52 protein-coding genes (2 of these 52 running past the window's edge) are annotated in these 56783 nt (G+C 60.9%); 27 read left to right on the top strand and 25 right to left on the bottom strand.

All coding sequences use genetic code 11. The features are described from left to right. Window positions 1-558, top strand: the 3' portion of a protein-coding gene (locus tag MKS11_RS07780; RefSeq protein ID WP_004202470.1) for a LacI family DNA-binding transcriptional regulator. The gene continues 423 nt to the left of window position 1, outside the view; only the last 558 of its 981 coding nucleotides appear in the window; the start codon falls outside the window, past its left edge; its stop codon occupies window positions 556-558. A gap of 2 nt (window positions 559-560) precedes the next feature. Here the strand turns inward: MKS11_RS07780 and MKS11_RS07775 are convergent, their stop codons facing one another. Both MKS11_RS07775 and MKS11_RS07770 read right to left on the bottom strand, forming a co-directional pair. Beyond that, the gene (locus tag MKS11_RS07775; RefSeq protein WP_080935932.1) at window positions 561-1805 is read right to left on the bottom strand and encodes a mechanosensitive ion channel family protein; all 1245 of its coding nucleotides are present in this window, start codon (window positions 1803-1805) and stop codon (window positions 561-563) included. A gap of 70 nt (window positions 1806-1875) precedes the next feature. After that, window positions 1876-3303, bottom strand: coding sequence for an MFS transporter (locus MKS11_RS07770; RefSeq protein WP_064150543.1), 1428 nt, complete (start codon window positions 3301-3303; stop codon window positions 1876-1878). Window positions 3304-3411: 108 nt separating this feature from the next. Between MKS11_RS07770 and MKS11_RS07765 the strand changes: the two genes are divergently transcribed. The 4 genes from MKS11_RS07765 to MKS11_RS07750 all read left to right on the top strand — a co-directional run bounded on the left by MKS11_RS07765 (window position 3412) and on the right by MKS11_RS07750 (window position 6639). Next, window positions 3412-4281, top strand: a complete 870-nt coding sequence (locus tag MKS11_RS07765; RefSeq protein WP_017900842.1) for a helix-turn-helix transcriptional regulator — start codon at window positions 3412-3414, stop codon at window positions 4279-4281. A gap of 532 nt (window positions 4282-4813) precedes the next feature. Continuing rightward, window positions 4814-5857: a DUF2157 domain-containing protein gene (locus MKS11_RS07760; RefSeq protein ID WP_087771437.1), complete on the top strand. Its 1044-nt coding sequence runs from the start codon at window positions 4814-4816 to the stop codon at window positions 5855-5857. Between the two features lie 184 nt (window positions 5858-6041). Beyond that, entirely contained in the window at window positions 6042-6359 is a 318-nt protein-coding gene (locus MKS11_RS07755; protein ID WP_017899012.1) for a type II toxin-antitoxin system RelE/ParE family toxin, read from the top strand. Then, window positions 6352-6639 carry a helix-turn-helix transcriptional regulator gene (locus tag MKS11_RS07750; protein ID WP_017899013.1) on the top strand — a complete coding sequence of 96 codons (288 nt, stop codon included), beginning with the start codon at window positions 6352-6354 and terminating at the stop codon, window positions 6637-6639. Before MKS11_RS07755 ends, MKS11_RS07750 begins: the two co-directional genes overlap by 8 nt. A gap of 257 nt (window positions 6640-6896) precedes the next feature. On the opposite strand, the gene nfsB is transcribed toward MKS11_RS07750, so the two are convergent. The 3 genes from nfsB to MKS11_RS07735 all read right to left on the bottom strand — a co-directional run bounded on the left by nfsB (window position 6897) and on the right by MKS11_RS07735 (window position 8619). Next, window positions 6897-7550 carry an oxygen-insensitive NAD(P)H nitroreductase gene (gene nfsB, locus MKS11_RS07745; RefSeq protein WP_048294354.1) on the bottom strand — a complete coding sequence of 218 codons (654 nt, stop codon included), beginning with the start codon at window positions 7548-7550 and terminating at the stop codon, window positions 6897-6899. Window positions 7551-7669: 119 nt separating this feature from the next. Next, on the bottom strand, window positions 7670-8038 hold the full coding sequence (locus tag MKS11_RS07740; protein ID WP_004202487.1) for an MmcQ/YjbR family DNA-binding protein: 369 nt from the start codon (window positions 8036-8038) through the stop codon (window positions 7670-7672). Continuing rightward, window positions 8038-8619 (bottom strand): TetR/AcrR family transcriptional regulator, encoded by a 582-nt coding sequence (locus tag MKS11_RS07735; RefSeq protein WP_017899014.1) that lies wholly within the window; start codon window positions 8617-8619, stop codon window positions 8038-8040. Before MKS11_RS07735 ends, MKS11_RS07740 begins: the two co-directional genes overlap by 1 nt. 179 nt (window positions 8620-8798) lie before the next feature. On the opposite strand from MKS11_RS07735, the gene MKS11_RS07730 reads away from it, so the two are divergent. Both MKS11_RS07730 and MKS11_RS07725 read left to right on the top strand, forming a co-directional pair. Beyond that, the gene (locus MKS11_RS07730; protein ID WP_074440955.1) at window positions 8799-9914 is read left to right on the top strand and encodes an MBL fold metallo-hydrolase; all 1116 of its coding nucleotides are present in this window, start codon (window positions 8799-8801) and stop codon (window positions 9912-9914) included. 30 nt (window positions 9915-9944) lie between these two features. After that, a complete protein-coding gene (locus MKS11_RS07725; RefSeq protein ID WP_004202492.1) occupies window positions 9945-10286 on the top strand; it encodes a RamA family antibiotic efflux transcriptional regulator in 342 nt (113 codons plus the stop codon). A gap of 17 nt (window positions 10287-10303) precedes the next feature. On the opposite strand, the gene MKS11_RS07720 is transcribed toward MKS11_RS07725, so the two are convergent. Then, entirely contained in the window at window positions 10304-10552 is a 249-nt protein-coding gene (locus MKS11_RS07720) for a DUF1158 domain-containing protein (protein ID WP_002893037.1), read from the bottom strand. 501 nt (window positions 10553-11053) lie between these two features. Here MKS11_RS07720 and MKS11_RS07715 point away from each other — a divergent pair. From MKS11_RS07715 to MKS11_RS07705, 3 genes are read left to right on the top strand one after another with little or no spacing between them, the layout of a single operon-like run. Then, window positions 11054-13777 carry a cation-transporting P-type ATPase gene (locus MKS11_RS07715; RefSeq protein WP_165474091.1) on the top strand — a complete coding sequence of 908 codons (2724 nt, stop codon included), beginning with the start codon at window positions 11054-11056 and terminating at the stop codon, window positions 13775-13777. Between the two features lie 52 nt (window positions 13778-13829). Further along, on the top strand, window positions 13830-14909 hold the full coding sequence (locus tag MKS11_RS07710) for an efflux RND transporter periplasmic adaptor subunit (RefSeq protein WP_004202498.1): 1080 nt from the start codon (window positions 13830-13832) through the stop codon (window positions 14907-14909). 13 nt (window positions 14910-14922) lie between these two features. Next, window positions 14923-18015 carry an efflux RND transporter permease subunit gene (locus tag MKS11_RS07705; protein ID WP_087771434.1) on the top strand — a complete coding sequence of 1031 codons (3093 nt, stop codon included), beginning with the start codon at window positions 14923-14925 and terminating at the stop codon, window positions 18013-18015. Window positions 18016-18363: 348 nt separating this feature from the next. Here the strand turns inward: MKS11_RS07705 and MKS11_RS07700 are convergent, their stop codons facing one another. Both MKS11_RS07700 and MKS11_RS07695 read right to left on the bottom strand, forming a co-directional pair. Further along, window positions 18364-19083, bottom strand: a complete 720-nt coding sequence (locus MKS11_RS07700) for a phosphodiester glycosidase family protein (RefSeq protein WP_080935928.1) — start codon at window positions 19081-19083, stop codon at window positions 18364-18366. Window positions 19084-19130: 47 nt separating this feature from the next. Beyond that, window positions 19131-20246, bottom strand: a complete 1116-nt coding sequence (locus tag MKS11_RS07695) for a YbdK family carboxylate-amine ligase (protein WP_004202501.1) — start codon at window positions 20244-20246, stop codon at window positions 19131-19133. A gap of 326 nt (window positions 20247-20572) precedes the next feature. Here MKS11_RS07695 and MKS11_RS07690 point away from each other — a divergent pair, with 326 nt between their 5' ends. The 6 genes from MKS11_RS07690 to MKS11_RS07665 all read left to right on the top strand — a co-directional run bounded on the left by MKS11_RS07690 (window position 20573) and on the right by MKS11_RS07665 (window position 27512). Then, window positions 20573-22240 (top strand): ABC transporter substrate-binding protein, encoded by a 1668-nt coding sequence (locus MKS11_RS07690; protein WP_087771433.1) that lies wholly within the window; start codon window positions 20573-20575, stop codon window positions 22238-22240. Between the two features lie 18 nt (window positions 22241-22258). Then, entirely contained in the window at window positions 22259-23212 is a 954-nt protein-coding gene (locus tag MKS11_RS07685) for an ABC transporter permease (protein WP_004202505.1), read from the top strand. A 2-nt stretch (window positions 23213-23214) separates the two neighbouring features. Beyond that, entirely contained in the window at window positions 23215-24108 is an 894-nt protein-coding gene (locus MKS11_RS07680; RefSeq protein ID WP_032455678.1) for an ABC transporter permease, read from the top strand. A 3-nt stretch (window positions 24109-24111) separates the two neighbouring features. Then, window positions 24112-25149, top strand: a complete 1038-nt coding sequence (locus tag MKS11_RS07675; RefSeq protein ID WP_087771432.1) for an ABC transporter ATP-binding protein — start codon at window positions 24112-24114, stop codon at window positions 25147-25149. Further along, complete coding sequence (locus MKS11_RS07670) at window positions 25139-26149, top strand: ABC transporter ATP-binding protein (RefSeq protein WP_087771431.1); 1011 nt, start codon at window positions 25139-25141, stop codon at window positions 26147-26149. The genes MKS11_RS07675 and MKS11_RS07670 overlap by 11 nt, the downstream gene beginning before the upstream one ends. A gap of 94 nt (window positions 26150-26243) precedes the next feature. Beyond that, a complete protein-coding gene (locus tag MKS11_RS07665) occupies window positions 26244-27512 on the top strand; it encodes a Zn-dependent hydrolase (protein ID WP_032455679.1) in 1269 nt (422 codons plus the stop codon). 106 nt (window positions 27513-27618) lie between these two features. Here the strand turns inward: MKS11_RS07665 and MKS11_RS07660 are convergent, their stop codons facing one another. Beyond that, the gene (locus tag MKS11_RS07660; RefSeq protein ID WP_049116889.1) at window positions 27619-28527 is read right to left on the bottom strand and encodes a DMT family transporter; all 909 of its coding nucleotides are present in this window, start codon (window positions 28525-28527) and stop codon (window positions 27619-27621) included. Window positions 28528-28651: 124 nt separating this feature from the next. Between MKS11_RS07660 and MKS11_RS07655 the strand changes: the two genes are divergently transcribed. Next, window positions 28652-29986, top strand: coding sequence for a PLP-dependent aminotransferase family protein (locus MKS11_RS07655; protein ID WP_049116888.1), 1335 nt, complete (start codon window positions 28652-28654; stop codon window positions 29984-29986). Here MKS11_RS07655 and MKS11_RS07650 read toward each other — a convergent pair. Further along, on the bottom strand, window positions 29983-31446 hold the full coding sequence (locus MKS11_RS07650) for a PLP-dependent aminotransferase family protein (protein WP_048323295.1): 1464 nt from the start codon (window positions 31444-31446) through the stop codon (window positions 29983-29985). The two genes, MKS11_RS07655 and MKS11_RS07650, sit on opposite strands and share 4 nt — an antisense overlap. A 240-nt stretch (window positions 31447-31686) precedes the next feature. Between MKS11_RS07650 and MKS11_RS07645 the strand changes: the two genes are divergently transcribed. From MKS11_RS07645 to MKS11_RS07630, 4 genes are read left to right on the top strand one after another with little or no spacing between them, the layout of a single operon-like run. Continuing rightward, the gene (locus MKS11_RS07645; protein WP_284109467.1) at window positions 31687-32538 is read left to right on the top strand and encodes a transporter substrate-binding domain-containing protein; all 852 of its coding nucleotides are present in this window, start codon (window positions 31687-31689) and stop codon (window positions 32536-32538) included. Window positions 32539-32585: 47 nt separating this feature from the next. Continuing rightward, on the top strand, window positions 32586-33227 hold the full coding sequence (locus MKS11_RS07640) for an amino acid ABC transporter permease (protein WP_002893187.1): 642 nt from the start codon (window positions 32586-32588) through the stop codon (window positions 33225-33227). Window positions 33228-33241: 14 nt separating this feature from the next. After that, complete coding sequence (locus tag MKS11_RS07635; protein ID WP_004885631.1) at window positions 33242-33907, top strand: amino acid ABC transporter permease; 666 nt, start codon at window positions 33242-33244, stop codon at window positions 33905-33907. Continuing rightward, a complete protein-coding gene (locus MKS11_RS07630; RefSeq protein WP_004885633.1) occupies window positions 33900-34661 on the top strand; it encodes an amino acid ABC transporter ATP-binding protein in 762 nt (253 codons plus the stop codon). Before MKS11_RS07635 ends, MKS11_RS07630 begins: the two co-directional genes overlap by 8 nt. A gap of 53 nt (window positions 34662-34714) precedes the next feature. On the opposite strand, the gene MKS11_RS07625 is transcribed toward MKS11_RS07630, so the two are convergent. Then, window positions 34715-35479 carry an SDR family NAD(P)-dependent oxidoreductase gene (locus MKS11_RS07625; protein WP_004885636.1) on the bottom strand — a complete coding sequence of 255 codons (765 nt, stop codon included), beginning with the start codon at window positions 35477-35479 and terminating at the stop codon, window positions 34715-34717. A 180-nt stretch (window positions 35480-35659) separates the two neighbouring features. Here MKS11_RS07625 and MKS11_RS07620 point away from each other — a divergent pair, with 180 nt between their 5' ends. Continuing rightward, window positions 35660-36997 (top strand): aspartate aminotransferase family protein, encoded by a 1338-nt coding sequence (locus MKS11_RS07620; RefSeq protein WP_053810671.1) that lies wholly within the window; start codon window positions 35660-35662, stop codon window positions 36995-36997. Window positions 36998-37548: 551 nt separating this feature from the next. On the opposite strand, the gene MKS11_RS07615 is transcribed toward MKS11_RS07620, so the two are convergent. The 5 genes from MKS11_RS07615 to MKS11_RS07595 all read right to left on the bottom strand — a co-directional run bounded on the left by MKS11_RS07615 (window position 37549) and on the right by MKS11_RS07595 (window position 42613). Beyond that, on the bottom strand, window positions 37549-38253 hold the full coding sequence (locus MKS11_RS07615) for an ABC transporter ATP-binding protein (protein WP_049004470.1): 705 nt from the start codon (window positions 38251-38253) through the stop codon (window positions 37549-37551). Further along, window positions 38240-39076 (bottom strand): ABC transporter ATP-binding protein, encoded by an 837-nt coding sequence (locus tag MKS11_RS07610; RefSeq protein WP_049004471.1) that lies wholly within the window; start codon window positions 39074-39076, stop codon window positions 38240-38242. The genes MKS11_RS07615 and MKS11_RS07610 overlap by 14 nt, the downstream gene beginning before the upstream one ends. Beyond that, window positions 39069-39902, bottom strand: coding sequence for an ABC transporter permease (locus tag MKS11_RS07605; RefSeq protein ID WP_087771305.1), 834 nt, complete (start codon window positions 39900-39902; stop codon window positions 39069-39071). The genes MKS11_RS07610 and MKS11_RS07605 overlap by 8 nt, the downstream gene beginning before the upstream one ends. Next, window positions 39902-40924, bottom strand: coding sequence for an ABC transporter permease (locus tag MKS11_RS07600; protein WP_087771306.1), 1023 nt, complete (start codon window positions 40922-40924; stop codon window positions 39902-39904). Before MKS11_RS07600 ends, MKS11_RS07605 begins: the two co-directional genes overlap by 1 nt. Window positions 40925-41044: 120 nt before the next feature. Further along, the gene (locus tag MKS11_RS07595) at window positions 41045-42613 is read right to left on the bottom strand and encodes an ABC transporter substrate-binding protein (RefSeq protein ID WP_087771307.1); all 1569 of its coding nucleotides are present in this window, start codon (window positions 42611-42613) and stop codon (window positions 41045-41047) included. Between the two features lie 205 nt (window positions 42614-42818). Between MKS11_RS07595 and MKS11_RS07590 the strand changes: the two genes are divergently transcribed. Then, the gene (locus MKS11_RS07590) at window positions 42819-43514 is read left to right on the top strand and encodes a GNAT family N-acetyltransferase (RefSeq protein WP_017899033.1); all 696 of its coding nucleotides are present in this window, start codon (window positions 42819-42821) and stop codon (window positions 43512-43514) included. 53 nt (window positions 43515-43567) lie between these two features. Here the strand turns inward: MKS11_RS07590 and MKS11_RS07585 are convergent, their stop codons facing one another. From MKS11_RS07585 to MKS11_RS07575, 3 genes are all read right to left on the bottom strand, one after another. Then, entirely contained in the window at window positions 43568-43786 is a 219-nt protein-coding gene (locus tag MKS11_RS07585; RefSeq protein ID WP_004885657.1) for a YgdI/YgdR family lipoprotein, read from the bottom strand. A gap of 623 nt (window positions 43787-44409) precedes the next feature. Then, the gene (locus tag MKS11_RS07580; RefSeq protein WP_004885659.1) at window positions 44410-45210 is read right to left on the bottom strand and encodes a PhzF family phenazine biosynthesis protein; all 801 of its coding nucleotides are present in this window, start codon (window positions 45208-45210) and stop codon (window positions 44410-44412) included. After that, complete coding sequence (locus tag MKS11_RS07575; RefSeq protein ID WP_087771308.1) at window positions 45200-45868, bottom strand: transcriptional regulator; 669 nt, start codon at window positions 45866-45868, stop codon at window positions 45200-45202. The genes MKS11_RS07580 and MKS11_RS07575 overlap by 11 nt, the downstream gene beginning before the upstream one ends. A 201-nt stretch (window positions 45869-46069) precedes the next feature. On the opposite strand from MKS11_RS07575, the gene MKS11_RS07570 reads away from it, so the two are divergent. Next, window positions 46070-46426 carry a hypothetical protein gene (locus MKS11_RS07570; RefSeq protein ID WP_087771309.1) on the top strand — a complete coding sequence of 119 codons (357 nt, stop codon included), beginning with the start codon at window positions 46070-46072 and terminating at the stop codon, window positions 46424-46426. Window positions 46427-46507: 81 nt separating this feature from the next. On the opposite strand, the gene betA is transcribed toward MKS11_RS07570, so the two are convergent. From betA to betI, 3 genes are read right to left on the bottom strand one after another with little or no spacing between them, the layout of a single operon-like run. Next, window positions 46508-48172 carry a choline dehydrogenase gene (gene betA / locus MKS11_RS07565; protein ID WP_087771310.1) on the bottom strand — a complete coding sequence of 555 codons (1665 nt, stop codon included), beginning with the start codon at window positions 48170-48172 and terminating at the stop codon, window positions 46508-46510. A gap of 13 nt (window positions 48173-48185) precedes the next feature. Further along, the gene (gene betB / locus MKS11_RS07560) at window positions 48186-49658 is read right to left on the bottom strand and encodes a betaine-aldehyde dehydrogenase (RefSeq protein ID WP_004885669.1); all 1473 of its coding nucleotides are present in this window, start codon (window positions 49656-49658) and stop codon (window positions 48186-48188) included. Between the two features lie 13 nt (window positions 49659-49671). Continuing rightward, window positions 49672-50259 carry a transcriptional regulator BetI gene (gene betI / locus MKS11_RS07555; protein ID WP_017899038.1) on the bottom strand — a complete coding sequence of 196 codons (588 nt, stop codon included), beginning with the start codon at window positions 50257-50259 and terminating at the stop codon, window positions 49672-49674. A gap of 128 nt (window positions 50260-50387) precedes the next feature. Between betI and betT the strand changes: the two genes are divergently transcribed. After that, on the top strand, window positions 50388-52421 hold the full coding sequence (gene betT / locus MKS11_RS07550) for a choline BCCT transporter BetT (protein ID WP_004885674.1): 2034 nt from the start codon (window positions 50388-50390) through the stop codon (window positions 52419-52421). A 45-nt stretch (window positions 52422-52466) separates the two neighbouring features. Here betT and ivy read toward each other — a convergent pair whose 3' ends face one another. Beyond that, window positions 52467-52913, bottom strand: a complete 447-nt coding sequence (gene ivy / locus MKS11_RS07545) for an Ivy family C-type lysozyme inhibitor (RefSeq protein WP_017899040.1) — start codon at window positions 52911-52913, stop codon at window positions 52467-52469. Window positions 52914-53138: 225 nt separating this feature from the next. Between ivy and MKS11_RS07535 the strand changes: the two genes are divergently transcribed. After that, window positions 53139-54395: a mechanosensitive ion channel family protein gene (locus tag MKS11_RS07535; protein ID WP_004885681.1), complete on the top strand. Its 1257-nt coding sequence runs from the start codon at window positions 53139-53141 to the stop codon at window positions 54393-54395. On the opposite strand, the gene MKS11_RS07530 is transcribed toward MKS11_RS07535, so the two are convergent. After that, window positions 54392-55285 carry a LysR substrate-binding domain-containing protein gene (locus tag MKS11_RS07530; RefSeq protein WP_004885684.1) on the bottom strand — a complete coding sequence of 298 codons (894 nt, stop codon included), beginning with the start codon at window positions 55283-55285 and terminating at the stop codon, window positions 54392-54394. The two genes, MKS11_RS07535 and MKS11_RS07530, sit on opposite strands and share 4 nt — an antisense overlap. Window positions 55286-55539: 254 nt before the next feature. Between MKS11_RS07530 and MKS11_RS07525 the strand changes: the two genes are divergently transcribed. After that, window positions 55540-56145 carry a glutathione S-transferase family protein gene (locus MKS11_RS07525; protein ID WP_023319931.1) on the top strand — a complete coding sequence of 202 codons (606 nt, stop codon included), beginning with the start codon at window positions 55540-55542 and terminating at the stop codon, window positions 56143-56145. A gap of 52 nt (window positions 56146-56197) precedes the next feature. On the opposite strand, the gene MKS11_RS07520 is transcribed toward MKS11_RS07525, so the two are convergent. Continuing rightward, a protein-coding gene (locus tag MKS11_RS07520) for an SDR family oxidoreductase (protein ID WP_023319932.1) crosses the window boundary here: on the bottom strand, window positions 56198-56783 show its 3' portion. 200 nt of this gene lie beyond the right edge of the window; only the last 586 of its 786 coding nucleotides appear in the window; the start codon falls outside the window, past its right edge; its stop codon occupies window positions 56198-56200.

Raw genomic sequence — 56783 nt, 5'->3', positions numbered from 1 at the left:
TGCGCGGAGTATGCCGACACCGGCAGCATCTCCTGCGTCGGGATTAACGACGTCGAGGCGGCTCAGGGGGCGGTGTCCCGGCTGGCCGACGCCGGCCGCCGTCGCATCGCGCTCATTAATCACGACCTCAGCTATCGCTACGCCCGCCTGCGCGAGCGCGGCTATAAAAGCGTGCTGCACGTGCACGGTCTGGCGTATCAGCAGGTGACCTACGCGCAGGATCTTAGCGCGGCGGCCGGTAAACGGGCGATGGAGCAGCTGCTGTCGCAAGACGAGAAGCCCGACGCGGTGTTTGCCGTTTCGGACTCCCTTGCCGCCGGGGCGCTACGGGCGATTGACCAGGCTGGACTGCGGGTGCCGGAGGATATCGCGGTGATCGGCTTCGACGGCACCGAGCTGGCGGAAGTGGTCTCCCCGCAGCTGACCACCGTCGAACAGCCCTCCCGGGCGATCGGCCGCACGGCGGTGGATCTGTTAATGAAACGCATCGACGATCCCGACGCTGCCGTCGAGCGGGTGATGATGGACTGGCGCGTGATAGCCCGCGCCAGCGCCTGAGGTCAGCGGGAGAAGGCGCCCGCCAGCGCGCGAACGTCGTTGCCGGTGGGCGTCTGATGAATGCGTAAGCCAAACTCCTCCACCACGGCGAAGACATGATCGAAAATATCCGCCTGGATCCCCTCATATTCCGCCCACACCACGGTGTTGGTGAAGCAATAGATCTCGATCGGCAAGCCGTTGGCATCCGGCGCCAGCTGGCGCACCATCAGGGTCATATCCTGGCGGATGCGCGGATGATGACGTAAATACTCCTGCAGATAGGCGCGGAAGGTGCCGACATTGGTCATTCGCCGCTCATTGAGAACCGACTGTTCCCCGGCATACTGCTGGTTCCAGGCGCTAATCTCCTCGTGGCGCGAATCCATATAGGGTTTAAGCAACTTCGCCCGGATCAAGCGCTGCTGCTCCTGTTCATCGAGGAAATGAATGCTGGTGGTGTCGATGTTGAGGCTGCGCTTAATGCGGCGGCCGCCGGAGGCCGACATGCCGCTCCAGTTTTTAAACGAGTCGGAGACCAGCGACCAGGTCGGAATGGTGGTGATGGTATTATCCCAGTTACGTACCTTGACCGTAGTGAGGCCGATATCGATCACCGCGCCGTCGGCGCCGTATTTCGGCATCTCCAGCCAGTCGCCAAGCTTGAGCATATCGTTGGCCGAGAGCTGGATACCGGCCACCAGGCCAAGGATCGGATCTTTAAATACCAGCATGAGCACCGCGGCCATGGCGCCGAGCCCGCTAATCAGGATCGCTGGCGACTGGCCTATCAGCAGGGAAATAATCAGGATGCCGATAATAATCGCCGTCACCAGCTTAATTCCCTGGAATATCCCCTTCAGCGGCAGCTGAGAGGCGGCGGGAAATTTCTGCGCCAGCTTTAAGATCACATCCAGCAGTGAGAAGAAGGACAGCATGGCATATATCATCACCCATAGCTGAGCCACGGTGGTTAATATTTCCGCGGCCTCGCTGCCTTTTTGCAGCCACAGCACCGCCTGCACGTTGACGATGATCCCCTGCAGGGTAAAGGCCAGTCGGTGAAAGAGTTTATTCTGCGTGATGATTTGCAGCCACAGATGGCTGCTGGCCAATGCCCGTTTTTCAAAAGCGCGAAGCACCACTTTGTGCAATATCAGATGCACGACGACGGCGGTGAACAAGATAATGCCGAAGATAATCATCAGCGAGCGGGTGGGAGTTATTTCGATTCCTAAGGCGGCAATTTGCGATATTAATTCCTGCATAACGTCTCCTGAATATCCAGCGGGTATGATGACCGCTGGATAACGATTATGCAAATCACCGCCGCCGGTATTACGACGCTACCGTCGCCGGCTGTCGGTTGAGATGATGACGCAGCCACAGCGCGATGGCCCCCAGCAACAGCATCATAGCCACCTCGACCAGCAGAAAATCAATCAGCGCCTGCGGATAGTTTCCGCCGCCGCGACGGGCCAGCGCCAGGAACAGCGAGCCGAGGATAGCCGGCCCAAGGCCGAGAGTCGCCTGCTGCAGGGTACTGAGGATGGCGCTCCCGGCCCCGGCGTCGCAGGCGCTGATATCGCGCATGCCAATCCGGTAAAAGCTGTTGACGATCAGCGCCTGGCCGTAGCCGATCAGCGCCGTGGCGGGGACCAGCGTCAGGGCGGTGGTGGCGATCCCGAAGCGGGAGAAGGTGGCGCACAGCAGCAGTAGACCGGCGATCTGCACCGCCAGACCGGTCAGCAGGATCCGCCCCATGCTGTAGCGGGCGATAAGCCGCGGGGCATACAGCGCCGAAATAAAATAGGCCACGCCGAGGGCGATAAAGCTATTGCCGGACTGCCACGGCGCCATCCCCAGCCCCTCCTGCATGGTCAGCGCCATGCAGAACATAAAGCCGGACCAGGCGCTGAAAAACAGCAGGGCGATGGCCATCCCGAAGCGGATGCTGGTCAACTGCAGCAGACGCGGCGGCAGCAGGGGATGATCGCCGCGCTGCTGCTGGCGCAGGGCGCTCTGACGCATGGCGAACAGCAGCGGCAGGACCGCCACCAGCATCAGCTGCAGCCACAGCGGCCAGCGCAGCTCCGGACCGAGGGCCATCGGGAACAGCAGGCAGCAGAGGATGAGGGCGAGGTACAGCGTGCCCTGCCAGTCAATCCGCGACGGCGTCTCACGACGGGTTTCCGGCACATAGCGGCGGCTCAGGGCCAGCACCAGCAGGCAGATCGGCACATTGATAAAAAAGGCGTTGCGCCAGCCCAGTCCGGCGATGTCCGCCGATACCAGCCAGCCGCCGCCCATCTGTCCGACAATAAAGGCGATCCCGCCGATCCCGCCGTACAGGCTGATAGCCCGGGCGTGGGCCGGGCCTTTGAGGGTGACGTGCAGGGTGGCGAGGATCTGCGGCACAATCAGCGCCGCACCGGCGCCCTGCAGAGTGCGGGCGGCCAGCAGGGCGCTGATGCTGTTCGCTATGCCGCACAGCAGGGAAGCAATGCCAAAGAGCGCGACGCCCCACATAAACAGGCGCCGGCGGCCATAGTTATCGCCAAGCTTACTGCCCATCGCCAGGCAGACGGCAAAGGCGACACCGTAGAGCGCGACGATAAGTTCCAGCTGCGTGGCGCTGGCCGCCAGGGTATGGGTGATGGCGTCCAGCGCCACATTGGTGATCGAGGTATCAATAAGCGGCAGCATCTGGCCGCCCAGCAGCAGCAACAGACCGGCGCGGCCGGGTGAAACAGCAGACGTTTTCATGGGAATCTCCATTGCGTCATTCAGCAGACCGACGTAGCATTACCGATAAATTAAACGGGTACCAGTTCCTGTCTATACTGGTACTGGAACTACCATGCTGGAGGGGTGATGACCACGATGCCGCAACGGGAGTCGACGTTCGCCGTGCCGGACGATCGGCGCAAACAGCTGGGGGCGTTTCTGCGCGCCCGCCGTGAAAGCCTCGATCCGCAGCGCCTGGGGTTACCCCGGGTGGGCCGCCGACGCACGCCGGGTCTGCGCCGGGAAGAGGTGGCGATGCTCGCCGACGTCGGCGTTACCTGGTACACCTGGCTGGAGCAGGGGCGGGAGGTGAATCCGTCGGAGGCAGTGCTGGTGGGGGTGGCGAATGCCCTGCAGTGCAGTCCGCTGGAGACCAGGCATCTGTTCGTGCTCGCCGGGCTGACCCCGCCGGAAGCCACCCAGGTGACGGCGTGCGAAGGCATTAGCCCCGGCACCCGCCGCATGCTGGACAGCCTGATGCCGCAGCCGGCCAGCATTCAGAAACCGAACTTTGATATTGTGGCCTGGAACGACAGCTTCTGCCGCCTGATGGGTGTCGATTTCGCCACCCTTGCGGAAGAAGATCGCAACTGCATTTATCTGTATCTGACCCATGAGACCTGGCGCAGCCGGATTGAAAATCGCGATGTGCTGCCGACTTTTGTCTCCTATTTCCGCGCCGCGATGGCCGAGCACCGTGGCGATCCGGCATGGGAAAACAAACTGGCGCGCTTTTTCGCCGCCTCGTCGGAGTTTGAAGCGCTGTGGCATCAACGCTACGAGGTGCGCGGCGTGGAAAACCAGATTAAACATTTTAACCACCCGCAGCTCGGGCGATTCAGCCTGCAGCAGATGTACTGGTATTCGGCGCCGCGCAATGGTTCGCGTCTGCTGGTCTACCTGCCGATGGACGAGGCGGGCGAGCAGGCGCTGGCGTGGCTGGACCAACATTCATGACAAGGACTCAGATGGTTGAGAATGTGCCATCTTCGGGTATTGCCCGGCCGGGCTGCTGGACGGTTCCCTCTCCCGCCGGGAGAGGGGCAGGGTGAGGGAAAGCACTGCAGGGAAGTCTTTTATGTTATCTGCGACTTCAGCGCACATTGCGCTCCCGGTTAGTCTTCTGCGTTATATCTCTCATGGCGCAGGGAGCGCACAGGGGGCGGCCAGTCGCCGCCGCCCCCTGTACCCCCGGGCTCCGGCCAGCAACATCGCCACTTCGTGGTGCCTTCGACTTATCCCTGCAGGCTTCGGGTCGGGCCGAGGCAGCGTCCATGCAAAACACGGCCCTCAGCCCGCATCCATGCGGGCTGCCCCGGCCTGCCGGGAACGTCTCAGCGATGTTGAGGCCGCCAGCACCGGCAGTTTCAGCAGCCCCAGGACCCGCGGTGATTTGGGTTTGTAGGCCGGGTAAGGCGTACGCCGCCACCCGGCAAAAAGGCGAGCATATTAGCGAAAACAGGTTTGTCATCAGTCTCAAGGAATGCCTATGAACGTAACCCGAAAAGAGCAGCGAATTATTCAGCGCGCGCTGAATGCCTGGCAGGCCAGCGGGGAGTTAACCCCGGCGGACAGTCAGCGGCTGGCGCACACGCTGCGCGTCTCCCCCTTCGACTGGCGGCGCCTGAGCCGCTATGCCTTCTGGACCGCGCTGGCCTGCGTGCTGATTGCTCTGGGCAGTCTGTTTGCCGACAGCGAACTGGTGGCGTGGCTGCTGAGCCTGTTCAGCCACTCGGCGCTGACGCGGATCCTGCTGCCTGCACTGCTGGCAGTCGCCTGCTACGGCTGGGGTTTTCGCCGCCAGCAGCGGGAGACGCAGTGGCACTACAGCACCGAGGCGATTTTGTTTCTGGGCGTCGTCTTTACCGCGTTGGCGCTATGGCAGTTGGGTGAACGGCTGGATAACGGCAGCGGCCATATCGCGCCGCTGTTTCTGGCCGGATGCATGATTTACGGCGCTATCGGCTATGTAGCCCGCTCCGGGCTGGTGTGGCTTTTTTTTCTGCTGGCGCTGGGCAACTGGTTTGGCGCAGAAACCGGCTACGTCTCGGGGTGGGGCGCCTACTGGCTGGGCATGAACTACCCGATTCGCTTCGTCCTGTTCGGCGGCACGCTGCTGGCGCTCTGCTACGGCGCGCAGTCCTTGCTTCGCCAGCGTCAGCTGTTTACCGTCAGCAAGGCGATGGGCCTCACGTACCTGTTTATTGCGCTGTGGATCCTGTCGATTTTCGGCAATTACGACGCTGACAGCTGGTACAACGTAAGCCAGGCGCGACTCCTGCCGTGGGGGCTGCTGTTTGCCGCGGCGGCAGGCGTCTGCATTTTTATCAGCCTGAAAACCGATGACGCCATGCTGCGCGGCTTTGGGTTAACCTTCCTGGCGATCAATCTCTATACCCGCTTCTTTGAGTTTTTCTGGAACGGGATGCACAAGGTGCTGTTTTTCCTGATCCTTGCCGTCTCGCTGGCGGTGATTGGCCGCTATGCCGAGCGCATCTGGCACGCGGGTGAAGGGCGGGGGAAGAACAACTAACCTCGTTTTGAGCATGCTCACCACTCAGGCCGCGCTAAGTCGCGGCTTTTTTTCGTCCCTGATTCCAGTTTTAGCGCATTTTTCTGCGATTGGCTGCAAATGAGCATAGGCTTGCCGGGTATCTCAAAGATTAGCCTTTAAGGCAATTTATCTTCTATGCTAACATTCAGAGGAAGGGAGTCTGATGTTCAGAATGGTTGTGCATGTGGACGTTAAAAAGGAGTTGCAGGCGCTTCCGGCTATTGTCCAGGCGAAGATGATCAGGCAATTAGACAAGTTACGCCAAAATCCCACCGCGCTGAGAGAACCTGATAGTAAACCGCTTGGACAAGGGCTATTTGAAATTCGAGCGTTAGGTTCGGTACAGGGGCGGGGGATCTACGTTTTTCAGCAAAACAAAACGCTCTTTCTGCTACGTGTTTTTGTCAAGAAAACGCAAAAAACCCCGTTATCGGAAATTCGCCTGGCGCTGAAGCGATTAGAGGAGATGCGCAATGAGTAAAAAGATCATTGACTGGGATACGTTAAAAACAGAACTGCTTAGCCAGCCTGAGGTTCAGGCTGCGTTCGATGCGCAAGAACGTCAGCACCGATTACGTACTATGCTGGCACAATGGCGCGAGCAGGCGGGGCTGACCCGAGCCCAGGTTGCGCAGAGGATGGGGGTGAGTGCGCCAACGGTCTCCAGAATGGAAGCCAATATCACCCGCACCAGCCTGGATACCTTAACGCGATACGCGTTAGCGTGCGGTATAAAGCACCCGCAAGTTTTACTTTACTAAATTAACGCGCCCGGCGGCGCTGCGAGGTGTAAGCCTGTAAGAGGATCCCGTATGCCGGGTCAGGCGCAGCCGCCACCAGGCATAAAATCGGCTCCGAGCCCGTTGTCATCGCCCGGCGGCGCTGCGTTTGCGCGGGCCTACGGCAAAGGGTAACTATCTGATATATGGATGGTTATGTAGGCCGGTTAAGGCCTGGCCGCCATCCGGCACTGACAAGCGGCACCAGAGGCGCCCGGTTAAAGGCGCCCGTGGAGAGATTAAATCTCGGTAATGGTCGTCGACTGCGGCAGACGCGACTTCGGCAGGGTAGCGTTGAAATCCTCCACGCTATGGTGGCCAACCGGGACCACCACCAGGCTGGTGTAGCCCTTGGCTTTCAGGTCAAACTCCTCATCGAGGATCGCCAAATCAACCCCTTCGATCGGCACGGCGTCGAGGCCCATCGCCGCTACGCCCAGCAGGAAATTGCCGACGTTGAGATACACCTGCTTCGCCATCCACTGATCGTCATCTTTCAGCTCTTTGCGGTGCATATCGGCAAAGAAGGTGCGCCCCTTGTGGTTAGCGGCTTTTGCGTCAGGAGTGGCGAAACGGCCATCGGCCTCTTCCTGATCCACGACGCGCTGCAGCCAGGCGTCGTCCATCGCGGTTTTCGCGCAGAACACCACCACGTGCGAGGCGTCAAGAATTTTACGTTCGTTGAACACGTAGGTACCGCTGGCGGCTTTCGCCACGCGGGCTTTGCCTTCATCGGTGCTGGCAACGATAAAGTGCCACGGCTGGGAGTTAGTGCTTGACGGGCTGTACTGCAGCAGCGTTTTCAGCTGTTCCGCTTCCCCGGCAGTCAGCTTTTTCGTGGCGTCAAAGGCCTTGGTGGAATAGCGCTTCAAAGCGACCGATACGATATCCATAACTCTTCCTCACAGTTTACAGCACCTTACCGGTGCGTTCAGGAGAGGAAGAGTACAGCGAAGATCGCAAAATGATAAGGGTGAAAAATGCGATAACACTTATCGCGTTTGGCTGAAAATCAGCGCGGACGCAGGCGCTGCTGCGCCTTTTTGCTCAGCTTGTTCACCACCTGGTGCCACGAATCGTCAATCAGCTCGGCCAGCAGATCCTCGCTGATGTCGTCGCCCGGCACCACCGTGATCCAGTGTTTCTTGTTCATATGGTAGCCGGGTTCGATACTGCGATAAATTTCCTGATTGAGCAGCGACTTCTGCGGCTCGGCCTTCAGGTTGACCAGCGCCCGCCCGCGAATGGTCATGGTGATCATAAAGATGCGGCCGTCGACCTTAAACACATCGTACTCCGGCCCAAAGGGCCAGCAATGTTCGGTAAACGGGTAGGTCAGGGCGATACGGTGAGCGCAGGGATGCAGTGTTTCCGGCGTCATTAGGCGTCCGCCTCATGCAGGGCGTTCCACATGGCTTCAAAACCGAGGGCGATAATCTCCCGGGCGCGCTGCGGATCGTGGCTGGCGAATTCGATGGTGGTTTCCGCCAGCGACAAAAACAGGGCGTCGCCAAAGGCGCGATACGCCTCGCTGAGGAATATCTCTTTCACCGATAGCTGGCACATTTCGTTGAGCTCCGGAAAGCTCTCTTTCACCTGGCGGCGGGTTTCGTCAGTGATGCGCTCGCTGAGCGCCATTCGGCGGATCGCCTTGTGCTCCATCGGGTTGCGCACGCCCCAGTCGATATAGCTGTTCCAGATATTGCGCGCGTTCTCTTTCGGGCGCTTCTCGTCCGGATCCAGCCCGGCGATCATGGTGCGCACCAGGCGCAGCTTAATGGCGAGGTACAGTTCGTTGAGCAACTCATCCTTGGTAGCGAAATAGCGAAACAGCGTCCCCTCGGCCACACCGGCGCTGCGGGCGATGGCCGACGTCGAGGCGGCGATGCCGGACTGGGCGAAAGCCGCGGTGGCAGCTTCCAGTAACGCTTGCTTTTTATCTTCACTCTTTGGACGAGCCACTACTTTTTTCCTCACGCAGGTTTAAACAAACCGCCGATCTTTGCACGTCTGACCTGGTTGCTGCAACGGCGGAACGCAAAAATTGAAAATCGTCTTGACGACTTTCATCACATTCCTAATAATGAGTGCGTACTCACTCATAATCAAGTTATATCATAAAGCCTCCGGGATGGGGGCTTTTGTCTGGTCAGGATATGAACCGTGTCACTTTCAGCGTGGTCGCCATCATGTTACTCGCAGCAGCAACGACATTGCCGTTTGTCCTCAATGCCGGTTTTGGTAAGGCGCCGCAGGGGGCACAGCTTAGCCAGGTGGAAGCGTCCCCCCACTACCGGGATGGCCAGTTCCATAACCAGCTGCCCACGCCGGGGTTCACCGGGCAAAAAAATATGCTGGCGGCATGGTGGGATTTTTTGATGACCAAACGGGAAAACGCCCGTCCCGCGCAGCCGCTGCCGCTGGTAAAGACCGATCTGGCGACGCTGCCCCTCGGGCAGGACGTGATGGTCTGGCTCGGCCACTCCTCCTGGTATCTGCAGCTGGCGGGAAAACGCATCCTGATCGACCCGGTGTTCAGCGATTACGCGGCGCCGTTCTCCTTTATTAATAAAGCTTTCCCCGGCGACTATCCGTGGCGGGCGGAAGGGATGCCGGAGATCGATCTGCTGATCATCTCCCACGATCATTACGACCATCTGGATTACGCCACCATCCGCGCTCTGCTGCCGAAAATTAAGCGGGTCATTACGCCGCTGGGGGTTGGCTCGCATCTGCGTTACTGGGGGATGGACGGGGCGCTGATTACCGAAGCGGACTGGCAGCAGGCGATTCCGGTTAACGACGAGCTCATCGTCCACGTCCTGCCGGCGCGGCACTTTTCCGGCCGTGGGCTGAAGCGCAACCAGACGCTGTGGGCCAGTTTTCTGTTCGTTACCCCGCAGCAAAAGATTTATTACAGCGGCGACAGCGGCTATGGGCCGCACTTTAAAGCGATAGGCGATGAATTTGGTCCGGTCGATCTGGCGATCATGGAGAACGGGCAGTATGACCAGGACTGGAAATATATTCACATGATGCCGGATGAAACAGCTCAGGCCGCCGACGACCTGCGCGCTCGCGCGGTGCTGCCTGGGCATGCAGGACGATTCGTTTTGGCGAAACACAGCTGGGATGAACCGTATCAACGGCTGGCGGCTGCCAGCGAAGGAAGGGCCTGGCGTCTGCTGACGCCTGTGCAGGGCGAGCCGGTGTGGGTCGCCGATAAGACGCAATCATTTAACGCCTGGTGGCGCTAAGCGCCAGTGCAGTATCAGAGGAGAGAGCATATGACGATTTCCGCTCAGGTGATTGATACTATCGTCGAGTGGATTGATGACAACCTGCATCAACCGCTGCGTATTGATGATATCGCTCGCCATGCCGGGTATTCGAAATGGCATCTGCAACGGCTGTTTTTACAGTATAAAGGGGAGAGCCTGGGGCGCTATATTCGCGAAAGGAAGCTGCTGCTGGCCGCCCGCGATCTGCGTGACACCGATCAGCGGGTCTACGATATCTGCCTGAAGTATGGCTTCGATTCGCAACAGACCTTTACCCGCGTCTTCACCCGGACCTTCAATCTGCCGCCGGGCGCCTACCGTAAAGAGAACCACAGTCGCGCCCACTGAGGCGCGCCCTTCCTGGTTTAGCGTTCGAGCGAAAACCAGCGACGCCACACCCAGCGCAGCACCAGATACTCAATGGCGCCCAGTGCTAAGAACCACAAACAAAACAACACCGTATAAAGCTGGTTGAGATCCATCATATGGAATGTCTCAACCAGCTTTTGCGCCAGCGTCAGGCCCAGCGACGGCGCGGGCAACAGCAGACAGGAGAGCAGAGCCAGGAGCAGGATCCCGGCGGCGGAGAGGAGCGTTTCCAGCGGATGTTTCATGTCATGTTAATCATCAGTTAAAAAACATATTGTCCGGCAAAATAATCCCTAACGCAATATGCTTTGTATTTTACTCGCCTTAATGCGCTTCTGTTTAATATTATGGCCTGCCTTTTATTCCCATGTTAATTAATCTGAAATAATTTGTAATTAAATTAAAATCAGTCTCCTGTAAATTACTGTCATTATTATGCCAGCGCTTTTACAAAACTATAAGTGCTATATCCCACCAGCGTGGCAGCGATGATGGCCAGCAAGATGTACAGCGCCAGACGGCGTCCGCGGTAGATTCCAAACATATTTAACCTCGTTTAGTTTTGGTTTATTAATATTCTGTAATAGTTGGCTCGTGGAATTAACTTACCACATATTTTTTATTTTGCGAAAAATTTAGGCTTGTATTGGTTCACATTTTTATCGGCTTTTTCGCCACCTTTTACTGCATTGGCCAGGAATGATTTCAGGCTTTCCGACTCACGGAATTTATAAGGAAAATGTAATTTGACCAAGATGAATAACCCAAAGTTTACGACGCCCTCGGGCGACACCGCGCCACGGCAGGTCTGGCAGCAGACCGTTGACGCAGTGCTGGCGCAGACCAAAAGCCAGGCCGCTGGGTTAAGTTCCGCAGACGCCGCCGAGCGCCTGAATAACTGTGGGCCGAACGCGCTGCCGGAAAAGAAAGGGAAACCGGCCTGGCTGCGCTTTCTTGCCCACTTTAACGACGTACTGATTTACGTGCTGCTGGCCGCCGCGGCGCTGACCGCCATCATGGGGCACTGGGTCGATACTCTGGTGATCCTCGGCGTGACGGTGATTAACGCCCTGATCGGCCATATCCAGGAGAGCAACGCCGAAAAGTCCCTGCAGGGGATCCGCAACATGCTCTCCAGCGATGCCCGCGTCCAGCGTAACGGCAAACATGAGACTATCCCGACGCGCGACCTGGTTCCGGGGGATATCGTTATCCTGCGCGCCGGCGACCGCGTGCCGGCGGACATGCGGCTGATTGAAACGCACAACCTGCGGGTGGAAGAGGCGATCCTCACCGGCGAGTCGACGGTGGTGGATAAAATCACCGACGCGCTGGAAGGCGACCTGCCGCTGGGCGACCGGGTGAACATGGTCTTCTCCGGGACCACCGTCAGCGCCGGCGGCGGCGTCGGCGTGGTGACCGCCACCGGCGCGCAGACCGAACTCGGCCACATTAACCAGATGATGGCGGGCATTGAGAAGCACCGCACCCCGCTGCTGGTGCAGATGGATAAGCTCGGCAAAGCGATTTTCGTCATTATCCTCGCCATGATGGTGGCGCTGTTTATCTTCAGCCTCGCGCTGCGGGATATCCCGATGGGCGAGCTGCTGCTGTCGCTGATTAGCCTGGCGGTGGCCGCGGTACCGGAAGGACTGCCGGCGATCATCTCAATTATTCTGTCGCTCGGCGTGCAGACGATGGCGCGCAAGCGGGCGATTATCCGTAAGCTGCCGACTGTGGAAACCCTCGGCGCCATGACCGTGGTCTGCTCGGATAAAACCGGCACCCTGACGATGAACGAAATGACCGTCAAGGCGATCATCACCGCCGACTGCTGCTACCGGGTGGAAGGCGACAGCTATGAGCCGCAGGGGCGGATCTTCCTTGAGGGGAGCGATGAGCCCGTGCAGGTTCAGCCGGGTACCGTGCTGGAGACCTGGCTGCGCACCATCGACCTGTGCAACGACAGCCAGCTTATCCAGGATGAGCGCGGCCTGTGGGGGATCACCGGCGGGCCAACCGAAGGGGCGCTGAAGGTGCTGGCGGCGAAAGCGCAGCTCCCGGCGGTGGAGGCCCGTCTGGTGGCCAAGATCCCCTTTGACTCGCAGTACAAATATATGTCCACGCTGCAGCACATCGATGGCGATGCCCGGGTGTTAATCACCGGTGCGCCGGACGTCATCTTCGGCATGTGCCGTGAGCAGATGAGCCGCCAGGGCGCGGTGCCGTTCGAGGCGCAGTACTGGGAAGAGGAGATGGCGCGCTTCGCCCGTCAGGGGCTGCGCATGGTGGCGGCGGCCTGTAAGCCGGCCAGCCTTGATGCCACCACGTTGAACCATGAGGATCTGCAGGAGGGACTGATTTTCCTCGGCATCGCCGGAATGATGGATCCGCCGCGTCCGGAAGCTATTGACGCTATCCACGCCTGCCAGACCGCCGGCATCCGCGTGAAGATGATCACCGGCGACCACCCGCAGACGGCGATGAGCATCGGCCAGATGCTGGGGATCACCAACAGCAGCCAGGCCATGACCGGCTACCAGCTGGAGCACATGGACGATGCGGCGCTGGCGAAGGCGGCGGTGGAGTACGACATCTTTGCCCGCACCAGTCCGGAGCATAAGCTGCGCCTGGTGAAAGCCCTGCAGGATAACGGCGAAGTGGTCGGCATGACCGGCGACGGCGTCAACGACGCGCCGGCGCTGCGCCAGGCCGACGTGGGTATCGCGATGGGTATCAAAGGTACCGAAGTCACCAAAGAGGCGGCTGACATGGTGTTGACCGATGATAACTTCGCCACCATCGCCAGCTCGGTAAAAGAGGGCCGTCGGGTCTATGACAACCTGAAGAAGACCATCCTCTTCATCATGCCGACCAACCTGGCGCAGGGGCTGCTGATCATCATCGCCCTGCTGGCGGGGAACATGATTCCGCTGACCCCGGTGCTGATCCTGTGGATGAACATGGCGACGTCGGCGACGCTCTCCTTCGGCCTGGCCTTTGAGGCCGCGGAGCGCAACGTGATGAACCGCCCGCCGCGTAAAACCGGCCAGCACGTGATGGATGGTTTCGCCGTGTGGCGGGTGGCTTTTGTCGGGTCTATGATTGCTATTGCCGCCTTTATCCTTGAGGCCTGGCTGGCGCCGCGCGGCCACAGTCCGGAGTTTATCCGCACCGTGCTGCTGCAGATGCTGGTGACGGCGCAGTGGGTCTACATGATCAACTGCCGCAGCAGCGACAGCTTCTCCCTGAGCATGGGCCTGCTGCGCAACAAAGGCATCTGGCTGGTGACCGGTGTCCTGCTGCTGATGCAGCTGGTGATTATCTATGTCCCGCTGATGCAGAACATGTTTGGCACGGAAGCGCTGCCGCTGCGCTACTGGTTTGTCACCCTGGTCATCGGCATCGCCATGTTCCTGGTGGTGGAAATCGAGAAGCGTCTGACGCGCCGGTTCCGCAAAACGGCCTGATCGATCTCGCGCGCCTCGCCGCAGGCGCGCGTTACTGTCGCAAGGATCCCCTATGATTAAAACCTTCCGCTTTGCGCTGCTGGCTAGCGCCCTGGCCAGCAGCGCCCTGACGGCCACCGCCGCGCCGGCGGTGCCGGTCCGCGTCGCCACGGCCGAACTGGCTCCTCATGCTGAAGAACGCGCCATCCCCGGACGCGTCGAGGCAATCCGCGCCGTCGACATTCGCGCGCGCACCGAAGGGGTGATTGTTCAGCGCCACTTCCAGGACGGGCAGTATGTGACCGAGGGCGACCTGCTGTTTACCCTCGACGACGCACAGCCCCGCGCGGCGCTGGCCCTGGCGCAGGCCGAGCTGAAAAGCGCAGAGGCCTCATTACGCCAGTCGCAACAGCTGCTCACTCGCTACGAGCGACTCATCAACAACCACTCCATCAGCCGCAACGACGTCGACACAGCCCGGATGCAGCGCGACGTCGCCGCCGCTGCCGTGCAGCAGGCGAAAGCCCGCGTCGAGGCCCAGCAGATTGTGCTCAGTTATACCCGGATTGCGGCGCCGGTGACCGGACGGGTGGGCCACAGCGCCTTTCACGTCGGGACGCTGATTAACCCATCCAGCGGCGTGCTGGTGGACATTGTGCAGCTGGATCCGGTGCGGGTCTCGTTCGCCCTCGACGAAGCCGCGTTTTTCAGCAAAACCGGCCAGCATGCCGACATCCACGCTCTGAAGCAGGCGTGGCTGGCGCAGATTGACGTGGATGGCAAACGGCGCGATGGGGTGTTGACCTCCATCGATAACCGGATTGATGCCCGCACCGGCAGCGTGGCGGTGCGGGCGGAGTTCGCCAATCCGCAGCACCGTCTGCTGCCGGGCGGCAGCGTAACAATCCTGTTCCGTCCGCAGGAGCTGCAGTCACGGGTGATGATCCCGGCCGCCGCCGTGCAGCAGGATCCGCAGGGCTTTTTCAGCTGGGTGCTGAAGCCGGACCATACCGCCGGGCAGCGTCGTCTGACCCTCGCGGGACAGCAGGGGCAGCAGTTTGCGGTTGAGAAAGGGCTGCAGGCGGGCGAGCAGGTGATCACCGACGGCGCGCAGCGTTTACGCGAAGGCGCCGCGGTACAGGTGCTGAACTAAGTAAGGAGAAGGGATGCTGACCTTTTTTATCCGTCGTCCGCGATTTGCCATGGTGATCGCGCTGCTGCTGACCTTTGTCGGCGCGGTGTCGCTGAAGCTGATCCCGGTGGAGCAGTACCCGGCGATCACGCCTCCGGTGGTGAACGTTACCGCCAGCTGGCCAGGCGCCAGCGCGTCAGACGTGGCGGAGGCTATCGCCGCCCCGCTGGAGACCCAGCTCAACGGCGTCGATCATATGCTGTATATGGAGTCCACCAGCTCGGATGAGGGAACGTACCGCCTGAGTATTACCTTCGCGGCGGGCACCGATGCCGACCTGGCGGCGATCGACGTGCAAAACCGGGTGTCGCAGGCGCTGGCGCAGCTCCCGCCGGAGGTGCAGCAGAATGGGGTCCAGGTACGCAAGCGCGCCAGCAACCTGCTGATGGGGGTAAGCCTTTATTCGCCGCTGGGCACGCTGTCGCCGCTGTTTGTCAGTAACTACGCCAGCACCCAGGTGCGCGAGGCGCTGGCGCGCCTGCCCGGCGTCGGCGAGGTGCAGATGTTTGGCGCCCGGGATTACAGTATGCGCATCTGGCTGCGTCCGGACCGCATGAACGCCCTCAACATCACCACGGATGACGTTGCCCAGGCGCTGCGCGAGCAGAATGTGCAGGGCGCGGCGGGGCAGGTGGGCACCCCGCCGGTATTCAACGGTCAGCAGCAGACGCTGACCATCAACGGGCTGGGGCGTCTGAACGAGGCGGCCAGCTTTGGCGAGATTATCCTCCGTCGCGGCGCGCAGGGACAGCTGGTGCGCCTCACCGACGTGGCGACCATCGAGCTGGGCGCCCGCAGCTACAGCTCCGGCGCGCAGCTCAACGGTAAAGCGTCGGCCTATCTGGGTATCTACCCGACGCCCACCGCCAATGCCCTGCAGGTCGCCAGCGCAGTGCGCGCTGAGCTTAACCGCCTGCACACCCGCTTTCCGGCGGATCTCACCTGGGAGGTGAAGTTCGATACCACCCGCTTTGTGGCGGCGACGATCAAAGAGATCGGCGTCTCGCTGGCGCTGACCCTGCTGGCGGTGGTCGTGGTGGTGTCGCTGTTCCTGCAGAGCTGGCGGGCGACGCTGATCGTAGTGCTGGCAATCCCTGTGTCACTGATCGGCACCTTTGCGGTGCTCTATCTGCTGGGCTACAGCGCCAACACCCTCAGCCTGTTCGCGATCATTCTCGCCCTGACGATGGTGGTGGATGACGCCATTGTGGTGGTGGAGAATGTGGAAACCAAAATGGCGGAAGGGCTGGATCGCCTGCAGGCCACCGCCCAGGCGCTGCGGCAGATCGCCGGGCCGGTGATCGCTACGACCCTGGTGCTGCTGGCGGTGTTTGTGCCGGTGGCGCTGCTCCCGGGGATCGTCGGCGAGCTGTACCGGCAGTTTGCCGTGACGCTCTCCACCGCGGTGGCCCTGTCGAGCCTGGTGGCGTTAACCCTAACCCCAGCCCTCTGCGCGCTACTGCTGCGCCCGCGTCCCGCCCGGCCGGCGGCGGTGTGGCGGGCGTTTAACCGTCTCCTCGACGGCACCCGCGACGGCTATGGCCGGCTGGTTGGCTGGATGAACCGCCGCCCCTGGCTGGCGCTGGCGGCGACGGTCGCGGCGGGCGCGCTGGTGGCGTTCAGCTTTAGCTCAATGCCGAAAGGCTTCCTGCCGCAGGAAGATCAGGGTTACCTGTTTGCCAGCGTGCAGCTGCCGGAGGCGGCGTCGCTGGAGCGTACCGAAGCGGTGATGGCCCAGGCGCGCAAGCTGCTGATGGCTAACCCGGCGGTGGAGGATGTGATTCAGGTGTCCGGCTTCAACATTCTCAACGGCACCAGCGCCGCTAACGGCGGGTTTATCTCGGTAATGCTCAAGGACTGGCATCAGCGGCCGCCGCTGGATGCGGTGATGGCGGATATCCAGCGCCAGCTGCTGTCGCTGCCGGAGGCGACGATCATGACCTTCGCGCCGCCGACCCTGCCGGGCCTGGGCAATGCCTCGGGATTTGACCTGCGCATCCTGGCGCAGGCCGGTCAGTCGTCGGCGGAGCTGGAGCAGGTGACGCAGGAGATCCTTCAACTGGCGAAACAGCATCCGCAGCTGAGCCGGGTGTTTACCACCTGGAGCAGCAACGTGCCGCAGCTGACCCTGACGGTCGACCGCGATCGGGCGGCGCTGCTGGATGTGCCGGTGGCGCAGATCTTCAGCAGCCTGCAGACGGCGTTCGGCGGCACGCGCGCCGGTGATTTCAGCCTTAACAACCGTGTCTATCATGTGGTGATGCAAAATGAGATGCAGTGGCGCGAGCGGGCTGAGCAGATTAGCGAGCTGTACGTCCGCAGCCGCGACGGCGAGCGGGTGCGGCTGAGCAATCTGGTCACCATTACGCCGACGGTGGGGGCGCCGTTTATTCAGCAGTACAACCAGTTCCCGTCCGTGTCGGTGAGCGGTTCAGCGGCCGAGGGGGTCAGCAGCCGTACGGCGATGGCGGCTATGGAGCAGATTCTGCAGGCCCATCTGCCGCCGGGGTATGACTACGCCTGGAGCGGCATCTCCTGGCAGGAGCAGCAGACCGGCAATCAGGCGGTGTGGATCGTGCTGGCGGCGGTGGCGATGGCGTGGCTGTTCCTGGTGGCGCAGTATGAGAGCTGGACGCTGCCGGCGAGCGTCATGCTTTCGGTGCTGTTCGCCATCGGCGGAGCGCTGCTCTGGCTGTGGACGGCGGGCTATGCCAACGATGTGTATGTCCAGATAGGACTGGTGCTGCTGATCGCCCTGGCGGCGAAGAATGCGATTCTGATCGTTGAGTTTGCCCGCAGCCGGCGCGAAGAGGGATTGTCGATAGTCGACGCCGCGCGCGAGGGCGCCACCCGCCGCTTCCGCGCGGTGATGATGACCGCGGTGTCGTTTATTATCGGCATCATGCCGATGATGCTCGCCACCGGCGCCGGGGCGCAGAGCCGGCGGATCATCGGCACCACGGTGTTCAGCGGAATGCTGGTGGCGACGATGGTTGGCATCCTGTTTATTCCTTCGCTGTATGTTCTGTTTCAGCGTATGCGCGAGTGGGCGCATCGGCGGGGGTAAGCGCGGCGCTACCGGTCGGTAACGGGGATACTCCAGGCTGCAACGACTACCGGGCGGTCACCTCTCCCTTTGGGAGAGGGGTAGGGTGAGGGGGGGTTTTGCGTTCACGTTGCGTTTGGGCGTGAGCCCCGCCTTATCTGCCGACCTCCGGTTCGCCGATTTCAGCGGGAATCGGCCCTGCTGCACGCCCGTAGATTTCAGGGGCCATATCATAGCGAACAGACTCTGTAGGCCCGGTAAGCGCAGCGCCACCGGGCAAGGACATCGGGCACGGCGGCAATACCTTGCCCGGCCTGTCGTTAATTTATTCACTCTCCTGGCTGGAATGGCCGCCCCCAAACGCGCCCGCTATTTCCTCTCCACCGTTATGATGGTCACGAACGGATGATATTGCCACGGCACGCTGCCGCCTTTGCGGTACATCTTCGACAGGGTGCCGTCGAGATAAAGCATCTGCCGCACCCCAAGCTTTGACTGCGCATAGCAGGCAAAATCATAGAAGTTGGTCTCGCGATCGCTGAGCATAAACACCACCCGGCCCTGCTTATCGATGCCAACCCCGTTGCGCAGTTTGCGCGAGCTGGCGGAGGGCTTCAGCCGCCAGTTGATGACGCCATTCTCAATCAGCATCGGGCCGGACTGCACCGCATAGCGGATGGCGGGAGAGCGTTTGTACGCCGGCAGCGGCACGATTTTCGCCCGGCCGTTCTCCACCAGGAATACGCCGCCGGGGCGGATAAAGAAGTTCCCGCCGCCGGCGGAGCGGTTTACCGGCGTCAGGCGTTTGCCGTCTTCGATATACAGCCCCAGCGGCGCGTAGGCCTTATCGTAAATGCCGCCGTTCATCGCCATCTGCACCCGGCCATCGCCATCGATACCCGCCAGCAGCGAACGCAGGGAACCCCAGGCTTTACCGTGCCGATCCTGCCAGTACATTGCAATGCGCTCTTTCTGCGCATCCACCCGATAGCTCTGCAGGGTTAGCGTCGGGTCGGTGAGGGTACAGGCGGCGCTGGCGACGGCGGCCAGGGGCAGCAGCGCCAGGGGGAGCAGGCAGCGTAATAACATGGGCAATCCTTTCTATGGTCTGCGCCGAGTATACCCGCCTCGCTGTCTTATGCCGCCCAAATCTCACAGTGTTTTTGCACCAGCCCGGAAAGCGAACCGCCGTTGGCGATAAACTCGCGCATCTGCTGCGCCTCGCTGTGCGGCGATTTCGCCTGGCGAACCACCGCCTCCAGCGCCGCCGTCGCCTTCAGCTGATGGGCGAAAGGTGCCAGCCGGTCGGCGAGCTGCAGGATCTCCTGACGGATGCTGCGCTGCTCCCCGCTGCGCACGTCGGTAAGGGTTCCGTCCAGCCCGTAGCGGCAGGCCTGATAGCGGTTAAAAGGATACAGCAGATAATCGTCAGGCTGGTGCTTAAAAGGACGCTCCGTCAACAGCCAGCAGGCCAGGGTCTGAATAAAGCCAGCGATATGGATCGCCTGGGCGAGGGTCAGGGGGGTGTCCATCACCCGCACCTCGACGGTACCAAACTGCGGGCTGGGGCGAATATCCCAGTGCAGATCCTTCATGCTGTCGATCATGCTGGTGTAGCTCAGCTGGCGGAACAGGCGACGAAACCCCTGCCAGTCGGCCACCCACGGCATCGGACCGTTGTCGGGATAAGAGGAGAAGCGGTTGAGGCGCGAACAGGCGAAGCGGCTGTCGGTGCTGTCGAACCACGGCGAGGCGGCGTTGAGGGCGATGAAGTGCGGCACAAAGCGCGACAAGCCGTGCAGCAGATAGATGGCGTCGTCGCCGCTCTGGCAGCCGACGTGCACATGCTGGCCAAAGACCGTCGCCTGTTGCGCCAGATAGCCAAAATGCTCGACGGTTTTGACATAGCGCGGATTGTCGCTGATCTGCTGACGCTGCCAGGCATGAAAGGGGTGGGAACCCCCGCCGCAGATCTGCAGATGATGATGCAGCGCCGCGCGCTGGACCGCCTGCTGGATGGCGCTGAGCTGGATTTGCGCATGGCTGATGTCGCGGCACACCCCGGTGGCGATCTCCAGCATGCTCTCGGTGATATCGTGCTTGGCTTCTCCCACGGTCAGCTCATGCTGGACGTCGGCAATCAGCGTCGAGGCATCCTGGCTGAGGTCGTAACCCGGCGGGTTCACCACCTGCAGCTCCAGTTCGATACCGAGGGTAAAAGGATCGGAGCGGTGAAAATCGGCTAAAGGCATAGTCTCTCCCGGTCGATGTGTTCCCTGAAGTATAGAAGGGATTGATCCCGACGGAGAATACGCCGCGGCGGAGGACGGGGATGAATAAAAAAGTGACGCAGAGTGATTATTTGAAATTTGCCATATAGCGACTGGTGCAATTCTGCAACATATTTCCCGCTGGCGGTGCGACGGAATAAGGTGCAATTATTTTCCCATAATTATCATGGTGATAATATAAGTCCTTCTTATTTTACCGGTCGGTTTCGGCCTATTTCCGCCCGCGCAAGAGCTGGTACGCATTTTGCCTGTTAATTCGTGACACTTTATTTAACAGGGATCATGTGATGCACAAAACAACGTTATTTTCGCGTGCCGGTCGTCTCGCCGTGGCGGTGAGCGGCGCACTGGCCCTGGCGGGCGCCGCCTTACCTGCCAACGCCTCCACGCTGCGGATCGCCATGACCGCCGCGGATATTCCGTTAACCCTCGGCCAGCCGGATCAGGGCTATGAGGGCAACCGCTTTACCGGCATCCCGCTGTATGACGCGCTGGTGGAGTGGGATCTGTCGCAAGGTGAAAAGCCCAGCGATCTGGTGCCAGGGCTGGCGACCGAGTGGCACATCGATCCGCAGAACACCAGCCGCTGGATTTTCACCCTGCGTCCGGGGATGAAGTTTCATGATGGGACGGAGGTGAACGCCGACGCCATCATCTGGAACGTGGATAAGGTGCTCAATAAAGCAGCGCCGCAGTACGCCCCGGGGCAGATCGGCAACACCCTGTCGCGGATGCCGACCCTCACCGGCGCGGAGAAAATTGACGACCACACCGTGGCGCTGACCACCTCGGAACCGGACGCGCTGCTGCCGTACAACATCACCAACCTGTTTATTGTCTCGCCCACGGCGTGGCAGAAGCAGTATGACGCGGTGCCGGCCAGCGCGGGGGATAGCGCCACGCGCAGCAAACAGGCGTGGACCGCCTTCGCCGCCCATGCGGTGGGCAGCGGCCCGTTCAAACTGGAGAAGCTGGTGCCGCGTCAGCAGCTGATCCTCGCGAAAAACCCCGACTACTGGAACAAAGATCGCATTCCCCGGGTGGATACGGTGGTGCTGATCCCTTTGCCGGAGGCCAACGCCCGCACCGCGGCGCTGCTGTCGAAGCAGGTGGACTGGATTGAAGCCCCGGCGCCGGACGCCATCGATCAGATCAAGTCTCAGGGTTTTCACCTTTACGCCAACACCCAGCCGCACCTGTGGCCCTGGCAGTTCTCCTTTGAAAAAGGATCGCCGTGGCAGGACATTCGGGTGCGCAAAGCGGCCAACCTGTGTCTGAACCGCGCCGAGCTGAAGAGCTACCTCGGCGGCTACATGACCGAGGCCACCGGGGTCTACGAGGCCGACAGCCCGTGGCATGGCAAACCCACCTTCCAGATCAAATATGACCCGGACGCCGCCCGTCAGCTGATGACCGAGGCTGGATACAGCGCCGGCAAGCCGCTGCACGTCACGGTGGCCACCTCGGCCTCCGGCTCCGGGCAGATGCAGCCTTTGCCGATGAACGAGTATATCCAGCAGAGCCTGAAGAGCTGCTTCTTCAATGTGGATATTAAAGTGGTGGAATGGAACACCCTGTTCACCAACTGGCGCCTGGGCGCCCGGGATCCCTCGGCAAAAGGGATCGACGCGATCAACGTCAGCGCCGCGGTCAATGATCCCTATTTTGGCCTGATCCGCTTCTCGACCGCCAAAGCGTTTCCGCCGGTGGCGACCAACTGGGGCTACTTCGCCACCCCAGAGACGGAAAAACTCGCCGCCGCCGTCAAGCACGCCTTTACCCCGGAAGCGATGAATAAAGCCGCCGGCGATCTGCACGCCGCGCTGGTGGATCAGGTGCCGTTCCTGTTTGTCGCCCACGACGTCGGGCCGCGCGCGATTTCGCCCGCGGTGACCGGAGTGGTGCAACCGCAGAGCTGGTTTATCGACCTCAGCCTGGTGAGCAAAAAAGAGTAATCGCGAAAGGGGCAACCGATGATCAATACGCTGCTATACCGCATTCTGCTGGCTATCCCCACCATGCTTGGGGTGGCGGTGATCTGTTTCATGCTGGTGCAGATCGCGCCGGGCGACCCGCTGGTGTCGGTGATGCCGCCGGACGCCTCGGAGGCGCTGCGCCAGACGTTGATGCAGGCCTACGGCTTTGATAAGCCGCTGCCTCTGCAGTTTATCCACTGGCTGTGGCGGGCGCTGCACGGCGACCTCGGTATGTCGGTCGCCACCGGCCGCCCGGTGATAGACGAGGTGATGACCGCAGTGGCTTACTCCCTGCGCCTGGCGCTGCTGGCGACGGCGATCGGCTTCGTCCTCGGCAGCCTGTTTGGCTTTGTCGCCGGCTATTTTCGCAACAGCGTCATTGACCGTCTGGCCTCGGTGTTGTCGGTGTTTGGCGTCAGCGTGCCGCATTACTGGCTGGGGATGCTGTTGGTGATCCTCTGCAGCGTCAAGTTCGCGCTGCTGCCGGCCACCGGCGGCGGGCCGATAGGCGAGGTGGGCTGGCAATGGGACTGGGCGCACCTGCAGTTCATGCTGCTGCCGGCCATCACGCTGTCGGTGATCCCGACCGGGATTATCGCCCGCACCGTGCGCTCGCAGGTAGCCGATATCCTCAGCCAGGAGTTTATCGTTGGCCTGCGCGCCCGCGGCCTTAACGAATCGCGCATCTTCGTCCACGTCATGAAAAATGCCGCGCCAACCGCGCTGGCGGTGATGGGGCTGCAGGTGGGCTATCTGATGGGCGGCTCGATCCTCGTGGAGACCGTCTTCTCCTGGCCGGGGACCGGGCTGCTGCTCAACACCGCCATTTTTCAGCGCGACCTGCCCCTGCTGCAGGGCACCATCTGGGTGCTGGCGCTGTTTTTCGTGTTGCTCAACCTGTTGGTGGATATTCTGCAGACCACCCTCGACCCGCGCATTAAGAGGAGCTGACCATGGTGGATACGGCAACGACGAAAGCGGTCCCGGCCGCGCCGGCCAACGCTTCCCGGCAAGGTTACTGGCGCGGCGTGCTGCGCCGCTTACTGCGCGATCCCGGCGGCGTGGTGGTGGGGGTAGTGATCCTCCTGCTGCTGGCCCTGGCGCTGTTAGGGCCATGGCTTATCGTCAAAGACCCCTATCAAACGTCAATGTTCCTGCGCCTGAAGCCCATCGGCAGCGACGGCTTCCCGCTGGGCTCTGATGAGCTGGGGCGCGACATGCTGTCGCGACTGATCCTCGGCACCCGGCTGTCGCTGTTTATGGGGATTGTCCCGGTGGTGTTCGCCTTTTTTATCGGCGGCGCCATCGGGATCATCGCCGGCTACATGGGCGGCAAAATCAATACCGTGATTATGCGCACCGTGGATGTGTTCTATGCCTTTCCCTCGGTCCTGCTGGCGATTGCGCTGTCGGGGGCGCTGGGGGCGGGCATCGGCAATGCGCTGCTGTCGCTGACCCTGGTGTTTGTCCCGCAGGTGGCGCGGATTGCCGAGAGCGTGACCGCTCAGGTACGGCATATGGACTATATCGACGCCGCCCGGGCCACCGGCGCCAGCGCGTTGACCATTATCCGCGTCCAGGTGCTGGGTAACGTGCTCGGGCCGATCTTCGTCTTCTCCACCGGGCTGATTTCGGTGTGCATGATCCTTGCCTCCGGCCTGTCGTTTCTCGGCCTCGGCGTGCGGCCGCCGGAGCCCGAGTGGGGGCTGATGCTCAATACCCTGCGCACGGCAATCTATACCCAGCCGTGGGTGGCCGCCCTGCCGGGCCTGATGATTTTTATCACCTCCATTTCGTTCAATATCCTCGCGGACCGCCTGCGTGCGGCAATGGCGATTAAGGAGTAAGCGATGCAACCCTTTATCAATATCGATCTCGGCGGGCCGGCGCAGCCGCTGCTGAAGGTCAATCATCTGCTGAAGTACTTCCGCGGCGGCAAAGGCCGGGAGGTGGTCCAGGCGGTGGACGATATCAGCTTCACGGTGATGAAAGGCGAAACCCTGGGGGTGGTCGGCGAGTCGGGCTGCGGCAAATCGACCACCGCCCGGCTGCTGATGCAGCTGCTCACCCAGGACAGCGGCGAACTGATCTTCGACGGGCTGGAGGTTGGCTCGTCGCGTCTGCCCATGAAAGCCTACCGTCGCCAGGTGCAGATGGTTTTCCAGGATAGCTATGCCTCGCTCAATCCGCGCATGACCATGGAGGAGAGTATCGCCTTCGGCCAGCGCGTCCACGGCGTCAGCGCCAGAGAGGCCAGCGAATACGCCCGCTATCTGCTGGCGCACGTCGGCCTTGAACCGGCGCGCTTTGCCGACCGCTACCCGCATGCGCTCTCCGGCGGCCAGCGGCAGCGGGTGAATATCGCCCGCGCGCTGGCGATGAAGCCGCGGCTGGTCATTCTTGATGAGGCGGTGTCGGCGCTGGATAAATCGGTGGAAGCTCAGGTGCTGCAGCTGCTGCAGGAGCTAAAACGCACCCTCGAGCTGACCTATGTGTTTATCAGCCACGATCTGCACGTGGTTCGCTGGCTGTCGGATCGGATCCTCGTTATGTACCTTGGCGAAGTGGTAGAGATCGGCCCGGCGGAGCAGCTGTTTACCGCCTCCGCCCACCCCTATACCCGGGCGCTGTTAAGCTCCATGCCCTCCATGGACCCGGAACACCGCACCCTGACCTCGCCGCTGAGCGGCGATCCCCCCAGCCCCATCGCGCCGCCGAGCGGCTGTCGCTTTCACACCCGCTGCCCGCATGCGAAGGCGGTCTGCGCCGAAGTGAAACCGCGGCTGGAGGCGGTCGGGGAGGGGCACCAGAGCGCCTGCCTGATGGTGCAGCCGGCCTCGCTCTGGCATCAGAGCATCCCCCTTAAGGAGGTCAGCCATGTCGGATAACGCCTTTGTCCATGTGCGCGACCTGCGGGTCGTCTTTCGCCGCGACGGGCAGACCATCAACGCGGTCAACGGGGTCTCCTTTGACGTACAAAAGGGGGAGGTGATGGCGCTGATTGGCGAGTCGGGTTCCGGCAAGAGCGTGACCCTGCGGGCGCTGATGCTCCTGCACCCGCCGGGGAGCAGTGAGCTCTCCGGCACCCTGCGGGTGGGTGACGACGCGGTGCTGACGATGAGCGCCAGCCAGCTGCGGCGCTACCGCGGCGGGCGCTGCGCGATGATTTTTCAGGAGCCGCTACTGGCCTTCGACCCGGTCTACACCGTTGGGCAGCAGATTATTGAAGGGCTGCGTCGCCACGAAGGGCTGTCGCGCCAGGCGGCCCGGGACAGGGCACTGGAGGCCCTGCGCCAGGTGCGCATTCCCAGCCCCGAGCGGCGGCTGGACGCTTACCCGCACGAGATGTCCGGCGGGATGCGCCAGCGGGCGATGATCGCCCTCGCGCTCTCCTGTAACCCGCAGCTGCTGCTGGCGGATGAGCCGACCACCGCCCTCGACGCCACGGTGCAAATCCAGATCCTGATCCTGCTGCGCGAGCAGCAAAAGCAGCGCGGGCTGTCGATCGTGTTTGTGACCCACGACATCGGCGCCGCGGTGGAGATCGCCGACCGGGTGGCGGTGATGTACGCCGGGCGGATCGTCGAGGAGGCTTCTATGAGTGAGATCCTGCGCCACCCACGCCATCCTTATACCCGGGTGCTGCTGGGCAGCCGGCCGAAAGAGGGGCTTAAGAAAGGCGATGCCCTGCACTGCATTCCCGGCGCGCCGCCGGATCTGGCGCGCTTGCCGCCCGGCTGCGCCTTTGCCGAGCGCTGCCCGCACCGTCGCCCGGTCTGCGAGCAGAGCCTGCCGCCGACGGAATCCGTCGCGGAGCGCCATGCGGTGAGTTGCCACCGCTGGCGCGAGCTGGCGATTGACGCCAACGCGCAGGCCCTGGCCGTCTGACCGGCGGCAACACACCACGATGAAGACCAGGCGCTGATGCCTTTTTTCCCACCGCCGGTTGCGCTGGCGGCGACCTTGATGTCAGGAGACCACCATGAGCTGTGATGTACTTTTTACCCCCGCCACCGACACCACCGGCTGGCGCATCAATGGCGACCGCCTGTGGGCGTCGTTAATGGATCTCGCGCAGATCGGCGCCACGCCGAAGGGCGGCTGCCGCCGTCTGACCCTCACCGACCTCGACCGTCAGGGGCGGGACCGGGTGATTGGCTGGGCGCGGGAGGCCGGGATGAGCGTCACCATCGATAAAATCGGCAATGTGTTTATGCGTCGGGAAGGGCGCAACCCCAGCCTGCCGCCCATCGTCTCCGGCAGCCATATCGACACCCAGCCCACCGGCGGCAAATTTGACGGCAACTACGGCGTGCTGGCGGCGCTGGAGGTGGTGCGCACGCTCAACGATCTGCAGATTGCCACCGAGGCGCCGATTGAGGTGGTGTTCTGGACCAACGAAGAGGGGTCGCGCTTTGTGCCGGTGATGATGGGCTCCGGGGTCTTTGCCGGGGTCTTCCCGCTGGAGGAGACCTGGGCCGTCACGGATAAAGAGGGCGTCAGCGTCGGCGAGGCGCTGGCGCAGATCGGCTATATCGGCGAGCAGACCCCGGGAGAGCATCCCGTAGGCGCCTATTTTGAGGCGCACATTGAGCAGGGGCCGATTCTCGAAGATGAAGCGAAAACCATCGGTATCGTGCAGGGCGTGCTGGGGATCCGCTGGTACGACTGCGTGGTGACCGGTCAGGCGTCGCATGCCGGGCCCACGCCGATGCGCCTGCGTCAGGATGCCCTGCAGGTGGCGACCCGCATTATGCAGGAGGTGGTAGCCATTGCCGGACGCAGCGAAGAGGGACGCGGCACCGTCGGCAGCGTGCAGGTGTGGCCCAACAGCCGCAACGTGGTGCCCGGAGAGGTCACCTTCTCCATTGATATGCGCAATCTCAGCGATGCGCTGGTGGATGAAATGGATCGCCAGCTGCGGGCGTTTATCGCGGAGGTTGAGCGGGAAAGCGGTCTGCAGGTGGCCCTGAAGCAGGTGAGCCACTATCCGGCGGCGCCCTTCGATGGCGAATGCCAGCAGGCCATTGCCGATGCCGCGCAGCGGCTGGGCTACCCGGCGCGGCCGATCGTCTCCGGCGCCGGGCATGACGCAGTGTATATGAGCTACCTGGCGCCGACCGGGATGATTTTTATCCCCTGCAAGGATGGGATCAGCCATAACGAAATGGAGTATGCCTCGCCGGAGCACGTCGCCGCCGGCGCCAACGTGCTGCTGCAGGTGATGCTCCAGTACGCGCGGCCGCTGTAGGCGGTCGCCCTCCCCGGCGGGGCGACCTGTTTCCAGCCGTTTGTCATGTGGTAGCCCGGGTCAGCGGTTACGCCGCCGAAACCCGGGACGGCGGATGTAGGGGCGGTCAATCACTGCTCCTGCTCTCTGCGCTAACCCGCCGGCGGCCACATTTGCGCGAGCCCATCACGCACAGCACCACGCCGAGGGTAACCGCCAGCATCAAGGGGCTGACGGTTTCGTGCAACAGCGCCGCCGACAGGCCAAGCCCGAAGAACGGCTGCAATAGCTGGAGCTGGCCGACGGCGGCGATCCCGCCCGCGGCCAGCCCTTTGTACCAGAAGATAAAACCGATCAGCATACTGAAGAGCGACACATAGCCGAGCGCGGTCCAGGAGGAGGCCGATATGGCATGCCAGGACGCAGGCTGAACCATCAGCGAGGCGGGGAGCATCAACGGCAGGGCAATCACCAGCGCCCAGCAGATCACCTGCCAGCCGCCGAGCTCCCGCGTCAGCTTCGCCCCTTCCGCATAGCCGAGGCCGCAGGCGATAACCGCCGCCAGCATCAGCAGATCGCCGCTGAGCGACGTCGCCGCGCTTTGCGTCAGGGCGAATCCCATCACCAGCAGACTGCCCAGCAGCGAAAAGATCCAGAAAGCGCGCTGCGGACGCTCGCCGCCGCGCAGCACGCCAAAAATAGCGGTCATCAGCGGCAGCAGACCAATAAACACAATCGAATGCGCCGAGGTGATGCGCTGCAGGGCCAGCGCCGTGAGCAGGGGAAAGCCGATCACCACCCCTGATGAGATGATGATCAGGGGGACAAGCTGCACCAGGCGCGGGCGTTTCTGGCGAAAGCCGACCAGCAGGGCGACGGCAAGCAGCCCGGCGATGGAGGCGCGCAGAAAGGTCAATAACAACGGATCCATATCCTGCACCGCCAGCCGCGTCGCGGGCAGGGAACCGCTAAAAATAATCACCCCCAGTAAACCATGAAACCATCCGGACCAGGGACCGGGCGCCGATTTATCCAATATTGAATCTACCACGTTAACCTCGCGTTATCTGATTGGGCTGCGCCCGCTTGAGCATCGTCAGTGGCGATGGTAATGTGGCCAATCTGATACAATCAAATTATTGTCATAGATACATTTCACGATGAAAGCTCGATACAAAGCCGTTGTCGACCGATACGCGCAGGCGATCCGCAGCGGGCAGCTGCCTGCCGGCAGCCGTCTGCCAACTCACCGTACCCTTGCCGCCGATGAACGCCTCTCGCTGGCCACCGCCACCCGCGTCTACCGTGAACTGGAAGAGATGGGGCTGGTTAGCGGCGAAACCGGCCGCGGCACCTTCGTGCGCGACCTCGCGCTGCCGCCGGGGCATGGGGTCGATCAGCAGGTGGTGGCCGCTGACGTCGTGGATCTTAACTTCAACTACCCTTCGCTGCCGGCGCAGGGCGATGCGCTGCGCGAGGCGCTCAGGCAGCTGGCGATGGCGGGCGATATTGATTCGCATCTGCGCTATCAGCCTCACGCCGGGCGGCTCGCCGAGCGGGACATTATCGCCCGCCATTTGACCTGCCGACACTTTGCGCCGGCCGCGGAAAATGTCCTGATCGTTAACGGCGCACAGCACGGGCTGGCGGTGACCGTTATGGGGCTGTTACGTCCGGGCGATGTGGTGGCGGTTGATGCTCTGACCTATTCGGGCTTCAAGGTTCTGGCGGCGCTCTATCATCTGGAGCTGGCGGCCATCCCCTGTGGGGCCGAGGGGCCGGACCTGCAGGCGCTTCATGCGCTGTGCCAGCAGCGGCGAGTGCGGGCGGTGTATACCATGCCGACGCTGCACAATCCGCTGGGCTGGGTGCTCAACGCCGGGCAGCGGCAGGCGCTGGCCGACCTCGCGCGCCAGCACGATCTGCTGATTATTGAAGATGCGGCTTACGCCCGGCTGGTGAGCCGCCCGCCGCCGCCGGTGGTCAGCTATGCGCCGGAAAGAACGGTGTATGTCACCGGATTTTCGAAAAATATCGCCACCGGGCTGCGCGTGGGGGTGGTGATTTCTCCGCCGCGCTATCGGCCGGAGATTGAGCGCGCCATCCGGGCCACGACGTGGAATACGCCGACGCTGATAAGTTCGCTGATTTGCGCCTGGATTGAAGATGGCACGGTGGCCCGCTTTGAAACACAGAAACGCCAGGATGCGCGACAGCGGCAGCAGGTGGCCCGCGAGGTGCTTTGCGGGCTTCCCGTTGTCAGTCATCCCGATTCGTACTTCGTCTGGCTGCCTCTGGGGGAAGAGAGCCGGGCCGATCGGCTGGCGAACGCGCTGATGGAACGGCGTATTTCGGTGTCGACCGCCGAGCCGTTCTGCGTCTCCGCCACGATTCCACAAGCGCTGCGCGTTGCGCTCGGATCGGTGCCTTTCGACAGTCTGCGCCCGGCGCTGCTCAGCGTGCGCGATGCCGTTGAGTACGAACAATTTCGCTAACCCATCTGCTCCAGCTGGCCGCGCAGGACCTCCACCCCCTGGGCGATGGCGTCGGGGTTAATGGCGTGGAAACCCATGCGAAAGTAGTTATCCGGCGGCGCGGCGCTGAGAAAATGGCGCGCCCCGGGCTCAATCAGCACGCCGGCGTGGGCGGCGCGCCAGGTGAGCTGCTGGGTGTTGATCTGCGCCGGGGTCTGCAGCCAGAAGGCGTTAGCGTGTTCGCTCCCCGCCAGCGCGCGGCACGACGGCAGATAGCGCTGCAGGGCGGCGTGCAGGCGCTCCCAGCGCTGGGCGGAGTCGTAGTGGTAGCGCCGCAGATGGGTTTCATAATGGCCCTGGGCGAGGAAATGGGCCATCTGGTACTGAATGTTGGTCGGCGGATGGCGATAGACCAACCGGCGCAGGGCGCGCGCCTCGTCGATCAGGTCCGGGTCGGCGACCATAAATCCCAGCCGCAGCCCCGGCGACAGCGCCTTTGACAGGCTGCTGACATACACCACCCGGCCGCTGCGGTCGCTGGCCTTCAGCGCCGGCAGCGGGTTGAGGGTAAAGTTACTTTCCGAGTCATAATCATCTTCAATGATCACCGCGTCATGGCGGGCGGCATGATCCAGCAGCTGGCGGCGGCGCGCGCTGCTCATTGCCACCCCGGTGGGCACCTGGTGGCCGGGGGTGACATAGTAGTAATCGCAGGGACGTTCGTTAAGCACGATCCCCTCTTCATCCACCGGGTGCGGCACCACCTCGGCGTCGGCGAGCAGAAAGGTGTTGATGGCTTCGCGAAAGCAGGGGTTTTCGACGCCAATGCGGGTGGTGGAGGAGAGCAGCAGCCGGGTCAGCAGGTAGAGGGCGTTTTGCGAGCCCAGGGTAATGAGAATTTCGTCCGGGGCGGCGACAATGCCGCGCTTGGGCAGCACCCGGGTGCGGATCTGCTCGATGAGCATCGGCACATCCTGGTCAATATGGTCGATGACCCACGCCGGGTCGCGCACCCCGCCGTGCAGCCAGTTCGCCGCCGAGCGCCAGGTGGCCAGCGGGAACTGCCGGGTATCGGGCTGGCCGTAGATAAACGGGTAGCGGTAGTGCATCCAGCCCGCCGGTTTGAGGATCGACTCCTGCTGGCTGGGGGTCATCTGCAGCCGGTCGCCCCAGCGTGGTGCAGCCGCTTCGCGCTGCGGTGCACTCTCGACCGCGGGCGGCGAAGCATCGTGATAGTCGGGGTGCAGGTAGTAACCACTTCGCGGGCGGCTAATCAGGTAGCCCTCGTTGACCAGGCTTTCGAACACCAGGGCGGTGGTGTTGCGCGAGACGCGCAGCTGGCTGGCCAGCTGGCGGCAGGAGGGGAGCGGGGTGTCGGCGGCGAAGATCCCGCTGAGAATGGCATTCACCAGCGTCTCTCGCACCTGTTCCTGCAAACCGCGGCCAGGCTCAAAATCAACGTGTAACAGGTGACGGATCATACGGGGCTCCTCTGGCAATAACGCATCGCGACCACCCGCTAAGCTCAGCAAATTCCATACCACCCTTCCGCCATCTGACACAGCGATGCGGCCCATCTGGCTCTATACGGAATTGCAAAACGCTCCCACATTAAAAACGCATTCAGCCGCCGTGGACCGGAACCTCCCGGCCTCTATTTTGCATAAACCTTTTCGCGTTCTGGAATGAACCCGTCTGGCCAATCCATCAGGGGTGAAATAATGAAAAAATCATTGGCATCAATATGTCTGAGCGCTGTATTAACGGTTGCTTTTTCTTATCACGCCGTCGCGGCCGATCTGCCGAAAATAGAAAAATCCGGCACCCTGAAAGTGGCGACGGAAGATGATTATGCGCCGTTTAACTTTATGAATAATGGCCAGGCCGATGGCTTTAACAAAGATATGCTTGAGGAGTTACGTAAATACGCCAAATTTCATGTCGACCAGAGTATATTACCGTGGACCGGATTATTAGCGGCTGTCTCCACCGGACAATACGATATGGCCTTAACCGGGGCGGTTATTACCGATGAGCGGCTGAAAGTCTTTGATTTCACCCCACCATGGGCCTCCGCGCAGCACTATTTCGTCAAACGCGCTGGCGATACCTCGCTAAATACCATTGCCGATCTCAGCGGCAAAAAAGTGGGCGTGCAGGCAGGCAGCGCGCTGCTGGCGCGTTTGCCGGAGCTGAAGGCGATGCTGGAGAAGACCGGCGGCAAGCTGGGACCGGTGGTGGAGTACCCCTCCTATCCGGAAGCCTACGCCGACCTGGCGAATAAGCGGCTGGATTACGTGATTAACGTGGTTATCTCGGTAAACGACCTGGCGAAAGCCAAACCGAAGGTCTTCGCCAAAGGGCTGGCCGTCTCCGGACCGGGCTATATGGCGTGGCCGATCCCGAAAAACTCGCCGCAGCTGCTGGCCTATATGACCAAGTTTATGAACCACATGAAGGAGACCGGCAAGCTCGCCGAGCTGCAGAAAAAATGGTTCGGCGAAACCTATGACAACCTGCCCACCGAGGCGATCACCAGCCCGGAACAATTTCATAAGCTTGCCGGTCTGTAATATTTCGCGGCGGGTGACCGCCGCCTGTTGCTGAGAAGGAGGGCCTCATGGATGCAATTTCCTGGCAGTTATTAATCGAAGGCGCATGGACGACCCTCTGGATTTCGGCCATCGCTATCGCCTTCGGGGTGGTGGCGGGGCTGCTGATCGCCCTGGTGCGGATGCTGCGTCTGCCGGTTATCGACCAGCTGCTGGTGGTCTATATCAGCCTGGCCCGCGCGACGCCGCTGGTGACGCTGGTGCTGTTTCTGTTTCTTTCGCTGCCCACGATGGGCATTAACCTCGACAAGAACGTGGCTGCCATCGTGGCGCTGACGCTTAACACGTCGGCGTTTAACGCTGAGATCTGGCGCAACGCCTTCCGCACCTTTCCGCGCGAACAGCGGGAGGCGGCGGAGTCGGTGGGAATGCGCCGCTGGACCTACTTCCGCTACATCATGCTGCCGCAGATGTGGATCGAAAGCCTGCCGGCGCTGGTCAATGAGATGTCGTTTTTGATCAAAGGTAGCCCGGCGATCGCCGTGATTGGCGTGGTGGATCTTACCCGGGTGACCAACCGTATCTCCTCGGTCACCTACGAGCCGCTGTCGCCGATCCTTGCCGCCGGCCTGCTGTATGTGGCGATCATCGGCTGTTTATTGAAACTGCAGGGGATCGCGGAACGGAAAGCCAGGCGCCTGGCGCGCTAGCAACGGGAGGTATTATGAATCAGTGGGGCGTTATCTGGTCGGTACGCGATAGCTTTATTGCCGGGTTATTCGCGACCCTCGAACTGTTTATTACCGCCGCCCTGGCGGCCCTTATTATCGGTATTGCGCTGTGCTATTTGAGTGAATATCAAAAGAAAGTCCTTAACCGGGTTATCATTGGCTTTGTCAGCCTGATGCGCGCGATCCCTTTTTTGATCCTCGCCTATCTGCTGTATTACGGACTGCCGCAGCTCGGTATTAGCATGGAGCCGTGGACCGCCGGTTTATTGGCCCTGATTATTTATCATGGCGCCTACTTCTTTGAAATATTGCGCAGCCAGCGGCGGGTATTTTCCGGCGGGTATATTGAAGCGGCGATTGCTCAGGGCTTTTCTCGCTATGCCATTTTTCGGCGGATTATTTTACCCAATATCGTCTCTTCCGCCTTACCGCTGATCGGCAATCAGCTGATTATCTGCCTGAAGGACACCGCTTTCCTGAGCATTATTACCGTTCAGGAGATCACCGCCGCCGCCAACAGCGTCCAGGCGACCTACTTTATTCCGTTTAACGCCTTTATCGTCGCCATTGGGCTTTACTGGGCGATCAGCATTCTGCTGGAGCTGCTGATTAAGCGCCTGACCGCCTGGGGAGCCAAACGAGGAATGAGCCATGCCTGAGTCTATTGCCGTAAGCGTCAAAAACGTCTCCAAGCAGTTCGATAATGTGGAAGTCCTGCGGGATATTAACCTGACGGTGGAGAAGGGGACCGTGGTGAGTATTCTCGGCTCGTCCGGGTCGGGAAAATCCACCCTGCTGCGCTGTATGAACTGGCTGGAACAGCCGGACCGCGGTGAAATTCATATCGGCGGTCAGCGGCTGGGGATTGATGAACAGCGCGGCCGGGCGATGTCGCACCGCCAGCTGGCCAAAATCCGCGAGCGGGTGGGGATGGTGTTTCAGAGTTTTAACCTGTGGCCGCATCTGACCGTGCAGCAGAACGTCAGTGAGGCGCTGCTGCGCGTTAAGGGCATGAAGCGGGACGAGGCTAAGGCCATGGCTATGCGGCAGCTGGAGAAAGTCGGCATGGCGCACAAAGCCGATGTCTACCCGATCACCCTCTCCGGCGGGCAGAAGCAGCGGGTGGCGATCGCCCGTTCGCTGGCGATGTCGCCAGAAGTCATCCTCTTCGATGAACCGACCTCGGCGCTGGATCCGGAGCTGGTGAACGAGGTGTTAGGAGTGATGAAAGCCCTTGCCGCCGAGGGCTACACCATGGTGGTGGTGACCCACGAGATGGATTTTGCCCGCCAGGTGTCCAATGAGGTGGTGTTTCTGGAGAAGGGGCTGCTGATTGAGAAGGCGCCGCCGGAGAAGTTCTTCACCCAACCTGACTCCGAACGCGTCAGGCAGTTTCTGCAAAGCAGCCGCTAGACCGGCCTGTCCCCCCTGCCGGCAGCGCCGGCAGGGGAAGCGTCGGGCTTCGCTTAATCCCGATCGATGGCGAACGGCTGCCACGCCTGACGCACCGGCATCACCTCTACCCGGTTAATGTTCATATGCGCCGGCAGCGTGGCGATATAAAACATCTGCTCGGCGATATCGCGCGCGCTCAGCGGCGTGGTGCCGCGATAGAGCTTATCCGATGCCGCCTGGTCGCCCTTAGTGCGCACCAGGGTAAATTCGGTCTCGGCAATCCCCGGCGCCAGATCGGTGACTCGCACGCCGGTGCCAAGCAGATCGCAGCGCAGGTTATAGCTGAACTGTTTCACGAAGGCCTTGCTGGCGCCATAGACATGGCTGCCGGGATAGGGCCACTGTCCGGCGATCGAGCCGATATTGATAATGCTCGCTCCGGCGCCATGGCGAATCAGCGTCGGCAGCAGGGCGTGGGTGACCGTCACCAGACCGGTGACATTGGTGTCGATCATCGTTTTCCAGTCCTCCAGCGCCACCTCCTGCGCCGGCAGCGGCGACAGCGCCAGCCCGGCGTTGTTGATCAGGGTGGTGACATCGGCGAAATCGGCGGGCAGCGACGCCACGGCGGCAGCCACTGCCTCGCTGTCACGAACGTCAAGCTCAATAATATGCACCGGCACCTTAGCGGCGAGGCTGTCCTGTAAGGCCTTCAGTCGCGGATAGCGGCGCCCGCTCAACACCAGCGACCAGCCCGCGTCGGCAAACACCTGCGCTGCCGCTTCGCCAAAACCCGAGGTCGCCCCGGTGATAAACACTACGTTGCTCGTTGCCATCTCATTCTCCTGTGCGGTTGTCCCTTCACTATAAAAACGCCGGACGGCAAGGCACAGGGCCAGACGACGGGCGGGGATGTGACACCGTGTCACATCGTTTTGCGCGCACTGGCTCTATCCGATTTGCGCGGCCGCGGCCAATGATGAAGCCAACCACTACGACATGAGAGAGGGCAGGGTATGAAGCTGGCAATTCACAACGAGGTCGCGGTAAGCAATGACGAAGTTCGGCAATTGGATCGCGCCTATGTGTTTCATTCATGGTCGATGCAGGGCAATCTCAACCCGCTGGTCATCGCCGGGGCGCAAGGCTGCGAGCTGTGGGATTATGAGGGGAATACCTGGCTCGACTTCAGCAGCCAGCTGGTGAACGTCAACATTGGCTATCAACATCCCCGGGTGCTGGCGGCCATGAAAGCTCAGCTGGAGACCCTGGTCACCATCGCGCCCGCCACCGCCAACCTTGCCCGCGGCGAAGCGGCGAAGCGCATCGTCGACCTGGCGCCGGCGGGCTTCAGCAAGGTGTTCTTCACCAACGCCGGGGCGGATGCCAATGAGAACGCGATTCGCATGGCGCGGCTCTATACCGGGCGCGACAAGGTGCTCTCGGCCTATCGTTCCTACCATGGCAACACCGGCAGCGCGATCGCCGCCACCGGCGACTGGCGCCGGGTGCCGAATGAGTTCTCCCGCGGCCATGTACACTTCTTCAACCCCTACCTTTACCGCAGCGAGTTCAACGCCGCGACCGAGGAAGAGGAGTGCCAGCGCGCGCTGGCGCATCTGCGGCGGATCATTGAATGCGAGGGGCCGACGGCCATCGCGGCGATCCTGCTGGAGTCCATCCCCGGCACCGCCGGGATCCTCGTGCCGCCGGCAGGCTATATGCAGGGCGTGCGCGCTCTGGCCGACGAGTTTGGCATCGTGCTGATCCTCGATGAGGTGATGGCCGGCTTTGGCCGCACCGGCAGCTGGTTCGCCTTCGAACAGGATGGCGTGGTGCCGGATCTGGTGACCTTTGCCAAGGGGGTTAACGCCGGCTACGTGCCGGCGGGCGGGGTGCTGATTAGCGAGCCGATTGCTCGCTACTTTGACGACCACTTCTTTGCAGGGGGGCTGACCTACTCCGGCCATCCGCTGGCGATGGCGGCGATTGTCGCCACCATCGACGCGATGAAAGAGGAGAAGGTGGTTGAGAACGCGGCCTATATCGGCAATGAGGTGCTGCGACCCGGCCTCGAGGCGCTGGCGGAGAAGCACGCCATTATCGGCGAGGTGCGCGGTCGCGGCCTGTTCCAGGCGCTGGAGCTGGTAAGCAGCCGTAAACAAAAAACGCCGTTGACCGCCGCCGACATGGCCGCGATCAAAGGGGCCCTGACCGAGGCCGGGCTGCTGGTCTTTGTGGTGGAGAACCGCATTCACGTGGTGCCGCCGTGCACCATTACTGCTGAGCAGGTGGCGCAGGGGCTGGCGATTTTTGATGCGGTATTCGCCCGCTTTGCCAGCCTGGCGAAGTAGGGGAGGGGGCCGGATACTGTTGCCCGGCGTCGCTGCGTTTGCACGGGCCTACGGGGTATGAGCCTGTGTGTGGATCCCGTAGGCCGGGTAAGGCGCAGCCGCCACCCGGCGAAATAACGTCACAACTGAATATTTCCCTGTTCGCGCTGCGTCTGGCAGGGCTACAGCTTCTGTGTTAATTCCGGGCAGATTGCGCTCCCAATATTTCTTCTGCGTTATGTCATTCATGGCGCAGGGAGCGCACAGGGGGCGGCCAGTCGCCGCCGCCCCCTGTACCCCCGGGCTCCGGCCAGCAAAATCGCCGCTGCGCGGTACCTTCGACTTTTCCCTGCAGGCTTCGGGTCGGGCCGAGGCAGCGTCCCTGCAAAACACGGCCCTCAGCCCGCATCCACGCGGGCTGCCCCGGCCTTCCGGGAACGTCTCAGCGATTTTGAGGCCGCCAGCACCGGCAGTTTCAGCAAGGCTGGTGAATAAATTAACGGCAGGTCGCACGAATCGTAGGTCGGGTAAGCGAAGCGCCACCCGACAAAACAACGGCGCATCCGCTGCCTTCACCTCATTCGGTGTTCCCCGTTGACCAGCGCGTCGCGATCGAAAAAGCGCTGGATCACGCCCTCCGCCATAAACGCCGCCCGATCGGACATATGGGCGATGACGTCGGCATCATGGCTGACCAGCAGATAGGTCATGCCGTGCTCCTGTTTCAGGCGGTTTAGCAGATTGAGGATTTCCGCCTGTACCGACATATCCAGTGCCGAGGTCGGCTCATCCAGCAGCAGGATCTGCGGGCGCAGCAGCAGGGCGCGGGCAATGGCCACGCGCTGCCGTTGACCGCCGGAGAGCTGATGCGGATAGCGGCGCGCGGCGTCGGCGGCCAGACCCACTTGCTCAAGGGCGGTGGTCACCCGCGGGGCAACGTCGCGGATGCCGTGGATCTGCAGCGGCTCCGCCAGGGTGCGCCACAGGGTATGGTTGGGATGCAGCGAAGCATACGGATCCTGAAATACCATCTGCACGTTGCGCCGCAGCTCGCCCTGAAAGCGGGCGCCCGGCGTAATGGCCTGGCCGAGCAGATCCACGCTGCCGCGCCATTCGCGCTGTAATCCGGCGAGCACGCGCAAAATCGTCGATTTACCGCAGCCCGAGGCGCCGATCAGGCTGAAGGTTTCCCCGGCGTCGACACGGAAACTGGCGGCGGAGACCGCCGTCTTCGCGCCGAATGTTACCTGTAAATCCTGAAGATTAACGATCGCCATGGGCCGTCTCCGTAAAGTCCTGAGTTCTGTCGAGGGTCGGCAGCATCTGGCCGTAAGTATGCGCATTCGGCCGGCAGGTCCACAGGGTGCGGGTATAAGGGTGCGTCGCCGTCGGTAGCGCCCGCGCTGGCATCTCGTCGACCTGTCTCCCCTGGTACATCACCAGCACGCGATCGCAATGCGCGGCCACTAACGGCAGATCGTGGCTGATCAGTAACATGGCCATCTGCCGCTGCGCGCACTGCTCCACCAGCAGCTCGAGGATCTGGTTGCGCAGGCGGGCGTCAAGGGCCGAGGTCGGCTCGTCGGCTATCAGCACCTTCGGGTTATTGAGCAGCGCGAGGGCGATCATTACCCGCTGCCCCATCCCGCCGGAGAGTTCGCCGGGATAGCGGCTGAGGACCGGGAGCTCCAGACCGACGGCGGCGATAGCGTCTTTGACCGCCTCGGCGCGCCCGCGGCGGCTGAGACGCTGATGCAGGGTTAACGCCTCTTCCAGCTGCGTCTGAATGGACTGCACCGGATTCAGCGCATAGCGCGGGTCCTGCAGCACCATAGCGATATCGTTGCCGCGCAGCTCGCGCCAGCCGCGGGCGCTAAGGGTCAGCACATCACGCCCCAGCACCTCCAGCCGTTCGGCGCTCACTATCCCGGGCTTGCGCACCAGGCCCATCAGCGCCCGGGCGGTCATGGATTTGCCGGAGCCGGATTCGCCCACCAGCGCCAGCCGCTCGTTGCCGAGGGTGAAGCTGACGTTGTCCACCACCCGGGCGGTGGGGTAGTCGACAGCGAGTCCCTGCACGGTCAGTCGGATGTCAGTCATGTTGCGGCTCCAGAATATCGCGCAGGCCATCGCCCAGCAGGTTAAACGCCAGGCTGGCGAGCAGGATCGCCGCGCCGGGGATGGCAGCGATCCACCACTGGTCGAAAATCACCTGCATCCCGTCGGCAATCATCGCTCCCCACTCCGCCATCGGCGGGCGAGCTCCAAGGCCGAGAAAGCCGAGCCCGGCGGCGGCGAGAATAATACCCGCCAGATCGAGCGCCAGCCGGACAATTGCCGACGGCAGACATAGCGGCAGAATATGGCCGACCAGCAGCCGCCCGCCGCGGATGCCCAGCATCTCCGCCGCGGCGAGATAGTCGCTATGACGCAGGCGCTGAATTTCGCTGCGCGCCTGACGGGCGTAGGCCGGCCAGGTAGTCAGGGCTAACGCCAGCGCGCCGTTGACCAGCCCCGGGCCGAGCATCGCCACGAACGCGAAGGCGAGGATCAACCGCGGCATCGACATCACCACGTCGGTAAACCGCATCAGTATTCGCTCCAGCCACCCGCCATAGTAGCCGGAGAGGATACCCACCAGCAGCCCGACGGGCAGGGTAATGGCGGTTACCAGCGCCACCAGACCCAGCGCCGGACGTGCGCCGTAGAGCAGGCGCGACAGCAGGTCACGGCCGTAGATGTCGGTGCCGAGCCAGTGCCCCGCGCCAGGTCCCTGCAGACGGGCGGCGGCATCCTGCCAGTTGGGATCGTGCGGCGCCAGCCACGGGGCGAACAGCGCGGTCAGCACCAGCAGGATCACCAGGGCCAGGCCGCTGAAGGCGGCGGGTGATCGGCGCAGACGGCGTAAAAACAGATAAGTCGGCATCAGCGCACCCTCGGGTCGGTTAACCGCACCAGCAGGTCGGTCAGGTTATTGATCAGCACAAAACTCACGCCAATCAGCAGCGTGCCGCCCATGATCGCCGTGGTATCCCCGGCGAACAGCGCGGTGGTGAGATAGCGGCCGATCCCCGGCCACGAGAAGACGGTTTCGGTGAGCACCGCCCCTTCGAGCATCGAGGTCCAGGCGAGGGCGGTCACCGTCAGCAGAGTGCCGCGGATATTGGGCAGGACGTGGCGCAGCAGAATTGTCATCTCACCAGCCCCTTTGGCCCGCGCCAGCAGAATGTACTCTTTGTTCATCTCGCTCAGGCAGGCGGAGCGGGTCAGGCGGGTGATGCTGGCCAGCGAGTAATAGGCCAGCACCAGCACCGGCAGCAGCAGATGGCCGATGGCATTTTTAAACGCCGCCATATCGCCGGAGAGCCAGGTGTCGATCAGCGCAAAACCGCTGCGCGGCTCGACGGTGTACTGATAAATATCGTCGAGGCGACCCGGGCCCGGCGCCCACTGTAGCCGGGCGTAAAACAGGGCCAGCATCAGCAGGCCGAGCCAGAAAATGGGCACCGAGTTGCCCAACAGGGTAAAGGTGCGCACCGCCACATCCCACGGCGAACCGGCGTAACGGGCGCACAGCACCCCGGCGACGATGCCCAGTACCGCGCCGACGATCAGCGCCAGGGTCGCCAGCTCAAGGGTTGCCGGAAAGACCGCCAGCAGGTCGTGAAGCACCGGCTGGCCGGTGGCGCTGGCGATGCCAAGATCGCCATGGGACAGGTTGACCAGGTAGTGCCAGAACTGGACCGGCAGCGGTTGGTCAAGACCCAACTGATGGCGAACCTGGTCGTAAGTCGACTGACTGGCATGGTCGCCGACGATCTGCAGCACGCGGTCGACCGGCGACAGCGCGGAGAGCGCGAAGGTGACCAGCAGCAGCCCGAACAGCGTCAGCAGCAAGGTAAACAGCCCCTGCAGCAGGCGGGTAAGATGAGTGGAAAACGATGGCATGGAAAATGGAAATTCCTGGTATATCAACATGGTTCCCGGCGGCGCGACGCCCACCGGACCCGGGTGGCGAAACGGTCATCCGGGCAGGGCGAGGCCGCCATGCCCGGTGACATAACCCGCTTACTTGGTGACGTTATCGTACCAGACCATATCGGCGTTCAGCCCCTGCTGATAGCCCTTCACGTTGTCGCGCACCACGATCTGGGTTTTCCCCTGGTCAATAAAGACGTATGGCGAATGCTGCAGCAGGGTTTCCTGCATCGTTTTGTACAGGTCGAGGCGTTTCGCCGGGTCCGGCTCCGCCACCGCGGCGAGGGTGGCTTTATTCAGCTCAGGGATCTGCCAGCCGTTGAGCCCGGCCACGGTGCTGGATTTACCATCGTTCCATGCAAAGGCGCTGGCGTTGGAATGGGCATCAAAGTAGTCCGGGATCCACAGGCGGATCGCCGCCTGATGCTGCTTCGCGCGCACCCGGGCATAGACCTGGCTGCCGGCGGCGGGTAGCAGATCCACCTTCACCCCACCCTGGGCAAAGCTGGCCTGCAGCGACTGGGCGATGGTGATAAACGGCGGTTTGTTCTCCACGTCGAGGGTGAAGTGGGCATCCTTAATGCCCGCTTTATCTAGGATAGCCTTAGCTTTTTGCGGGTTGAAGGTGAAAGGATTGGTCTCCAGCGCCCCCGGCAGTCCGGCCGGCAGGAAGCTTTGATGAATAAAGTACTGTCCTTTCAGCAGATTCTTGGTGATGCCTTCATAATCGACCAGCCAGCGCGCCGCCTCCCAGAAGGCCGGATTATTCAGCAGCGGGTTGGCGCTGTTGGCGGTATTAAACACCAGGTAGTTTTGCTCGGCGGACGGGATGCTCAGCACCTTCACGCCGGGTTTATCCTGCAGGGCGGCTATCTGGTCAGCGCCGAGGTCGCGGGCCACGTCGGCATCCCCCTGCTGAATCAGCAGGCGGCGGGAAGCCGGGTCGGGGACGTTTTTAATAATAATGCTCTTGATCTTCGGCGCGCCGGTGGGGGAGCTGGCGTTGGCCTCCAGCACAATGGCCTGATGCGGCTGGTAGATGCGCATTTTATAGGCCCCGCTGCCCGCCGAGTGCATCTTCAGCCAGTCGTTGCCGAAGTCGTTATTTTTCGCGTTCGGCGCCACCTGTTTTTCATCAACGATGGAGGCGATGGGGGTGGAGAGAATATTCAGCGCCACCGCCGGGCTTACGTCGGCGGTCCAGTGCAGCGTCAGGGTATGATCGTCAACTTTTTTCAGCTGGCTGGCGATGTTGTCCGGCTGCCAGCCGAGCACGTTGAGAATAAACGCTGGCGATTTATTCAGCGTCACCGCGCGGGTGTATGAGAAAATCACATCTTCCGGGCGCAGCGGATTACCGGAGGCGAATTTGGCATCCGGCTTCAGTTTAATGGTCAGGGTTTTCGCCGCCGGATCGGCCTGCCAGCTTTCGGCGAGAATCGGTACGATTTTTTCAGGGTTGTTGCGGTCCGGCTGCACCAGACGCTGGTAGAGGCTGGGGACCGTCTGAATGCTGGAGAGTTCGTTTGCTTCCGCCGGGTCGAGGCTGACGATATCGTCGAGACCCTGGGCGACCACCAGCGTGTTGGGCGGCGTGGCGGCATGCGCGGCGGTGGAGAGCGCCGTCAGTACCAGTAAAGGCAACAGTTTTTTGGTCATGTGCAATCCCTGAAAAATGGTTATTTTAATTTTTTATGCCTCGCTACGTTAGGCCGCTTGCCAAAAGGCGTAAAGTCAAAATAAGGATATTCTTATGCTAAAAACGCATAATCAAGAACGACAGGTTATTGCCGGTCGCGCAGAAGCGCCTTTCTCCGCTGCGGGCTTCTTGCTATAACGCATTGTCTATTGCGAGGAGGTGGGTGTGCCGGAAATCAATGAGTTTGGCCAGCAGGTGAACGACCTTGTCCCAGGCTGGCAGGGGGCGCGAGTCCTGCGACGGACGGCGTTAAATGGCCGTTTTTGTCGACTGGAGCCGCTGGACGTTGACCGTCATGCGGCGGATCTGTTTGCCGCCTATGCGCTCGGTGACAACAGCGACTGGACGTGGCTGGCGTCTACGCGGCCGGAGAGCGTGGCGGCGACCGCCCACTGGATCGCGGGCAAGGTGAATGATGATGCCCTGGTGCCGTATGCGGTGATTGACCTCCATAGCGAGCAGGCGGTGGGCATCGTCAGCTATATGGCGATCGAACGGGAAATGGGCACGGTTGAGATCGGCCATGTCACCTGGTCGCGACGGATGAAAAACACCCCGCTGGGTACCGAAGCGGTCTGGCTGCTGCTGAAGAACGGCTTTGACCATGGCTATCGTCGGCTGGAGTGGAAATGCGATTCGATGAATGTCGCCTCGCGCCGCGCCGCCGAACGGCTGGGCTTTAGCTGGGAAGGACGTCTGCGGCAGAGGCTGGTGCGTAAAGGGCGGACGCGCGACAGCGATATGCTGTCCATCATCGACGGCGAGTGGCCTGCGCGCGATGCGGCGCTGCGGGCGTGGCTGGCGGCGGAAAACTTTACTGCCGACGGGCAGCAGATCAAACGCCTGGAGGCGTTTCGCTAACTCTGCAAAGTGAATGGGCAGAGCGCATCACGCCAGCTCTGCCCATACAAAGGCTATTTCTCGATCATCTGAATAATTTGATCCCGGTTAATGGCATGTTCATTTCCCGCGATATCCTCATAGGTGATTAACCCAGTATCGTCATCGACCTCCGGTTTTCCGTGGGTGATAATCATCTCACCATTTTTTTTCTCTAATACATAATCGCTGGAACACCCCGCAACGGTGAACGTTAATAATGCCAAACCGAATACTGCAACGAACTTTTTCATTGTGCTACCTGTTGTAAAAAAGCCACGGTGGGCCGCAGAATATGACAGACTAACCAGTTATCGAAAGTGGGTCATAATTAACACCGAATAAAGTATTAACATGGCGACTAACGTAATAACCACTATACGACGTTCAAGGGGCGTGGCCTTTTTCTTAGATTCATCATCTGGTTTTGTTAACATAATATTCTCTCTGTTAGCCCTGTCAGTGCTCCCGATTCCGACACCGGCAGAGGTGAGTTCTCGGCAATATTGTCGGGATGAACGACTTGCTAGTTGTTATTTAATACCCAGAGTTAAAGTAACGATTCCAGTGATAACCATTCAAAGACCCGTTCAGGCATTTTTGGCTAACACAACATTAAAAATCTCATTTTTATGGCTGAAGCTGGCTATGCCTGCCGCAGACTCTGTTGCGCAGGCAGCACGCTTATTATCTTTTTGCACGTAACGGATAAAAATAGCTGTTATTATCAATGCTCCGGGGCTGGAAACGGCAAACCCCGGATGACGTTATTAAATGATTCTCACCAAAATATTAAAGAGGCCTATTTAAGATGATGAGAATCACAATTCGCCATTAAGCTAATATAATTTTGCAAATAAGCTATAGATTCGTCGGTTTACAAAATAAAGGTACCTTCAATAACCAGACAGGCTTCGCCTGAGAGTTCAACACGTCCGTTATCTTTGATGTGGCAGAAGAGTTCTCCCTTACGGTTGCCACCTTGCTGGGCATGAAGCGTTTTTTTCGCCAGTTTCTCACTCCACAGCGGCGCCAGAAAAGTATGTGCCGAACCGGTGACCGGATCTTCGTTGACTCCCACCTGCGGACCGAACCAGCGAGAACGAAAATCGAAGGTCCGTGATGCGGCGGTGACCACCACGCCACGGGTGTTGAAGGCATTCAAGGCGTTAAAGTCGGGTTTAAGCGCGTCCAACAGCGCTTCGTCATCAATGACGACAATAATATCGGAGGCTTGCCAGGTTTCACCTGCGTCTTCAGCCAGTCCCAGCGCCTTGAACAATCCTTGCGGCGCGGCGATGGGTGACGGAACAACCAGCGGAAAATCCAGGGTATATTTTCCGTCATGTAACGTGACGTCCAGCGCGCCGCTGCGGGTGAAAAAACGCACCCGATCGCGCGCTTGTTGATTGAGCAGCACGCTGGCCGCAGCCAGCGTGGCATGACCGCAGAGATCGACCTCGACGGCTGGGGTAAACCATCGCAATCCGAAACCGTCAGGCTGCCTGACAACAAAAGCCGTTTCCGACAGGTTGTTTTCCGTCGCAATGCGCTGCAGCACGCTATCTTCAGGCCACGCCTCCAGCAAACAAACCGCGGCGGGATTGCCGGTAAAGGGGCCTTTTGAGAAAGCATCGACCTGATAAAAGCGAATGCGCTGCTGTGAATTATTTTTCATTCATCACCTCAAGGTCATTATAAACCGTATATCGTGTTACCCCCAGGGCCTGAGCCGCCTGCTGCACGCCCCCGCGCATTTTAAAAATACCTTTCGTATGCATTTCAGCGACAATTTTCAAACGCTGCGCTTTTTGTATTTTTTTACCCGGTACTGAATATTTATCAATGATTTCCTGGATTGACTGATCGATCAATCCGCCTAAATTAAGATCGACCGCCTCTGCGGCCTCCTCCGGCGATGGCAGCAGCGCGTCAAGGCTCTTGCGTATTTGCTCAAAAGGCGAGGGGTCGACATTAATACAGAAGGCGATAAGCGGATATCCCTCTTCGCTGTAATAAATTGTCGATGCGCTATTGAGCGTTTTCCCTGAAGCGGTGACGGTTTTATAATCGCTTATGGTTCTCGGCTTGTTGTTATTCGTCTTCTGCAGAAGCAGCGCAAAACCGGTATCTTTTTCCGGGCCGGCTAATAAATGATCGCCATTACCCCTGCCGCTAACATGACCGTTAATAATTTTGATAATGGAATGTTCAGGGGTAGTGAGATTATGCAACACCACCTCCTGATTTGCTGATAACGTTCCCGCCATGGCGTCCATGGCTGCTTCGAGCGGCCCGGCGATCTGTGCAACCTGCTGTGTGTACTCTGATGTCATGGATGATCCTCTGCTGGAATCGTGGTCAGGAAGCGACCCCGGAACGCTATTTTACCATGGGAGATACGCTGACAGGATTAAGTTATACGCACAATGTTTAATTATCAACAAAAAGTTGAATTTTTAGCGCTGGCAGCGTAAATTCCGCTGCGCAAAGCGTCAGCGCTCATGTCGGGTGCGTCTTTATGTTATGGAAATATAATGAGAATTTTTGGCTTGATAGTCATTGCCGTTCTGCTGGTGGCCTGCGGAGTCATTCACCCCTTCGGCGACAAAACCATCTATCAGACTTATTCGGTATCCGATCGGCTGGGGCTGCACTGGCGCTATGACTGCATACGCAGCGCCCTGAAGCCGCAAGGCTATGAGGTTGAGCGCATCATCCCCGAGCAGAATGCGCCAAACTTCTTTGATATTTCGCAGCACGGCACACGAGTCGCCCAGATCGATATGTATCAGGTGGCTGGGGCGAGGACGATAAGTATCACCCTGATATCCGGTGCAAAACAGGTGAATGCTGCTATCGATAGCATTATTCAGCCGTGCCTTGATCGCTAAGGGATGCTGGAAAGGTGAGGGATGCTGGAAAGGTGAGGAGTGTCCTTTCCGCACGGGAAAGGACAAGCGTGGCCTAAACGGTTAGCGGCGAACCGGCGCGTCGCCAGCGACATAATACGCCGCGGTGCTGCGCGGCAGCGGCTGGTGGCCGCGAATAGCGTCAGCCATCTTCTCGCCGATCATAATGGTGGTGGCGTTCAGGTTGCCGGTGATGATCTGCGGCATAATCGACGCATCGATCACCCGCACGCCTTCCAGACCGTGGACCCGGCCTTCGCCGTCGACCACCGCCATCTCGTCGTAACCCATCTTACAGGTCCCGCATGGGTGGAATGCGGTCTCGGCGTGGTTGCGCACAAACTCATCCAGCTCGGCATCGCTCTGGCAGTCAATACCCGGGCTGATTTCGCGGCCGCGATACTTATCCAGCGCCGGCTGGTTCATGATCTCCCGGGTAATGCGAATGGCGTCGCGGAACTCCTGCCAGTCCTGCTCATGGGACATATAGTTAAACAGGATCGCCGGGTGGGCGTGCGGGTCGCGCGACTTCAGGCGCACGTGGCCGCGGCTGGGAGAACGCATCGAACCGACGTGGCACTGGAAGCCATGCTCTTTCACCGCGTTGGAGCCATTGTAGTTAATCGCCACCGGCAGGAAGTGGTACTGAATGTTCGGCCAGGCGAACTCGGCGCGGCTGCGGATAAAACCGCCCGCTTCGAACTGGTTACTGGCGCCGATCCCGGTGCCGCCGAACAGCCACTCGGCGCCGATCTTCGGCTGGTTCCACCACTGCAGCGCCGGGTAGAGCGACACCGGCTCTTTGCATTCATATTGTAGATACATCTCCAGATGGTCCTGCAGGTTCTCACCCACGCCGGGCAGATCGTGCACCACCGGGATATCGAACTGCCTGAGCAGCTCGGGATTGCCGACGCCGGAGCGCTGCAGGATCTGCGGCGAGGCAATCGCCCCGGCGCACAGCAGTACCTCTTTGTTGGCCGTCGCTTTTGACGGGATAGTGCTTTCCCCCTCCAGCCACTCGACGCCCACCGCGCGCTTGCCGGCAAAAATAATATGATCGGTCAGCGCATGGGTGCGGATGGTCAGGTTGGGGCGACCGCGCGCCTGGTCGAGATAGCCGCGGGCGGTGCTGGCGCGACGGCCCTGCGGCGTCACGGTACGGTCCATCGGACCAAAGCCTTCCTGTTGGTAACCGTTAAGATCGTCGGTGCGCGGATAACCCGCCTGCACCCCGGCTTCAACCATCGCCTCGAAGAGCGGATTATTGCCCGGCTTCGGCGTGGTGACGCTCACCGGGCCATCGCCACCGTGGTAGTCGTTGGGCCCGATATCACGGGTTTCCGCTTTCCGGTAGTAGGGCAGGCAGTCGAGATAGCTCCAGTGTTCCAGCCCTGGCGCGGCGGCCCAGTTATCGAGGTCCAGGGCGTTGCCGCGTATGTAGCACATGCCGTTGATCAGCGACGAGCCGCCGAGCCCTTTGCCGCGTCCGCACTCCATGCGGCGATTGTTCATGTACGGCTCAGGTTCGGTCTCGTAGGCCCAGTTGTAGCGCTTGCCCTGCAGCGGATAAGCCAGCGCGGCGGGCATCTGGGTGCGGAAATCGAACCGGTAGTCCGGGCCGCCGGCTTCCAGCAGCAGGACGGTGGTGTTTGGATCTTCAGTCAGTCGTGTCGCCAGAACGTTGCCGGCGGAGCCGGCGCCAATAATGATGTAGTCAAATTGCAAAAAAACCTCCCGGTTAAAATATGGACTGGAATTTACCCATCTCAACCTGGATGGACTTCACCTGGGTGTAACTCTGCAGGGTCATCACGCCGTTCTCGCGGCCAATGCCGGAGTGCTTATAGCCGCCGACCGGCATCTCCGCCGGGGATTCCCCCCAGGTGTTGATCCAGCAGATACCCGCTTCGAGCTGATGAATGGCGCTGTGGGCGCGGTTCAGGTCGGCCGTGACGATACCCGCCGCCAGACCGTAGTCGGTATCGTTGGCGCGGCGGATCGCTTCTTCATCGGTGTCATAGGTGAGGATGGACATCACCGGGCCGAAGATCTCCTCGCGCACGATGGTCATCTCATCGCTGCAGTCGGTAAACACGGTCGGGGCCACCCACGCGCCGTTGTCAAAGCCTTCGCCCTTCAGCACGTCGCCGCCGCACAGCAGGTTCGCGCCTTCTGCTTTGCCTTTGGCGATGTAGCGCAGCACATTGTCACGGTGCGGGAAGCTGACCAGCGGGCCAAAGTTGGTGCGTTCATCGAACAGATCGCCCGCACGGATGCGGCCCACGCGCTCAACGATTTTCTGCTCAAACGCCGCCTTAACCTTCGCGGGGACGAACACCCGGGTGCCGTTGGTGCACACCTGTCCGGAGCTGAAGAAGTTGGCCATCATGGCGATGTCGGCGGCGAGATCGAGATCCGCATCGTCGAAAATAATCAGCGGCGATTTGCCGCCCAGCTCCATCGTCACCTCTTTCAGGGACGAGCCCGCCGCGTTGGCCATCACCTTTTTGCCGCTGGCGACGCCGCCGGTAAAGGAGACCTTAGCGATACCCGGATGCTCGGTCAGGTACTGGCCGGTCTCCGCGCCCACACCCGGCAGGACGTTAAACACGCCGTCCGGCAGACCCGCTTCGGTATAGATTTCGGCAAGTTTCAGGGCGGTGAGCGGGGTCACTTCGCTCGGCTTGAAGATCATCGCATTGCCGGCGGCCAGCGCCGGGGCGGATTTCCACAGAGCGATCTGGATCGGGTAGTTCCATGCGCCAATCCCGGCCACCACACCCAGCGGTTCGCGGCGGGTGTAGACGAACGACGTCTCGCGCAGGGGGATCTGACTGCCTTCCAGCGCCGGGATCAGCCCCGCGTAATACTCCAGCACGTCCGCGCCGGTGACGATATCCACGGTTGAGGTTTCGGAATACGCTTTACCGGTGTCGAGGGTTTCCAGCTTTGCCAGCTCGTCGTTCCGTTCGCGCAGGATATCGACGGCGCGACGCAGGATGCGCGAGCGTTCCATGGCGGTCATCGCCGCCCAGATTTTTTGCCCACGCCGCGCGCTCTCGACGGCGCGGTCGACATCCTCGCGTCCGGCAGCCTGTACGCTTGCCAGGACTTCACCGTTGGCCGGGTTAATGGTCTCGAAGGTGCGACCGCTGGTGGCGGATGTATAACCACCATGGATATAAAGCTGCTGTTCTGCCATTCGGGACATAAATTCTCCTCGGTTATTCGGTCGGTAAATGCTGGCTGATGAAGTGGCTGGTCAGCGACTGCGCCAGCGTCTTATCCAGCGGTTTGCCGCTCAGGGCGGCGCGCAGCCACAGGCCGTCTATCAGCGCCGCCAGCCCGTAGCCGGCCTCCTGGGCCTGCTGGCGCGGCAGCTCGCGGCGGAACTCGTACACCAGGTTCGACAGCAGGCGGCGGCTGCTCACCTGCTGCAGGCGGTAGAGCATCGGCTGGTGCATGCTGCTGGCCCAGAAGGCCAGCCAGGCCTTCATCGCCGCGCTGCTGATCTGCGTCTCATCAAAGTTGCCGCCGACTATCGCCTGCAGGCGCTCTCCGGCGCTGCCGTCCGGCAGAGCGTGCAGACGGTTGAGCACCGCGTCGCGTAGCTGGCTGGTGATGTCGCGCATGGTCGCCTCCAGCAGACCATTTTTGTCTTTGAAATAGTGACTGATGATCCCCGTCGACACGCCCGCCCGCCGGGCGATCTGCGCGATGGTCGCGTCGTGCATTCCGACTTCATTTATTGCGTCCAGCGTGGCGTCGATCAGTTGCCTGCGCCGGATTGGCTGCATCCCCAGTTTGGGCATTTTTGCCACTCCATTCATCAGCGTTGGTTAACTATTAAAGCGGTTTTTGATTGGACGTTCAATATAAAATGTGTCTTAATTGTTACGTGATTGAATTTTAATAGTTACAAAAACAGTGGGGATACTGGATGACAGATCTTTCGCAAAACAGAGAAAAGGACAAAATCAATCCGGTGGTTTTTTACACCTCTGCCGGACTGATTTTGTTGTTTTCCCTGATGACGATCTTTTTTCGCGATTTTTCTGCCGAGTGGATTGGGCGCACCCTGGGCTGGGTGTCGAAAACCTTCGGCTGGTACTATCTGCTGGCGGCGACGCTGTATATCGTCTTCGTCGTCTGCATTGCCTGCTCGCGCTTCGGATCGGTGAAGCTCGGGCCGGAGCAGTCCAAGCCCGAGTTCAGCTTGCTGAGCTGGGCGGCGATGCTGTTCGCCGCCGGGATCGGCATCGACCTGATGTTCTTCTCCGTGGCCGAGCCGGTGACGCAATATATGCAGCCGCCGGAAGGGGCGGGGCAGACCATCGAGGCGGCGCGCCAGGCGATGGTGTGGACCCTGTTTCACTATGGCTTAACCGGCTGGTCGATGTATGCCCTGATGGGCATGGCGCTGGGATACTTTAGCTATCGTTATAATTTGCCGCTGACCATCCGCTCGGCGCTGTACCCGATTTTCGGCAAACGGATCAATGGGCCCATCGGCCACAGCGTCGATATCGCGGCGGTGATCGGCACCATCTTCGGCATCGCCACTACCCTCGGCATCGGTGTGGTGCAGCTCAACTACGGTCTGAGCGTGCTGTTCGATATTCCGGACTCGCTGGCGGCGAAAGCGGCCCTGATTGCGCTGTCGGTGATCATCGCCACCATCTCGGTCACCTCCGGGGTGGACAAGGGCATCCGCGTGCTCTCTGAACTGAACGTCGCCCTCGCGCTGGGGCTGATCCTGTTCGTGCTGTTCATGGGCGATACCTCCTTCCTGCTCAATGCGTTAGTGCTCAACGTCGGCGACTACGTCAACCGCTTTATGGGCATGACGTTGAACAGCTTCGCCTTCGACCGCCCGGTAGAGTGGATGAACAACTGGACGCTCTTTTTCTGGGCGTGGTGGGTGGCCTGGTCGCCGTTCGTTGGCCTGTTCCTGGCGCGCATTTCGCGCGGGCGCACCATCCGCCAGTTTGTGATGGGCACCCTGATCATTCCGTTCACCTTTACCCTGCTGTGGCTGTCGGTGTTCGGCAACAGCGCGCTGTATGAGATCATCCACGGCGACGCGGCCTTTGCCGAGGAGGCGATGCTCCACCCGGAGCGCGGCTTCTACAGCCTGCTGGCGCAGTATCCGGCGTTTACCTTTAGCGCCTCGGTGGCGACCATTACCGGTCTGCTGTTCTACGTCACCTCCGCCGACTCCGGCGCGCTGGTGCTGGGGAATTTCACCTCGAAGCTGAAGGACATTAACAGCGACGCCCCGAACTGGCTGCGCATCTTCTGGTCGGTAGCTATCGGCCTGCTAACCCTCGGGATGCTGATGACCAACGGCATCTCGGCGCTGCAGAACACCACGGTGATCATGGGGCTGCCGTTCAGCTTTGTGATTTTCTTCGTGATGGCCGGACTGTATAAATCCCTGAAAGTGGAAGATTACCGCCGGGTCAGCGCCAGCCGCGACACCGCCCCGCGCCCGATGGGCCTGCAGGACCGGCTGAGCTGGAAGAAGCGCCTGTCGCGGCTGATGAATTACCCGGGCACGCGCTATACCAAACAGATGATGGAGACGGTGTGCTACCCGGCGATGGAGGAAGTGGCCCAGGAGCTGCGGCTGCGCGGCGCCGCGGTGGAACTGAAGAGCCTGCCGCCGGAAGAGGGCGAGAACCTTGGCCACCTCGACCTGCTGGTGCACATGGGCGACGAGCAGAACTTTATCTACAAGATCTGGCCGCAGCAGTACTCGGTGCCGGGCTTTACCTATCGGGCGCGCAGCGGGAAATCCACCTATTACCGGCTGGAGACCTTCCTGCTTGAGGGTAGCCAGGGTAACGACCTGATGGACTACAGCAAAGAGCAGGTGATCACCGATATTCTCGACCAGTACGAGCGGCACCTGAACTTTATCCATTTGCACAGGGAAGCGCCGGGGAACAGCGTGATGTTCCCGGATGGCTAGCCAGGGAGCCCCCGTCGGCGAAAGACTGACGGGGGCGACGGGCGGTTACTGGTAGTTAAAGGCGTCCGGATGGTTGTCGAGGCTACCGCTGAGGGCGGCAAACAGCACGGTTTTGCCATCGATGGACAGGGCGTCGCTGACGTTAAGCCAGGTCAGCTTCTCCTGGTCGGTTTTTTCATCGACCACCGAGTAAACGCCTGACATCTGTTTGCTTTTCTCCGACCAGATCACCGCGATACGCTCGTGGCCGCAGTCGTGGGGTTTGCAGGCGCTTAACACCTGCCAGGATTCGCTGCCCAGCTTCACCGTCTGCGCCGGCGAACCGGTGCCGCCGGTGGTCACCCAGGCGGGCAGCTGATGGCCTTTGACCATCTGGTTAAACGACGCCCGGGTGGCGCTATCGTGGGCCAGACTGTTCAGCGTGACGTCGCCTTGCGCCATAACGCTGGCGGAGGCGGCTAAGGCGATAATAGCGGTAAGCGTTTTAAACATGTTTCCTCCTGGACTTATTCCGTCCTGATAACAAGCCTCTTTATAGTGAGCGTAGATAATGATTAATGCAAACTTTGACATATATCCCGTGAATGATTAGCGGCGGTGCGCGCATGGACGTTACGCTAAGCGATATGCCATGATGCGGATTGATTAACTTTTTCCAATATATGCCCTTGTGATAAAGCAGTTAGCGAAATGGCATAGTTATTCAGGCGATAAAGCATGGCGTATGTGAATCATCTACTGACGTTTATTGAGAGTAATCCGGCGCTGGCGGTGGGATTTAACCTTATTCTGCTGCTGCTCTCCGGCATATTTGCCCACCTTTTATGCAAGTTCTTGCTGATTAAAGTGGTGCGTAAGGTCTTCTTTGGTAGCCATAAACAGGACGTGCCGCTGGAGAAGGATCGACGCATCGCCGAAAAGCTGTCCAATTTCATTCCGGTTATTATCGTCTATTACGTTCTGCAGTTTATGCCGGCGATGCCGGCATCGCTGGTGACGGCGATTAATACCGTCTGCGGGATCTTGTTTTTTATTTTTATGTCGGTGTTTTTCAACGAGATGCTGGATATTGTTAACAGCTCTTATCTGCGAAAAACCAAACGTAAAAATCATTCCATTAAGGGCTATATCCAGATAGGCAAAATCTTAGTTCACATCCTGGCGGCGATTATGATCCTCGCCGTGATGTCGAATAAATCGCCGATTATTATTATCTCCAGTTTGGGGGCGGTGGCGGCGGTGCTGATGATCGTGTTCCAGCATACCCTGCTGTCGCTGGTGGCGAACGTTCAGCTGTCGTCCAACGACGTGCTCCAGCTGGGGGACTGGATTGAAATGCCTGACAAGAACCTCAGCGGCGAGGTGACGGATATCGCGCTGCACACCATTACCATCCGCAACTGGGACAATACCATCTCCCGTATTCCCACCAAGAATTTCCTCACCGAGACCTATACCAACTGGCAGGCGATGTTCTCCTCCGGGGCGCGGCGGATCATGCGCAGTATCGCCATCGATCAGCACTCGGTGCGTTTTCTCGACCAGGAGATGCTCTCCTCGATGCTGGCCATCCGCGGGGTGAATGAGCCTTTGACCACGTTGCTTGACGGCCGGGATCCCGGCGGCGTGGCGGACCGCTGGTTTGTCGATAACGGCCTGACCAACCTGACTCTGTTTCGCCACTACCTGATGCACTATCTTGCCGAGCGGCCGGATATTATTAAGGAGATGTACATTGTGGCGAGAACGCTGAAACCGTCGCCGTCGGGTATCCCACTGGAGATTTACTGCTTCACCTCCTCGACGCTGTGGAAAGACTACGAAAACACCCAGTCGGCGATATTTGAGTACATTACCGCGGTGGCCGGGCAGTTCTCCCTGCGACTTTATCAGTATCCCGCCGGGCACGATTTCTGGCGTCTCTCCCAGGAGCACGCCGCCCGGGCGGGCCTGCCGCCATCGGCCGAAGGCTAAGCGCTGATCTGCTGGCGCCAGAGGGCGATCTCCTCTTCCAGCCAGGCGATGAACCGGGCGATTTCCGGCCGGTTCTCTGCCTGCGGGGAGACGGTCAGCCAGTAGTGCCAGGGGTAGGGGACGGTGACGGCGGTGAGCTGCACCAGCTCGCCGCGGGCTATGGCTCCCGCCACCAGCGAGCGCCGCTCCAGCGCCACGCCGGCCCCCAGGCGAACCGCCTCCAGCACCAGGTTGGAGTCGTTCAGGCGCAGGCCCGCGGGGACGATGGTCTTTTCCAGCCCCGCCTGGCTGCACCAGGCGTGCCACGACTCCATGGAAAAAACGATATCGCTGGCGGCGATCGCCTGCGGGGTGGTCGGCAGGTCGCCGCCGCGATAGTGCGGCGCGGCCACCACCAGCTGTTCATCGGCAAACAGATGCCGGCTTTCCATCCCCTCCCAGTCGCCTTGCCCCATGCGAATGGCCAGATCGATACCCTCCTGCTGCAGGTTGACTACCGCCAGACTGGTCAGCAGGCGCACCGCGATCTGCGGATGTCGCGCCTGAAAGCGCGCCAGCCGCGGCAGCAGCCAGTGGCAGCCAAAGGAGGGGAGGGTCGCCAGGGTCAGTTCCATCGTGCGGGGTTTTATCTGCACCATCCGTGTGGCGTCGGCGATGTGCTGTAACGCCTCGCGGATTTGCAGGGCATAGAGCCGCCCCTCTTCCGTGATGCGCACCCCGCGGCCGTGGCGGACAAACAGTGAGACGCCGACCAGGGCTTCCAGCTGTTTGATGTGCTGGCTGACCGCCGAATGGGTCACGCTCATTTCGTGGGCGGCCTGCGTCACGCTGCCGAGGCGCGCCACCGCCTCAAAGCTGCGCAGGCTGGCGACAGGGGGAAAATCTGCCATGGTGATCTCTCTGGTCAAGGAGTCGATACGTTAACGTTACTACCGGGTTAGCGGGTTTTATAGCCGCCGTGAACAGGCTGTCGAGGGGATGCAGGCTGTCTCAGTCGGTATAGCACAGGGGAGACCGGCGGACTACCCCGTGGCGCCAGTTTGTTAGTTTTCCTAACCATTGCGGTAAGCATCCCCTGATATTCGCGGGGCGGGTTTTCCAGTAAGGTAAGCCAGCAACCCCTTTATCGCAGGCAGGAGTGACGATGAAACTCATTGGTATGATGGATTCACCTTATGTAAGACGCGTGGCGGTCTCTCTGGCGCTCTATGGCGTGGAATTCGAGAGCCTGCCGCTATCGGTCTTTAGCGGCTTTGACGAATTTTCCCGTATTAATCCGGTGGTCAAGGCGCCGACGGTGATTCTTGATAACGGGACGCAGCTGATGGACTCCACGCTGATCCTCCATTATTTCGAAACGGCCAACCCCGCCGGGCGTCGGCTGCTTCCCGCTCATCCCGAGGCGCTGGCCCACGACCTGCACCTGCTGGGGGTGATCCTCGCCGCCAGTGAAAAAGCGGTCCAGCATGTTTATGAGCACCGTCTGCGGCCGGAAGAGAAGCAGCATCAGCCGTGGATAGCCCGGGTGACCGGCCAGCTGCTCGCCGCCTGTCGGGAATGGGACGCCCGGCTGGCAGACCGCGCTGTCGCCGCGCATCCGGACCAGGTGATGGTCACCAGCACGGTGGTCTGGTCCTTTATCCAGTTGATGATCCCGGCGGTGGTGCCGGCAGCGGAGTTTGCGCATATTCGCGCGCTGGCGCAGAAGGGGGAGGCGCTGCCGGCGTTTCAACAGTATCCTCTGGCTTAACGGCGGGGATGGAGAGGGGCGCCGCAGCGTGGCGCCCTGAAGCAGGAAAGGATCACCAGCAGACAAACCCGCCGTCGACCACCAGGTCTACGCCGGTGCAGAACGAGGCGGCGTCGCTGGCGAGGAACAGCGCCGGGCCGGCCATCTCTTCCACCTTCGCCATCCGCTGCATCGGCGTCTGGCTTTCAAACTCGCGGGTTTGGTGCACCATCTCCGGACGGGTATTCATCGGCGTGGCGGTATATCCCGGGCTGATGGAATTGACGCGGATCCCTTTGCCCACCCACTCCATCGCCAGGCTTTTCGACAGATGGATCACGCCGGCTTTGGAGCAGTTGTAATGCGCCTGGTCGAGGCCGCGGTTAACGATGATCCCCGACATCGAGGCGATGTTGATAATCGACCCGCCGCCGGATTCCAGCATCAGCTCCGCTTCCGCTTTGCAGGAGTTCCACACCCCGGTGAGATTGATATCGATCACCCGCTGCCATTGCTCGCTCTCCATCTCCAGCGCCGGATTGGCGTTGGCGATCCCGGCGGCGTTAACGGCGATGTCGAGGCGGCCAAAGCGGCTTTTGGCCAGCGCGACGGCGGCGCGCAGGTCGGCCAGCTGGCGGACATCGCCGGTGTAGGCGCAG

The organism is Klebsiella sp. K5-45 (assembly GCF_030128605.1).
Lineage (GTDB): Bacteria > Pseudomonadota > Gammaproteobacteria > Enterobacterales > Enterobacteriaceae > Klebsiella > Klebsiella quasipneumoniae.
This window is presented reverse-complemented; position numbering and strand designations above follow the sequence as displayed.

Excerpts from the sequence above, each read along its gene's own strand:
- MKS11_RS07775 (WP_080935932.1), bottom strand. The coding sequence starts at position 1,805 with ATGCAGGAATTAATATCGCAAATTGCCGCCTTAGGAATCGAAATAACT.
- MKS11_RS07770 (WP_064150543.1), bottom strand. The coding sequence starts at position 3,303 with ATGAAAACGTCTGCTGTTTCACCCGGCCGCGCCGGTCTGTTGCTGCTG.
- MKS11_RS07765 (WP_017900842.1), top strand. The coding sequence starts at position 3,412 with ATGACCACGATGCCGCAACGGGAGTCGACGTTCGCCGTGCCGGACGAT.
- MKS11_RS07760 (WP_087771437.1), top strand. The coding sequence starts at position 4,814 with ATGAACGTAACCCGAAAAGAGCAGCGAATTATTCAGCGCGCGCTGAAT.
- MKS11_RS07755 (WP_017899012.1), top strand. The coding sequence starts at position 6,042 with ATGTTCAGAATGGTTGTGCATGTGGACGTTAAAAAGGAGTTGCAGGCG.
- MKS11_RS07750 (WP_017899013.1), top strand. The coding sequence starts at position 6,352 with ATGAGTAAAAAGATCATTGACTGGGATACGTTAAAAACAGAACTGCTT.
- nfsB (WP_048294354.1), bottom strand. The coding sequence starts at position 7,550 with ATGGATATCGTATCGGTCGCTTTGAAGCGCTATTCCACCAAGGCCTTT.
- MKS11_RS07740 (WP_004202487.1), bottom strand. The coding sequence starts at position 8,038 with ATGACGCCGGAAACACTGCATCCCTGCGCTCACCGTATCGCCCTGACC.
- MKS11_RS07725 (WP_004202492.1), top strand. The coding sequence starts at position 9,945 with ATGACGATTTCCGCTCAGGTGATTGATACTATCGTCGAGTGGATTGAT.
- MKS11_RS07720 (WP_002893037.1), bottom strand. The coding sequence starts at position 10,552 with ATGAAACATCCGCTGGAAACGCTCCTCTCCGCCGCCGGGATCCTGCTC.
- MKS11_RS07710 (WP_004202498.1), top strand. The coding sequence starts at position 13,830 with ATGATTAAAACCTTCCGCTTTGCGCTGCTGGCTAGCGCCCTGGCCAGC.
- MKS11_RS07705 (WP_087771434.1), top strand. The coding sequence starts at position 14,923 with ATGCTGACCTTTTTTATCCGTCGTCCGCGATTTGCCATGGTGATCGCG.
- MKS11_RS07700 (WP_080935928.1), bottom strand. The coding sequence starts at position 19,083 with ATGTTATTACGCTGCCTGCTCCCCCTGGCGCTGCTGCCCCTGGCCGCC.
- MKS11_RS07695 (WP_004202501.1), bottom strand. The coding sequence starts at position 20,246 with ATGCCTTTAGCCGATTTTCACCGCTCCGATCCTTTTACCCTCGGTATC.
- MKS11_RS07690 (WP_087771433.1), top strand. The coding sequence starts at position 20,573 with ATGCACAAAACAACGTTATTTTCGCGTGCCGGTCGTCTCGCCGTGGCG.
- MKS11_RS07685 (WP_004202505.1), top strand. The coding sequence starts at position 22,259 with ATGATCAATACGCTGCTATACCGCATTCTGCTGGCTATCCCCACCATG.
- MKS11_RS07680 (WP_032455678.1), top strand. The coding sequence starts at position 23,215 with ATGGTGGATACGGCAACGACGAAAGCGGTCCCGGCCGCGCCGGCCAAC.
- MKS11_RS07675 (WP_087771432.1), top strand. The coding sequence starts at position 24,112 with ATGCAACCCTTTATCAATATCGATCTCGGCGGGCCGGCGCAGCCGCTG.
- MKS11_RS07670 (WP_087771431.1), top strand. The coding sequence starts at position 25,139 with ATGTCGGATAACGCCTTTGTCCATGTGCGCGACCTGCGGGTCGTCTTT.
- MKS11_RS07665 (WP_032455679.1), top strand. The coding sequence starts at position 26,244 with ATGAGCTGTGATGTACTTTTTACCCCCGCCACCGACACCACCGGCTGG.
- MKS11_RS07655 (WP_049116888.1), top strand. The coding sequence starts at position 28,652 with ATGAAAGCTCGATACAAAGCCGTTGTCGACCGATACGCGCAGGCGATC.
- MKS11_RS07650 (WP_048323295.1), bottom strand. The coding sequence starts at position 31,446 with ATGATCCGTCACCTGTTACACGTTGATTTTGAGCCTGGCCGCGGTTTG.
- MKS11_RS07645 (WP_284109467.1), top strand. The coding sequence starts at position 31,687 with ATGAAAAAATCATTGGCATCAATATGTCTGAGCGCTGTATTAACGGTT.
- MKS11_RS07640 (WP_002893187.1), top strand. The coding sequence starts at position 32,586 with ATGGATGCAATTTCCTGGCAGTTATTAATCGAAGGCGCATGGACGACC.
- MKS11_RS07635 (WP_004885631.1), top strand. The coding sequence starts at position 33,242 with ATGAATCAGTGGGGCGTTATCTGGTCGGTACGCGATAGCTTTATTGCC.
- MKS11_RS07630 (WP_004885633.1), top strand. The coding sequence starts at position 33,900 with ATGCCTGAGTCTATTGCCGTAAGCGTCAAAAACGTCTCCAAGCAGTTC.
- MKS11_RS07625 (WP_004885636.1), bottom strand. The coding sequence starts at position 35,479 with ATGGCAACGAGCAACGTAGTGTTTATCACCGGGGCGACCTCGGGTTTT.
- MKS11_RS07620 (WP_053810671.1), top strand. The coding sequence starts at position 35,660 with ATGAAGCTGGCAATTCACAACGAGGTCGCGGTAAGCAATGACGAAGTT.
- MKS11_RS07615 (WP_049004470.1), bottom strand. The coding sequence starts at position 38,253 with ATGGCGATCGTTAATCTTCAGGATTTACAGGTAACATTCGGCGCGAAG.
- MKS11_RS07610 (WP_049004471.1), bottom strand. The coding sequence starts at position 39,076 with ATGACTGACATCCGACTGACCGTGCAGGGACTCGCTGTCGACTACCCC.
- MKS11_RS07605 (WP_087771305.1), bottom strand. The coding sequence starts at position 39,902 with ATGCCGACTTATCTGTTTTTACGCCGTCTGCGCCGATCACCCGCCGCC.
- MKS11_RS07600 (WP_087771306.1), bottom strand. The coding sequence starts at position 40,924 with ATGCCATCGTTTTCCACTCATCTTACCCGCCTGCTGCAGGGGCTGTTT.
- MKS11_RS07595 (WP_087771307.1), bottom strand. The coding sequence starts at position 42,613 with ATGACCAAAAAACTGTTGCCTTTACTGGTACTGACGGCGCTCTCCACC.
- MKS11_RS07585 (WP_004885657.1), bottom strand. The coding sequence starts at position 43,786 with ATGAAAAAGTTCGTTGCAGTATTCGGTTTGGCATTATTAACGTTCACC.
- MKS11_RS07580 (WP_004885659.1), bottom strand. The coding sequence starts at position 45,210 with ATGAAAAATAATTCACAGCAGCGCATTCGCTTTTATCAGGTCGATGCT.
- MKS11_RS07575 (WP_087771308.1), bottom strand. The coding sequence starts at position 45,868 with ATGACATCAGAGTACACACAGCAGGTTGCACAGATCGCCGGGCCGCTC.
- MKS11_RS07570 (WP_087771309.1), top strand. The coding sequence starts at position 46,070 with ATGAGAATTTTTGGCTTGATAGTCATTGCCGTTCTGCTGGTGGCCTGC.
- betB (WP_004885669.1), bottom strand. The coding sequence starts at position 49,658 with ATGTCCCGAATGGCAGAACAGCAGCTTTATATCCATGGTGGTTATACA.
- betI (WP_017899038.1), bottom strand. The coding sequence starts at position 50,259 with ATGCCCAAACTGGGGATGCAGCCAATCCGGCGCAGGCAACTGATCGAC.
- betT (WP_004885674.1), top strand. The coding sequence starts at position 50,388 with ATGACAGATCTTTCGCAAAACAGAGAAAAGGACAAAATCAATCCGGTG.
- ivy (WP_017899040.1), bottom strand. The coding sequence starts at position 52,913 with ATGTTTAAAACGCTTACCGCTATTATCGCCTTAGCCGCCTCCGCCAGC.
- MKS11_RS07535 (WP_004885681.1), top strand. The coding sequence starts at position 53,139 with ATGGCGTATGTGAATCATCTACTGACGTTTATTGAGAGTAATCCGGCG.
- MKS11_RS07530 (WP_004885684.1), bottom strand. The coding sequence starts at position 55,285 with ATGGCAGATTTTCCCCCTGTCGCCAGCCTGCGCAGCTTTGAGGCGGTG.
- MKS11_RS07525 (WP_023319931.1), top strand. The coding sequence starts at position 55,540 with ATGAAACTCATTGGTATGATGGATTCACCTTATGTAAGACGCGTGGCG.